Source organism: Stenotrophomonas sp. VV52, from assembly GCF_002893095.1.
Taxonomy (GTDB): Bacteria; Pseudomonadota; Gammaproteobacteria; order Xanthomonadales; family Xanthomonadaceae; genus Stenotrophomonas; species Stenotrophomonas aracearum.
Genome location: NZ_PKQQ01000014.1, coordinates 1 through 56,857 on the forward strand (window position 1 = coordinate 1; position 56,857 = coordinate 56,857).

The 56,857-nt window shown below is 68.1% G+C and carries 45 protein-coding genes; 22 read left to right on the plus strand and 23 right to left on the minus strand.

What is annotated here, in order from left to right:
- The first annotated feature begins 257 nt into the window (after window positions 1-257).
- Window positions 258-1,445, plus strand: a complete 1,188-nt coding sequence (locus C2U58_RS17770) for a benzoate/H(+) symporter BenE family transporter (RefSeq protein WP_102947074.1) — start codon at window positions 258-260, stop codon at window positions 1,443-1,445.
- 63 nt (window positions 1,446-1,508) lie between these two features.
- Here the strand turns inward: C2U58_RS17770 and C2U58_RS17775 are convergent, their stop codons facing one another.
- From C2U58_RS17775 to C2U58_RS17790, 4 genes are all read right to left on the minus strand, one after another.
- Window positions 1,509-3,686, minus strand: coding sequence for a lytic murein transglycosylase (locus tag C2U58_RS17775; protein ID WP_102947075.1), 2,178 nt, complete (start codon window positions 3,684-3,686; stop codon window positions 1,509-1,511).
- A 54-nt stretch (window positions 3,687-3,740) separates the two neighbouring features.
- Window positions 3,741-4,715 (minus strand): L-histidine N(alpha)-methyltransferase, encoded by a 975-nt coding sequence (egtD, locus tag C2U58_RS17780; protein ID WP_102947076.1) that lies wholly within the window; start codon window positions 4,713-4,715, stop codon window positions 3,741-3,743.
- Window positions 4,712-6,004: an ergothioneine biosynthesis protein EgtB gene (gene egtB, locus C2U58_RS17785; RefSeq protein ID WP_102947077.1), complete on the minus strand. Its 1,293-nt coding sequence runs from the start codon at window positions 6,002-6,004 to the stop codon at window positions 4,712-4,714. Before egtB ends, egtD begins: the two co-directional genes overlap by 4 nt.
- Window positions 6,005-6,087: 83 nt before the next feature.
- Window positions 6,088-6,477, minus strand: a complete 390-nt coding sequence (locus tag C2U58_RS17790; RefSeq protein ID WP_102947078.1) for a YchJ family metal-binding protein — start codon at window positions 6,475-6,477, stop codon at window positions 6,088-6,090.
- Between the two features lie 59 nt (window positions 6,478-6,536).
- On the opposite strand from C2U58_RS17790, the gene C2U58_RS17795 reads away from it, so the two are divergent.
- Complete coding sequence (locus C2U58_RS17795; RefSeq protein WP_102947079.1) at window positions 6,537-7,313, plus strand: TSUP family transporter; 777 nt, start codon at window positions 6,537-6,539, stop codon at window positions 7,311-7,313.
- Between the two features lie 3 nt (window positions 7,314-7,316).
- Here the strand turns inward: C2U58_RS17795 and C2U58_RS17800 are convergent, their stop codons facing one another.
- Genes C2U58_RS17800 through folE form a run of 4 tightly spaced genes read right to left on the minus strand, consistent with a single transcriptional unit; the run spans window position 7,317 to window position 13,481 of the window.
- Window positions 7,317-10,688: an SbcC/MukB-like Walker B domain-containing protein gene (locus tag C2U58_RS17800; RefSeq protein WP_102947080.1), complete on the minus strand. Its 3,372-nt coding sequence runs from the start codon at window positions 10,686-10,688 to the stop codon at window positions 7,317-7,319.
- Between the two features lie 19 nt (window positions 10,689-10,707).
- Window positions 10,708-11,409 carry a DUF4194 domain-containing protein gene (locus tag C2U58_RS17805; protein WP_070208313.1) on the minus strand — a complete coding sequence of 234 codons (702 nt, stop codon included), beginning with the start codon at window positions 11,407-11,409 and terminating at the stop codon, window positions 10,708-10,710.
- Entirely contained in the window at window positions 11,396-12,865 is a 1,470-nt protein-coding gene (locus C2U58_RS17810; protein ID WP_102947081.1) for a DUF3375 domain-containing protein, read from the minus strand. The genes C2U58_RS17805 and C2U58_RS17810 overlap by 14 nt, the downstream gene beginning before the upstream one ends.
- Window positions 12,866-12,878: 13 nt before the next feature.
- Entirely contained in the window at window positions 12,879-13,481 is a 603-nt protein-coding gene (gene folE, locus C2U58_RS17815; protein ID WP_102947124.1) for a GTP cyclohydrolase I FolE, read from the minus strand.
- 129 nt (window positions 13,482-13,610) lie between these two features.
- On the opposite strand from folE, the gene C2U58_RS17820 reads away from it, so the two are divergent.
- The 6 genes from C2U58_RS17820 to C2U58_RS17845 all read left to right on the plus strand — a co-directional run bounded on the left by C2U58_RS17820 (window position 13,611) and on the right by C2U58_RS17845 (window position 19,185).
- Window positions 13,611-14,066 (plus strand): MarR family transcriptional regulator, encoded by a 456-nt coding sequence (locus C2U58_RS17820; protein ID WP_102947082.1) that lies wholly within the window; start codon window positions 13,611-13,613, stop codon window positions 14,064-14,066.
- Window positions 14,067-14,148: 82 nt separating this feature from the next.
- Complete coding sequence (locus tag C2U58_RS17825; RefSeq protein WP_019183984.1) at window positions 14,149-14,358, plus strand: DUF1656 domain-containing protein; 210 nt, start codon at window positions 14,149-14,151, stop codon at window positions 14,356-14,358.
- Window positions 14,355-15,263, plus strand: a complete 909-nt coding sequence (locus C2U58_RS17830; RefSeq protein ID WP_172448188.1) for an HlyD family secretion protein — start codon at window positions 14,355-14,357, stop codon at window positions 15,261-15,263. The genes C2U58_RS17825 and C2U58_RS17830 overlap by 4 nt, the downstream gene beginning before the upstream one ends.
- Window positions 15,260-16,696, plus strand: a complete 1,437-nt coding sequence (locus C2U58_RS17835; protein WP_102947084.1) for an efflux transporter outer membrane subunit — start codon at window positions 15,260-15,262, stop codon at window positions 16,694-16,696. The genes C2U58_RS17830 and C2U58_RS17835 overlap by 4 nt, the downstream gene beginning before the upstream one ends.
- A 4-nt stretch (window positions 16,697-16,700) precedes the next feature.
- Complete coding sequence (locus tag C2U58_RS17840) at window positions 16,701-18,725, plus strand: FUSC family protein (RefSeq protein ID WP_102947085.1); 2,025 nt, start codon at window positions 16,701-16,703, stop codon at window positions 18,723-18,725.
- A gap of 37 nt (window positions 18,726-18,762) precedes the next feature.
- Window positions 18,763-19,185 carry a hypothetical protein gene (locus C2U58_RS17845; protein WP_102947086.1) on the plus strand — a complete coding sequence of 141 codons (423 nt, stop codon included), beginning with the start codon at window positions 18,763-18,765 and terminating at the stop codon, window positions 19,183-19,185.
- Between the two features lie 7 nt (window positions 19,186-19,192).
- On the opposite strand, the gene recD is transcribed toward C2U58_RS17845, so the two are convergent.
- Genes recD through recC form a run of 3 tightly spaced genes read right to left on the minus strand, consistent with a single transcriptional unit; the run spans window position 19,193 to window position 28,061 of the window.
- The gene (gene recD / locus C2U58_RS17850; RefSeq protein ID WP_102947087.1) at window positions 19,193-21,076 is read right to left on the minus strand and encodes an exodeoxyribonuclease V subunit alpha; all 1,884 of its coding nucleotides are present in this window, start codon (window positions 21,074-21,076) and stop codon (window positions 19,193-19,195) included.
- Window positions 21,073-24,720 (minus strand): exodeoxyribonuclease V subunit beta, encoded by a 3,648-nt coding sequence (gene recB, locus C2U58_RS17855; RefSeq protein WP_102947088.1) that lies wholly within the window; start codon window positions 24,718-24,720, stop codon window positions 21,073-21,075. The genes recD and recB overlap by 4 nt, the downstream gene beginning before the upstream one ends.
- Window positions 24,717-28,061, minus strand: coding sequence for an exodeoxyribonuclease V subunit gamma (recC, locus tag C2U58_RS17860; protein ID WP_102947089.1), 3,345 nt, complete (start codon window positions 28,059-28,061; stop codon window positions 24,717-24,719). Before recC ends, recB begins: the two co-directional genes overlap by 4 nt.
- A gap of 233 nt (window positions 28,062-28,294) precedes the next feature.
- On the opposite strand from recC, the gene C2U58_RS17865 reads away from it, so the two are divergent.
- Genes C2U58_RS17865 through C2U58_RS17890 form a run of 6 tightly spaced genes read left to right on the plus strand, consistent with a single transcriptional unit; the run spans window position 28,295 to window position 32,390 of the window.
- Entirely contained in the window at window positions 28,295-29,083 is a 789-nt protein-coding gene (locus C2U58_RS17865; protein ID WP_102947125.1) for an ATP-binding cassette domain-containing protein, read from the plus strand.
- Window positions 29,083-29,832: an MlaE family lipid ABC transporter permease subunit gene (locus C2U58_RS17870; protein WP_102947090.1), complete on the plus strand. Its 750-nt coding sequence runs from the start codon at window positions 29,083-29,085 to the stop codon at window positions 29,830-29,832. The genes C2U58_RS17865 and C2U58_RS17870 overlap by 1 nt, the downstream gene beginning before the upstream one ends.
- Window positions 29,833-29,866: 34 nt before the next feature.
- Entirely contained in the window at window positions 29,867-30,391 is a 525-nt protein-coding gene (gene mlaD / locus C2U58_RS17875) for an outer membrane lipid asymmetry maintenance protein MlaD (RefSeq protein ID WP_070208321.1), read from the plus strand.
- Window positions 30,388-31,050, plus strand: a complete 663-nt coding sequence (locus tag C2U58_RS17880) for an ABC transporter substrate-binding protein (protein WP_102947091.1) — start codon at window positions 30,388-30,390, stop codon at window positions 31,048-31,050. Before mlaD ends, C2U58_RS17880 begins: the two co-directional genes overlap by 4 nt.
- A complete protein-coding gene (locus C2U58_RS17885) occupies window positions 31,040-31,354 on the plus strand; it encodes an STAS domain-containing protein (protein WP_102947092.1) in 315 nt (104 codons plus the stop codon). Before C2U58_RS17880 ends, C2U58_RS17885 begins: the two co-directional genes overlap by 11 nt.
- A 1-nt stretch (window position 31,355) precedes the next feature.
- Entirely contained in the window at window positions 31,356-32,390 is a 1,035-nt protein-coding gene (locus tag C2U58_RS17890; protein WP_102947093.1) for a VacJ family lipoprotein, read from the plus strand.
- Between the two features lie 46 nt (window positions 32,391-32,436).
- On the opposite strand, the gene C2U58_RS17895 is transcribed toward C2U58_RS17890, so the two are convergent.
- The 4 genes from C2U58_RS17895 to C2U58_RS17910 all read right to left on the minus strand — a co-directional run bounded on the left by C2U58_RS17895 (window position 32,437) and on the right by C2U58_RS17910 (window position 35,942).
- Complete coding sequence (locus C2U58_RS17895) at window positions 32,437-32,997, minus strand: glutathione peroxidase (protein ID WP_102947094.1); 561 nt, start codon at window positions 32,995-32,997, stop codon at window positions 32,437-32,439.
- Between the two features lie 58 nt (window positions 32,998-33,055).
- Window positions 33,056-33,430 (minus strand): hypothetical protein, encoded by a 375-nt coding sequence (locus C2U58_RS17900; RefSeq protein ID WP_102947095.1) that lies wholly within the window; start codon window positions 33,428-33,430, stop codon window positions 33,056-33,058.
- A 54-nt stretch (window positions 33,431-33,484) separates the two neighbouring features.
- The gene (locus C2U58_RS17905) at window positions 33,485-34,867 is read right to left on the minus strand and encodes a DNA recombination protein RmuC (RefSeq protein WP_102947126.1); all 1,383 of its coding nucleotides are present in this window, start codon (window positions 34,865-34,867) and stop codon (window positions 33,485-33,487) included.
- A 67-nt stretch (window positions 34,868-34,934) separates the two neighbouring features.
- The gene (locus C2U58_RS17910; RefSeq protein ID WP_102947096.1) at window positions 34,935-35,942 is read right to left on the minus strand and encodes a zinc-binding alcohol dehydrogenase family protein; all 1,008 of its coding nucleotides are present in this window, start codon (window positions 35,940-35,942) and stop codon (window positions 34,935-34,937) included.
- Window positions 35,943-36,029: 87 nt separating this feature from the next.
- Between C2U58_RS17910 and C2U58_RS17915 the strand changes: the two genes are divergently transcribed.
- The 3 genes from C2U58_RS17915 to C2U58_RS17925 all read left to right on the plus strand — a co-directional run bounded on the left by C2U58_RS17915 (window position 36,030) and on the right by C2U58_RS17925 (window position 39,284).
- A complete protein-coding gene (locus C2U58_RS17915; RefSeq protein ID WP_102947097.1) occupies window positions 36,030-36,953 on the plus strand; it encodes a LysR family transcriptional regulator in 924 nt (307 codons plus the stop codon).
- Window positions 36,954-37,013: 60 nt separating this feature from the next.
- Window positions 37,014-37,649: a leucine efflux protein LeuE gene (gene leuE, locus C2U58_RS17920; protein ID WP_102947098.1), complete on the plus strand. Its 636-nt coding sequence runs from the start codon at window positions 37,014-37,016 to the stop codon at window positions 37,647-37,649.
- A gap of 204 nt (window positions 37,650-37,853) precedes the next feature.
- A complete protein-coding gene (locus C2U58_RS17925; protein ID WP_102947099.1) occupies window positions 37,854-39,284 on the plus strand; it encodes an amino acid permease in 1,431 nt (476 codons plus the stop codon).
- A 105-nt stretch (window positions 39,285-39,389) separates the two neighbouring features.
- Here C2U58_RS17925 and C2U58_RS17930 read toward each other — a convergent pair whose 3' ends face one another.
- Window positions 39,390-40,622: a dipeptidase gene (locus C2U58_RS17930; protein ID WP_102947100.1), complete on the minus strand. Its 1,233-nt coding sequence runs from the start codon at window positions 40,620-40,622 to the stop codon at window positions 39,390-39,392.
- Between the two features lie 100 nt (window positions 40,623-40,722).
- Window positions 40,723-41,892 (minus strand): class I SAM-dependent rRNA methyltransferase, encoded by a 1,170-nt coding sequence (locus C2U58_RS17935; protein WP_102947101.1) that lies wholly within the window; start codon window positions 41,890-41,892, stop codon window positions 40,723-40,725.
- Between the two features lie 269 nt (window positions 41,893-42,161).
- On the opposite strand from C2U58_RS17935, the gene C2U58_RS17945 reads away from it, so the two are divergent.
- Both C2U58_RS17945 and C2U58_RS17950 read left to right on the plus strand, forming a co-directional pair.
- Complete coding sequence (locus C2U58_RS17945) at window positions 42,162-43,118, plus strand: TerC family protein (protein ID WP_102947127.1); 957 nt, start codon at window positions 42,162-42,164, stop codon at window positions 43,116-43,118.
- A gap of 99 nt (window positions 43,119-43,217) precedes the next feature.
- On the plus strand, window positions 43,218-43,988 hold the full coding sequence (locus C2U58_RS17950; protein WP_102947102.1) for a rhomboid family intramembrane serine protease: 771 nt from the start codon (window positions 43,218-43,220) through the stop codon (window positions 43,986-43,988).
- Window positions 43,989-44,024: 36 nt separating this feature from the next.
- On the opposite strand, the gene C2U58_RS17955 is transcribed toward C2U58_RS17950, so the two are convergent.
- Entirely contained in the window at window positions 44,025-45,074 is a 1,050-nt protein-coding gene (locus C2U58_RS17955) for a glycerophosphodiester phosphodiesterase (RefSeq protein WP_102947128.1), read from the minus strand.
- A gap of 525 nt (window positions 45,075-45,599) precedes the next feature.
- Here C2U58_RS17955 and C2U58_RS17960 point away from each other — a divergent pair.
- Window positions 45,600-47,597 carry a helix-turn-helix domain-containing protein gene (locus tag C2U58_RS17960; protein ID WP_102947103.1) on the plus strand — a complete coding sequence of 666 codons (1,998 nt, stop codon included), beginning with the start codon at window positions 45,600-45,602 and terminating at the stop codon, window positions 47,595-47,597.
- 2 nt (window positions 47,598-47,599) lie between these two features.
- On the plus strand, window positions 47,600-48,307 hold the full coding sequence (locus C2U58_RS17965; RefSeq protein ID WP_102947104.1) for an AzlC family ABC transporter permease: 708 nt from the start codon (window positions 47,600-47,602) through the stop codon (window positions 48,305-48,307).
- 373 nt (window positions 48,308-48,680) lie between these two features.
- Here the strand turns inward: C2U58_RS17965 and mnmE are convergent, their stop codons facing one another.
- The 5 genes from mnmE to rpmH all read right to left on the minus strand — a co-directional run bounded on the left by mnmE (window position 48,681) and on the right by rpmH (window position 55,111).
- A complete protein-coding gene (gene mnmE / locus C2U58_RS17975) occupies window positions 48,681-50,024 on the minus strand; it encodes a tRNA uridine-5-carboxymethylaminomethyl(34) synthesis GTPase MnmE (protein WP_102947106.1) in 1,344 nt (447 codons plus the stop codon).
- 3 nt (window positions 50,025-50,027) lie between these two features.
- Window positions 50,028-52,706: a polysaccharide deacetylase family protein gene (locus C2U58_RS17980; RefSeq protein ID WP_102947107.1), complete on the minus strand. Its 2,679-nt coding sequence runs from the start codon at window positions 52,704-52,706 to the stop codon at window positions 50,028-50,030.
- Window positions 52,707-52,794: 88 nt separating this feature from the next.
- Window positions 52,795-54,486, minus strand: coding sequence for a membrane protein insertase YidC (yidC, locus tag C2U58_RS17985; protein ID WP_102947108.1), 1,692 nt, complete (start codon window positions 54,484-54,486; stop codon window positions 52,795-52,797).
- Window positions 54,486-54,965, minus strand: a complete 480-nt coding sequence (rnpA, locus tag C2U58_RS17990; protein WP_102947109.1) for a ribonuclease P protein component — start codon at window positions 54,963-54,965, stop codon at window positions 54,486-54,488. Before rnpA ends, yidC begins: the two co-directional genes overlap by 1 nt.
- 5 nt (window positions 54,966-54,970) lie before the next feature.
- The gene (gene rpmH / locus C2U58_RS17995) at window positions 54,971-55,111 is read right to left on the minus strand and encodes a 50S ribosomal protein L34 (protein WP_006404565.1); all 141 of its coding nucleotides are present in this window, start codon (window positions 55,109-55,111) and stop codon (window positions 54,971-54,973) included.
- A gap of 251 nt (window positions 55,112-55,362) precedes the next feature.
- Here rpmH and dnaA point away from each other — a divergent pair, with 251 nt between their 5' ends.
- Window positions 55,363-56,697: a chromosomal replication initiator protein DnaA gene (gene dnaA, locus C2U58_RS18000; RefSeq protein ID WP_102947110.1), complete on the plus strand. Its 1,335-nt coding sequence runs from the start codon at window positions 55,363-55,365 to the stop codon at window positions 56,695-56,697.
- The last annotated feature ends 160 nt before the right edge of the window (window positions 56,698-56,857 follow it).

Consider the following 56,857-nt stretch of genomic DNA (forward strand, 5'->3'; position numbering starts at 1 on the left):
TTTTCGTTTCCGTCAACACCTTCTTTCGAAGGATGTTGCCGCCGCTTTGGCTTGGTGTTCACCGGGGTGAAGACCGCGTCGCAGCGAGGGAGCGAATACTAAAGACTTCTGGAAATTCGTCAACCCTTTTCTGCAACTTTTCATCATTGCGTCATGCATGCGTGCGTCGGCGACATCGCAAAGCGCAGCACGCGCGTTGCGCGTGCTGCGCAGGACTGCCAACAATGCAGTTCCTGTGTGCTCATGGAAGCTGCGTGATGTCGGGTGTTGCAAAGCGTTCGTTGTGGCGTGATCTCTCGTTGCCTTCTGTAGTGGCTGGCTTCATTACGGTGCTGGTGGGCTTTGCCAGTTCTGCGGTGATCGTGTTCCAGGCCGCACAGGCAGTAGGTGCCACGCAGGCGCAGATTGCGTCGTGGATGTGGGCATTGGGCCTGGGCATGGGCGTGACCTGCATTGGTCTTTCGCTGCGCTATCGCGTGCCCGTGGTCACTGCGTGGTCCACGCCAGGCGCTGCGATGCTGGTAGTGGGTGCAGGCGCGGTGGGTTACAGCGATGCGATCGGTGCGTTCGTGCTTGCTGCGGTGCTTGGGATGCTCGCTGGCTTCTCCGGCGTGTTCGCCAAGGTGATGCGCCGCGTGCCGATGGCCTTGGCCGCAGGCATGCTGGCCGGTGTGCTGCTGCGCTTCGGGCTGGATGTGTTCGTTTCCATGGGTACCCAGCTGGGCATGGCGTTGGCGATGTTTGCCACGTGGCTTGCGGGGCGCCGACTGTTCCCGCGCTATGCGGTGATCGCCACACTGCTGGTGGGTGTAGCTGTCGCCGCCGCGCAGGGTCTTCTCCATGTAGAGGCGCTGCGGGTCGAGCTGGCGGTGCCGGTGTTCACCTGGCCCACGCTGTCGTGGCAAGCGGTGTTCGGCATTGCCCTGCCCCTGTTCGTGGTCACCATGGCCTCGCAGAACATTCCCGGGGTGGCGGTGATCCGCGCCTCCGGCTATGACACGCCGATCTCGCCGGTCATCGGCTGGATCGGGGTGGCCAATACAGTGCTGGCGCCCTTTGGCGCCTACGGGCTCAACCTGGCCGCGATCACGGCGGCGATCTGCATGGGGCGCGAGGCGCATGAGGATCCGGCGCGGCGCTACACCGCGGCGGTGGCGGCCGGCGCCTTCTATCTGGTGGTGGGCCTGTTTGGCGCGACGGTGGCGGCGGTGTTCGCCGCCTTCCCGAAGGAACTGGTGGCCTGCGTGGCCGGCATTGCCCTGTTCGGCACCATTGCCAACAGCCTGGCGACCGCCCTGCGCGAGGAAGCCGACCGCGAGGCGGCACTGGTGACCTTCCTGGTGACCGCCTCCGGGTTGTCGCTGGCCGGGATCGGGTCGGCGTTCTGGGGGCTGGTGGCCGGGGCGATCTGCCTGGTGGTGTTGCGGCCCCGTTCGGTGCGGTAGAACGCTGGCCTTCGGTCGGGTGTGCGTGGAGCCGGCCGGCGGCCGGCACTACCGGGCCGCGTTTCAGAGGGATTGAACGCTGAGCGTCTGCTTGAGGACGTGGCGGGCGCCGGGGGCGAGGGTCACCACGTCGGGGCCGGCGTTGGCGGCTTCCAGGCAGACGTAGTTCTTCCAGCCGGGGCCGACGTCGGCCATGCCGGCTGCGCCCTTTTCGCCGGGGTTCCAGGCCACCAGTGAGCGGCTGCCCTGGGTGGTGATCTCGATGCGGCGCTTGAGGCCCGGGTCCTTCAGGACGTAGCGGCCACCGGCCTGGGTGTAGATGCGGTCGCTGCGGCCGGGGTCGCGTGGGTCGTTGAGCGACCAGTCGCCCTTCTGGATACGCGGAGTGGCGTAGTCCTCGAACTTGTCCAGGTAGCTCAGGCCGTCCAGGCCGGACACGCTGACCTGCAGGGCGTCGCTGACCTTGAAGTAGTTGTGCAGGGCCTGGGTGAAGGTGACCGGGGTGGAACCGGTGTTCTCGGTGATCAGCTGTTGTTCCAGGGTGCGGCCGATGCGCACCTGCATGGTCAGGTGCAGGTCCAGGTTGTCCAGCGTCGGTGGAGCCAGGGTCAGCACCACGGTGCCATCCGCCTCGCGGCGTGCGTCCTTCAGCGTCCACGGCACGTTGCGCACGAATCCGTGCGACGGCACATCCTTGCCCTGCCCCTGGCGGCCGAAGTACGGCCAGCACACCGGGCTGCCGCCGCGGATCGGGGTCGGCAGCGCCTGCGCGGTGGGCGACAGCCACAGCAGGTCCTGCCCCCCCTTGGGAACGAACGACAGCAGCTGGCCGCCGAACACCGAGATCGCGGCGCTGGCCAGCGGGGTTTCCACCTTCCAGGCCGGGAAGCCCTGGAGGTCGATCAGGCTCAACCCCTCCAGCTTCGGCAGGGCGGCGCTGGGCGCGGCCGGCGACTGCACGTAGGCGGCGTGGTTGGGCGGCAGGGTGAACACGGTGCTGTCGGGCATGGCGGTAGTGGGTTTGGGCAAGGGGGGCGCGGTGCGCAGGGTGGTGAGGATGCGTTGGCCGGCACGGCCGTCGGGAGCGGGCCAGCCGAGCTGCTGTTGTTCGAGCTGGATGGCGCGCCGGGTGGCGGTGCCGACCATGCCGTCGGCGGCGCCGATGTCATGCCCACGGGCCAGCAGTAGGGTCTGCAGCTCGCGCCGTTCGGTACGGCCCAGGCCGGGGTCGTCGGTCGGCCAGGCGGTGACGGTGCCCGACCCGCCGCGCAGGCGGTCGGCCAGGGTGGCGATGGCCAGTGCGTAGCTTTCGGCGGCGTTATAGGCGTAGATCGCATCGTAGTTGCGGAACACCAGCCAGGCCGGGCCCTTGGCGCCGGTGGGCAGCAGCAGCGCGGCGTTGGCGTCTGCCGGCAGGCCTTCGGGGACCAGTGCACCACCGCCGATCGGGGTGATGCCCAGGCTGCGCCAATCGGCCAGCGGCTTGCGCTGGGTGCGCCCGGCCAGCTTGGCGTTGAAGCCTGGCGGCAGCGTGACCTCGATGCCCCACGGCTGGCCGGTGCGCCAGCCGGCCTTCATCAGGTAGTTGGCGGTGGAGGCCAGCGCGTCGGGGATGCTAGCGACCAGGTCACGGCGGCCATCGCCGTCGCCGTCCACCGCGATGCGGGCATAGGTGGAGGGCATGAACTGGGTATGCCCGAACGCTCCGGCCCACGAGCCGGTCAGGCCGTCCGCGCCCAGGTCACCGGCATCGAGCAGCTTGAGCAGGGCCAGCAGCTCGCCCCGGAAGAACGGTTGGCGGCGGCCGTTGCAGGACAGCGTGGCCAGCGACTGCAGCAGCGGACGCTTGCCGAATACGCGTCCGTAGTCGCTCTCCACGCCCCAGACCGCGACGATGGTGGCCGGATCGACGCCGTACTCGGCCGACACGCGGGCGAGCAGGTCGCGGTGCTGGACCAGCTGCGCGCGCCCGTCATCGACACGCTGGGTATCGACCAGCGCGGCGAGATAGTCCCACAGCGGGGTAGTGAATTCGGGTTGCGCGTCGAGCAGCGGCAATACGCTCAGGTCCGGGGTGAGACCCGCGGTGAACCGTGTGAAGCCGGCGGCACTGACGCCCTGCTTGATGGCCTGCGGCTGCAGCGCTGACAGGCAGCGGTCGAAGTCGTCCTGTGGCGCGGCCGCGAGCGGGCCGCTGGCCAGGCACAACGCGCCGAGCAATCCGACGGAGGTGAACCTCATTGGCGTGAATCCGTGCAGCCAAGTAGAACCGCATCATAGCGGCAAGCCACGCGGTCAGGCCCGTTGCAGCAGGCGCAATCCGAAGGCCGGCGAGGCGGCGTCCCACTGGGTGCGCACGCGCAGGCCTGCTTCGGCGACCAGGGCGGCGAACGAGGTGTCGGTGTACTTGTGGCTGTATTCCACGGTCATCGCCTCGCCTTTGGCGAAATCGAAGCTGCGCCCGGCCACGTGCACGCGCTGGGCGCGGGTGCTGACCAGTTCGGTTTCGATGCGCAGGCGCGGCACGCTGTAGCGGGCGCGGTGCTGGAAGCTGGCCAGGTCGAAGTCGCTGCCGATCTCACGGTTGAGCCGTTGCAGCAGGTTGAGGGTGAAGGCGGCAGTGACACCGGCGGCGTCGTTGTAGGCGGCCTCGATCAGCGCCGGGTCCTTGTGCAGGTCGATGCCGATCAGGGCCAGGCCGTTCGGACCCATGGTCTGGCGCATGGCGTCGAGCAGGGCGACCGCGTCGTCGTGGGCGAAATTGCCGAGCGTGGAGCCGGGGAAGAACAGCAACCGCCGCGCGGGTTCGTTCTGCGGCTCGGGCAGTTCCACCGGACGGGTGAAATCGGCGCAGACCGGCAGCATCTCGATGTCCGGCAGCGCTTCGGCCAGCCGCGCGACGCTGTCGAGCAGGGCCGCACGGGAGATTTCGATCGGCGTGTAGGCCACCGGCTCGACCAGCGCATGCAGCAGGTGTTCGGTCTTGCGCCCGCTGCCGCTGCCCAGTTCGACCACGTGCACGCGCGGGCCGACCGCGCGCGCGATCTCGCCGGACACGTCCTGCAGCAGCTGCAGCTCGGTGCGCGTGGGGTAGTACTCGGGCTGGCGGGTGATCTGCTCGAACAGCGCCGAGCCGCGCGCATCGTAGAAATATTTGGAGGGCAGCTGGCGGGGCTGCAGCGACAGGCCGTGCAGGATGTCGGCGGTAATCCGCGCGCGATCCGGTTGCAGGTCGGTCAACGCGTCGAGGGCATCACTGACAGTGCTCATGCGGCGTCCTTGGCCAGGCGCAGGCCGGCAAACTGCCAGCGCGCCGACGGTGCGAAGAAATTGCGGTAACTGGGGCGGATATGGTCGGCGGGCGTGGCGCAGCTGCCACCGCGCAGTACCCACTGGCCGCACATGAACTTGCCGTTGTACTCGCCGAGGTTGCCTTCGAAGGTGCGGAAGCCGGGGTAGGCGCCATAGGCGCTGCTGGTCCATTCCCAGACGTCGCCGAACAGCTGCTGGTGGCGACCGGCAGGGCGTTCGTGGGCAGGCGCGGACGGGTGCAGGCGGCCGTCGTCGGCGAAGTTGCCGGCAGTACCCTGCCCTGCGGCGGCCGCTTCCCATTCGAACTCGGTGGGCAGGCGCGCGCCGGCCCAGCGTGCGTAGGCGTCGGCTTCGAAGTAGCTGAGGTGGCAGACCGGCGCCTCCGGGTCGATCGCGCGCCAGCCGGCCAGGGTGAACTCGCGGGCGAGTGCGTCGTCCCAGTACAGCGGGTGCTGCCAGTGCTCCTGCTGGCACAGGCTCCAGCCTTCGCTCATCCAGAAGCCGGGCTCGCGGTAACCACCGGCTTCAACGAAGCGGCGGAACTCGGCGTTGCTGACCGGGCGCTGCGCCAGTGCGTGTGCCGGCACCAGCACGCGGTGCACCGGCGATTCGTTGTCGTAGGCGAATGCGGCGTTGGCCGGCCACGCCGGCGCGCCGATCTCGATGATCTGCTCGGGGCTGTGGATCCATTCCAGCGGCGCAGCGACACCCGGCCGACTGACCAGATCGTCGCGGTAGGCCGGCTGCAACGGGTTGCACCACAGCGCGTGCTTGATGTCGGTGAGCAGCAGTTCCTGGTGCTGCTGCTCGTGGTGCAGCCCCAGCTCCAGTTGCCGCAGTGCCTGCGGATCGAGTGCGTCGGCCTGCAGCAGTTCGATCACGCGCTGGTCGACCCGGCTGCGGAACTGCAGCACGTCCTCCAGCGAGGGCCGCGACAGCAGGCCACGCTGCGGCCGCGCATGCGCCGGGCCGATGCTCTGGTAGTAGCTGTTGAACAGGTAGTGCCAGTCGGCGTTGAACGGGGCGTACTCTGGCTGGGTGCCGAGCACGAAGCGTTCGAAGAACCAGGTGGTATGCGCCAGGTGCCACTTGGTGGGGCTGGCGTCGGGCATGCTCTGCACCATCGCGTCTTCGGCGCTGAGCGGTGCGGCCAAGGCGACGCTGCGGGCGCGCACCGTGGCGTAGCGGGCGGCCAGCGTGTCGGTGGCACGGGCGGCGGAGGGAGACGGGGCAGCAACAGCGTTCATCCGTCCGAGGATCGGTGAGCCCGGGTGAGCGCGGTGTCACGGCACGGGGTCTGCCGTGTGACCGGTTCACATTGAATGGGGGCTCAGGGCAAGGCGTCGAGGTAGCACCAGCGCCCCTCCAGCCGCACGAAGCGGCTGTGTTCCTGCATTTTGACCGCACTGCCGCCGCCGATACGGTACCGGGCGGTGAAGCGGACCTGGGCATGGTCCGGGTCGCCCTGCGTGTGCTCGTGGACGGTCAGCCCGAGCCAGCGCGTGCGCTGCCCGGCCGGTTCATCCAGCGAAAGACTCTCCGGACGCGTGTCGGGATGCCAGCTGGCCAGCAGGTACTGCGGCAACTGCTTCACGTACGCGCTGTAGCGCGACCGCATCAACGCCTCGGCGTCGGGCGCCGCCTCGCCGGCATGGAATCGGCCGCAGCAGGCGGCGTAGGGGTGCGGAAGGCCGCAGGGGCACGGATCGGAAAGGCTCATGCGGGCATTGTCGCCCGAGCGGGCGTATGCTGGCGCGCTTTCCGCCGTGATGTGCTGCCGTGTTCGAGCTGGTACCCCCTGAGTTGCTGTGGTTGGTGGCGATTGCCTTCATTGCCGGCCTGGTCGATGCCGCCGTGGGCGGGGGCGGACTGGTGCAGTTGCCGGGGCTGTTCACGGTGCTGCCGCAGCAGACGCCGGCCATGCTGTTTGGTACCAACAAGTTCAGTTCTATGTTCGGCACCGCCGCGGCGGCGTTCCGTTACGCGCGCAACGTGCGCTTCCCCTGGCGGCCGGTGCTGTTCGCGGCGGGCACGGCGTTCGTGTTTTCGTTCGCCGGTGCCACGGCGGTCAGCCTGCTGCCCAAGGACGCGGTGCGCCCGCTGGTGCTGGTGCTGCTGGTGGCGATGCTCGGCTACACGCTGTGGAAGAAGGACTTCGGTGCGCTGCACCGGCCGCGCGAGATCGGCCGCAAGGAACTCGCCATCGCGCTGGCGATTGGCGCGGTGATCGGCTTCTACGACGGGTTCTTCGGGCCAGGCACCGGCAGCTTCCTGATCTTCCTGTTCGTCCGCTTCTTCGGGCTGGACTTCCTGCGCGCCTCGGCGGCGTCGAAGGTGGTCAACCTGGCCACCAACGTGGCCGCGATCTCGTTCTTCGTGCCCACCGGCAACATCCTGTGGCTGTTCGCAATCCCGATGGCCGCGGCCAACATCACCGGTTCGGTGGTTGGCACGCGGCTGGCGCTGCGCGGCGGCACGCCGTTCATCCGCAAACTGTTCGTCGGCCTTGTGGTCGTGCTGATCGCACGGATGGGCTGGGATACGTTCGCGGGGTGAGGCTCAGGCCTCGACTTCTTCGGTCGCGGCGCGGGTCCGCTCCGGCAGCTTGAGCCGCTTGCCCTCTTCGTCGTACTCGATCAGCAGCACGCCGGAGTCGTGGCGGCCGCTGATTTCGACGAAGCAGGCGCCGCCGATGAACGGTTCGAGCGTCATCACCGACTTCAACGGCGTGGCGACGACCATCTGGAAACCGAAGTTTTCGAAGATGTTCATGGCCAACGCGGTGAACTCGTTGTCGGCCTTGTCGAAGGCTTCGTCGAGGACCACGGCCGCGTAGCTGGGCAGCTGGCTGTCGGCCCCGCCCAGCTGGTAGCGCAGCGCGGCGGCCAGGCAGGTGGTGGCCAGCTTCTGGCGCTGGCCACCGGACTTGCCGGCACCGCTGCGGTAGATTTCCACCTGCTGGCGGGTGGCGGCGTCCAGTTCGACGCCGATGAACTCGACATGCAGGCGCACGTCCAGCACGTTTTCGCGCCAGCGCTTGTCCTCGCCTTCCTGTGAGCCAAGACGCTTGACCAGCTCGCGCAGCACCGCGAACTGCGACTCTGCCACGTCGCGCTCTTCGGTCTGGTGGTGCGAAAGGACTTCGCGCAGCTGCTGGTGGAACTCCAGCACCTCGGGCAGGCGCCGGTCGCTGAGTTCGATGGTCAGCAGGGTGCCGCGGTTGAACGGCACCTGCTCCAGCGAGGCGTTGACCTCGTCCAGGCGCTGGCCGATCGATTTGCGCGCTTCGGCGCTGTGCCGCTGCAGGGCCAGCAGGTTGTTCTTGCTCTGGTTCTGCAGCAGGTCGAAGAAGCGTTCTTCGTGCTGCGGCAGGCCGTCGCGCTCAAGCCGCTGCAGGCGCGCGAGGAAATCGTCGGCCGACGCCACCGAAGCGGTGAAGTCACCGGACTCTTCCGGCCAGGCCTGGGCGAAGCGGCGGAAGCAGGCGACCAGCTGGGTCTCGACGCCGTGCACTTCGTGCTGCGAGGAGGCCAGGCTTTCGTTGATGCCCTTGCTGATCTCGCGCATGTACGCTTCCAGCGTCTCCAGGCCGAGCGTGCCATAGGCATCCAGGCGCTTCTGCAGCCCGGCTTCCTGGGTCGGGCCCAGCGCCGGCAGCACCAGGGCGCGGCTGTGCTGGCGCCGGGACTCGAGCTTGTCGCGTTCGCGGGTGAGTTCGCGCAGTTCCAGCCGGGTGTCTTCGTAGGTGCGGCGCGCCTGTTCGATGTCGGCGCGGTTGCGGTCGATCTGTGCGGCCAGGCGGGCCAGGTCGGCATTGCCTTCCTTGAGGTCGCGCAGGGACGACTCGATGTCCTGCAGGCGCTTGGTCGCGGTGGCGACGTCGACCTCTTCCCAGCCGACGTTGACCAGCTGGTTGCAGGCCAGGCGGCGGTCGTTGTCGAGGTCGCGCTGGCCACGCAGGCGCGCGACGTCCTGGTCGCAGTCGGCGATGCGCTGGGCCAGTTCCTGCGCTTCCCGACGGAACAGCGCGAGCTTCTCGGCGTTGTTGAAGCCCAGCAGCCAGCGGCGACGGTCGCCGATGGCGTTGCGGTCGTCCTTCTCGAAGCGGTCGCCGGGATGCTTGACCTGCCCTTCGCGCGAGATGCCGCGTTCGACATCGCGCAGCTGCTTGGCATCCACGCACTCGTAGTCGTAGCGCTTGCCGAGTTCGCGACGCAGCCACGGCTCGAACACGCTGTCGCGCAGCTCCAGCTTGTGCAGCAGCGAACGCGCGGACGGCTGGCGCGCCATGGCGTCGTCATTGCGACGCACGCGGTAGTAGGTGAGACGCATGCCCAGGTGGCTGCGGTTCACCCATGCGTTGACCTCGTTGTAATGCTTGTCCTCGACCAGCAGCGACTGCGCGAAGCCGAACAGCACGCGCTCGATGGCGCCCTGCCACGCGGCATCGTCCTGGCGCACCTGGATCAGCTCGCCGACGAACGGCAGCGCTGCTTCGGGTACGCCGGTCTCTTCGGAAATACGGCTGCGCAGCTTCTGCAGCGGCGCGGGGATGCTGGACGGGTTGCGCTCCATCGCGTCCATTTCGCCACGGACCTCGGCAAAGCGACGGGTATCGTCCTGCTTGCCGGCCTGGCGCTCGGCGATGGCGTCGTCCAGCGCGGCCGCGGCCTGCTGGCGGTTGTCGAGCTCGGCCTGGGCGCGCCCGATCAGGTGGGCGAAGCCATGGGCGTCGTCGGGCAGCGCTTCCTGCAGTCGTTCGGCGGCCTTGCCGACCTGGGCGCGCTTGGCCTGGCGGCGTTCGTGTTCGGACTGCGCGCGGCCCTGCTCGCGCTCCAGCTCCTCGATGCGCTCACCACCCTGCTGGCGGCGCTGCAGTTCCAGTTCGGCCAGGTGCTCTTCATGGTTGGCCAGGGCCTGGCGGCGCTGGGTCTCTTCGCCAAGCAGGCCACGGTGGCGGACGTCGATTTCCTGCAGGCGGGTTTCCAGCAGCTTCTGCAGGCGCGATTCGCGGAAGCTGTCCAGGCCAAGCTTCAGGGTCTCCTCGTCGGCCCGGCGCAGGTTCATCGCCTTCAGTTCGGCGTGCAGCGCGCGTGCCGGCAGCAGGGTTTCCACCTGCTGGCGGGCGGTGACCACCGACTTGTGCGCGCCGTCCAGTTCGGCGAAGTCGCTGACCAGGCGCTCGGACGCGTCGAAGGTGCGGGGCGTGTCGAGCATGAAGTCGCGCAGGAAGACGTTGAGGTCGCCCAGGTTCTTGGCCGACTGCGTCTTGTGCAGCAGGCGCAGCGCCATTTCATTGTCGATGCCGAGCAGGTGCCGGAAGCGTTCCGCATAGCCGGTAAAGCTGTCGAAATGGTGCACGTCGCCCAGGCGCTGCTTGAGCTTGCGCAGGTCCAGGTCGAAGCCGCCCAGGTCCTTGGCGATGTCGAACGGTCGCTCGGCGATCAGGTAGTGCTTGCGCACGTCGGCAGCGGCGGCACCGTTGCCGGCGATCCAGAACAGGCGCACCAGGCTGACCACGCGGCCGTCGCCGGCGCGGTACTCCAGCACCAGCGCGGTCCAGGTGGCGCCCTTGCGCAGGTACTGGGTGGCGATTTCGCCGGTGCCCCGGTCCTGCTGGTCGGCCCAGGCGCCACGTACGTAGGAGACGAGATTGCGGTCGCGACCACTGCGCTCGGCTTCGCGCGCGGCGGCGTTGAAGTCGACGATGGACGGCGGCACCAGCATGGCCGACATGGCATCGAGCAGGGTCGACTTGCCCGAGCCGGAACGGCCCACGAACAGGAAGCCGCGCTCGGCGATCGGCACTTCGGTCAGGCCGTTGAACGTGCCCCAGTTGTGCACCTGCAGGCGGCGCATGCGGAACTGCTGCAGCCGCGGATCGGGCAGGCCTTCGGTGAACAGGGCGGGCGTGTGCTTGGAAATGGCCATGCGTAGGGGGTCGTTCCGTTCAGGCGTTGGCGGCCGGGGTCTCGCGCAGCTGTCGGTACACCGACGACAGCGCGGACACGTCTTCGGCGGAGAACAGCAGCTTCAAGGCCGGCGACACTTCATGCCGGTCTTCCTGGCCGGCCAGCCGGGTCAGGATGTGGTTCTCTTTCATTTTCTGCACCGCCGACGCCACGCGGCGGTTGAAGCCGGCGCGGTCGGTGGACAGGTTCTTCTCGTAGATGGCCAGCGCTTCGGCCATCTCGGTGTCGGCCACCACCGCGCGGTTGCCGCGCGCATCGGCCTCGGCCAGCTGCTGTCGGAGGTACAGCAGCAGCACCGAGTCGATGAAGGTCAGCGGCGAACTGCGCAGCAGCACCGGCGCTTCGATGTCTTCGGTGTCGGCCTGGCGGGTGAACGCCACGCCGCTGTCGCGGTCCAGCACCAGTTCCAGGAACAGGTCCGACAGCGCCGAGCGGATCGCCGGCTCGTTGCGGATCAGCGCCGGCCACAGCTTGGCGTGGCGCAGCTGGTCGATGCTGGGGCCGATCAGCAGCTGGCACAGCGCGCGCCGTCCGTCGAGCGGCAGCCGGCCGGTGTCGCCCATGTAGAACACATCGCTGTTGCGCTTGGGCAGCGGGGTGACCACCACCGGTTCGGCGTCGTACTCGTCGCCTGCGCCGTCTACCGGCGCGGCGCCGTTGGATTCTTCATGCCAGTTCATGGCGTTTCTCCTGGGTGAACCACACCAGCGGGATGCGGGCGCGTCGCCATTGCCCGTCGTTGCCGCGCCAGTGGGCAAGTTCCTGTTCGCCGTCGACGATGACGCCGTGGCGGGTGCCCAGCGACAGGTAGCCGATGACGCTGCCCAGGCCCTGCGGCGCGTCGCGCTGCGAAAGGGCCTGGGCGATGCTCAGTTTCGGCTGGATGGCCAGCAGCTCGTGCAGGTCGCGGCGCAGGGTGCGGAAGTCGATTTCCGACGACGCGACCAGGTCGCCGACGCTTTCCAGGCTGATGCTGGCCGCGTCGTTGCGCAGCACGCTGCCGTCGACATGCGCGCTGCGCGGGTCGTGCAGCTTCCACTGCGACCAGGAGCGCAGGCGGCTGGTGGTGAGCTGCAGGTCGCGGCCGATCGGGCGCTGGGCGCTGAAGTCGTCGCGCAGGGCCAGCGCTTCGGACTGGGCCTGCTTGAGCAGCTGGTTGAGCCGGCGCTGCTCCAGGTAACCGCGGCTCTGCACGAAGCCGCGCAGGCTGCGCGCGAAGTGCTGCAGCACGTCGTGGACCTGGCCGCCCCGGTCGAGCATGGTGCCGGTGAAGCCGCGCAGGAAGGCGCGTTCGTTGCGGTCCAGCTTGCGGGCGAAGCCGCGCGCCAGAACGGTTTCCAGCGCGGCGTCGAGCTGCGCGCTCTGTTCGGCGTCGTTGAGCAGCCGCCAGAACGCCTGGAAGCTGCGCCCGGCGTCGCTGTCGCCGATCACGTCGACGCCTTCAAACAGGCGCGAGAGCACGTCGCCGCGCTCGCTTTCGTCGTCGATGATGCGTTCGCGGAACTCGCGGTTGAGGCGCTCGAAGTCGTCGCGGACGCGGCGGAAATCTTCGGTGAGGTCATCGGCCAGGCCGATGATCTGCCGCGCCCGTTCCAGCGCGCGCTTGCCATCCAGCGTAGTCACGCGGCCCGCGCCGACCCGGGCGATCTCGGCGTCGATGCGGTCGCGCTCGTCGCGCAGCGCCGACAGCCGTGCGTCCGGGTCGGACTCGGTCTGCGCGGCCAGCTGCGAGAGCTGTTCGATCACCAGCGCCAGCCGGCTTTCGGTGGCGGCCACGCGGCTCTGCTCCAGGCTGTCGGCGAAGCGGATCGCCTGCAGGGCCTGGGTGGAGAGCTCGTACTGTTCCTGGTCGGCGCCATCGGGCAGGCGCCGCTCCAGCCAGCCCTGCGCCAGCCAATGGGCGATGTAGGCCTGGGCGGTACGCGGCAGCTCGCGCGACAGTTCGTCGCCGTTGAGCTGGTCCAGCGCCCGCTGCAGGCGTTCGTGCAGCACCGCCGAGGCCAGGGTGCGCTCGCCGTCCATCAGCAGGCTCTGCAGCAGGCCGATGATCTCCGGGGCGTTGGCCGCCGCCAGCAGCTTCCACTGGGGCTGCTCGCGCAGGGTGCGGTAGCGTGTAATCCGTTCGCGGTGCTTCATGTAGTGGGGACGATCAGCGCTTGCCGCCCACTTCGATGAAACGCAGGAATTCGGCGCGGGTACGCGCGTCCTCGCGGAAGCTGCCGAGCATCTTGGAGGTGACCATGCTGACCCCGCGCTTGTGGATGCCGCGGGTGGTCATGCACTCGTGCGCACCTTCCACCACCACGCCCACGCCGATCGGCTGCAGCACGTCCTGGATGCACTGCGCGATCTGCGCGGTCATCTTTTCCTGGACCTGGAAGCGGCGCGCGTAGGCTTCGACCACGCGGGCCAGCTTGCTGATGCCCACCACCTTGCCGGCCGGCAGGTAGCCGACGTGCACGCGGCCGATGATCGGCGCCATGTGGTGTTCGCAGTGGCTTTCGTACTCGATGTCGCGCAGCACGATCAGTTCGTCGTAGCCGGCCACTTCCTCGAAGGTGCGCTCCATGTAGGCGCGCGGGTCGTCGCGGTAGCCGCTGAACCAGTCGCCATACGCTTCGGCCACGCGCCGCGGGGTATCCAGCAGGCCTTCACGGGTGGGATCTTCACCGGCCCAGCGCAGCAGGGTGCGCACGGCCGATTCAGCTTCGGCCTGGGTTACGGGGGTCGCGTCGTTGTCTTTCTGGCTCATGGCATACAGCACCCGAAGGGGGCGAGCATCGTACCCGACGGAGCCCTTGGCCGTCCCCCGCCCCGTTGGGCTGGGGTTGGGCCAGGGGTATTGATAGGATCGTAATTAGTAGTATCCTATCTATCTGCCATGAAACGCTCACTCGACGAACGCACCCAGCTGCAGATGCAGCTCAGCTCCGGCCTGCTCCACTCAGGGCGGCAATGGCAGCGCCTGGCCGACCAGGCGCTGGGCAGCTATGGCATCTCCGCCGCCTGCACCATGCCGCTGCTGATGATCGGCCGCGCCGGCGGTGGTATCCGCCAGGTCACCCTGGCCCAGCAGCTGGGCATGGAAGGCCCGTCGCTGGTGCGCCTGCTGGACAAGCTGTCGGCCAGCGACCTGGTCCGCCGCGAGAGCGACGCCAGCGACCGCCGCGCCAACCTGCTGTGGCTGACCGACAAGGGCGAGGCCCTGGTCAGCGAACTGGAGCAGCAGCTGATCGGCCTGCGCCAGGACGTCTTCGGCGAACTGAGTACCGAAGAGCTGCGCACCGTGCTGAAGCTGTGGAAGCTGCTGGCCGATGCGTCCGACCGCGTGACGTAAGCCTGCCCTGCCGTGTTTCCCGGTGTCGCCCGGCGACGCCGTGGCGTTTCCCTTTCCGCTCCCCTGCGAAGTTCCTGCCCCGATGTACGGTGAATTCAGTCTCTACGGTGTGTTCGTCCCGACCCTGCTCGGGCTGATGCTGCTGGCGTACCTGCTCAAGAGCGGGCTGCGCGTGGTCCTGCAGCGCACCGGCGCCTACCGCCACATCTGGCACCCCGCCCTGTTCAACCTGGCCGTGTACGTGATCGTGCTCGGCGGGTTGTTTTCCCTGATGCGTTGGATGCAATCGTGAACAAGATCCTCAAGCACACCGTCCCGGTCGTCCTGACCGGGGTTGCCGTCATTGCCGCACTGCTGGTGCTGCGCCACCTGTGGTCGTACTACATGGACGAGCCGTGGACCCGCGACGCGCATGTCAGCGCCGACGTGGTCCAGGTAGCACCGGACGTGTCCGGACTGGTCGAAGCGGTCAACGTGGCCGACAACCAGCCGGTGAAGCGCGGCGAGGTGCTGTTCGTGGTCGACCGCGCGCGCTACCAGATCGCACTGGAGCAGGCCCGGGCAACGCTGGGCGAGCGCAACGCCACGCTGCAGCAGCTGCGCCGCGAGATCGCGCGCGACCGCAGTCTGCAGGACCTGGTGGCCGCCGAGGATGCCGAAGTGCGCCGCGCCAAGCTGCAGGCCGCACAGGCCGCTGCCGCCACCGCGCAGGCGGCGGTGGACCTTGCGAAGCTCAACCTGGCCCGCACCGAAGTGCGCAGCCCCAGCGACGGCCACGTCAACGACCGCACCGTGCGTGCCGGCGACTACGTCACCGCCGGTCACCCCGTGATGGCGGTGCTGGATACCGGTTCGTTCCGGGTCGATGGCTACTTCGAGGAAACCCGCCTGCGCGGCGTGCATGCCGGGCAGAAGGTCGACATCCGCCTGATGGGCGAGGCGCAGCCGCTGCAGGGCCACGTGCAGAGCATTGCCGCCGGTATCGAGGACCGTTACCGCAGCGAGGGCTCCAGCCTGCTGCCGAACGTGACCCCGGCCTTCGACTGGGTGCGGCTGGCGCAGCGCATCCCGGTGCGCATCCATATCGACAGCGTGCCCGAGGGCGTGAACCTGATTGCCGGGCGCACCGCCACCGTCACCATCGAGCCGGACACCGCCCCGGCCACGCCGGCGCACCCGGCACGGGCGGCGCTGTGAGCCGCCCGGCCCTGCACCGCATCGGCCTGGCGCTGGCCCTGACCAGCCTGGCTGCGTGCCGCACGGTCGGGCCCGATTACGCGGTGCCGGCCGGCGCCGCCTTCCAGCGCCCGGACGCCAACGCCGCCTTCATCGACACCGGCAATGCCCAGGTGGCCCCCGGCGCCGAGCTGCCGGCGCGCTGGTGGGAGCTGTACCAGGACGCCACCCTTAACGGGCTGGTCGAGCAGGCGCTGCGCGACAACGTGGAACTCAAGGTCGCCGACGCCAACCTGCGTCGTGCCGCCGCCGTGTACGAGCAGGCGCTGGATGCCGGTGGCTTCGAGTACGAAGCCGAGGCCGGGGTCAGCCGCGCGCAGCTGTCGGCCGAATCGTTCCTGCTCGAACACGAACTCCCGCCGATCAACCTGGCCGACGGCAGGTTCGCCGTGTCCTACCAGTTCGACCTGTTCGGCAAGCTCAAGCGCGCCTCCGAGGCGGCGCGTGCCGACGAGCAGGCCACCGCAGCGGCGATGGACCTGGCCCGGGTGTCGCTGGTGGCCCAGGTGGCCGGCAGCTACGTGGAGATCTGCCACGCCAACCACGAGCTGCACGTGGCCGAGCATTCGCTGCAGCTGCAGCAGCGCAGCCGCGAAGTAACCCAGCGGCTGATCGATGCCGGGCGCGGCACGCCGCCGGAGCTGGCCCGTGCCAACGCGCAGGTGGCGATGCTGGAAGCGGCGCTGCCGCCATTGCGCGCGCAGCGCCAGGCGTCCGAGTACCAGCTGGCGGCCCTGCTCGGGCAGACCCCGGGGCAGATTCCCGCTGGCGTGAGCGACTGCAGCGCGGCGCCGACCCTGGCCCGGCCGCTGCCGGTGGGCGATGGCCGTGCACTGCTGCAGCGCCGCCCCGACATCCGCCAGGCCGAACGCCGATTGGCTGCCGCCACCGCGCGGATCGGCGTGGCCACTGCCGCGCTGTATCCGGACATCCGACTGGGCGCCTCGCTGGGCGCGGCCGGCCTGCTGGCCGACTTCGGCGAACCGCTGACCCAGCAGTGGTCGATCGGTCCACTGATCTCGTGGACGCTGCCATCCTCGGGCACCCACGCGCGCATCCACGCCACCGAAGCCGGTGCGGACGCGGCGCTGGCCGAGTTCGACCACAGCGTGCTGCAGGCGCTGCGCGAAACCCAGACCGCGCTCAGCCGCTATGCGCACGACCTGCAGCGCGTACAGTCGCTGCAGCAGGCGCAGGGCCAGGCCGCGCTGGCTGCCGAGCAGAACCGGCGGCTCTACCAGGGTGGGCGCACGCCCTACCTGGCCAGCCTGGACGCCGACCGCACCCTGGTCAGCGCCGACGCCACGTTGGCGCAGGCGCAGGCGCAGGTCTCGCGCGACCAGATCCAGCTGTTCCTGGTCCTCGGCGGCGGTTGGAATGTCGACAAGAACTAACCCCATGCTGCTGCTGGACCGCCAGGCGTGGCTGTTTTCGGTCAAGACCTTCCTGGCCGCGCTGGCGGCGCTGTACATCGGGCTGGCCGGCAACCTGTCGCGCCCTTACTGGGCGATGGCCACCGTCTACATCGTGACCCAGCCGATGCTGGGCCCGACCCGGGCCAAGGGCGTGTACCGCATCGTCGGCACGTTGATCGCCGGCGCAGCCACGCTGTGGATGTTGCCGCACCTGGTGGAGACCCCGCTGCTGTTGAGCGCGGCGATGTCGCTGTGGCTGTCGGCCTGCCTGTTCATCGCCCTGCTCAACCGCGGTCCGCGCGGCTATGCGTTCCTGCTGGCCGGCTACACCACCGCGTTCATCGGCTTCCCGGCGGTGACTTCGCCGGACACCATCTTCGACACGGTGGTGGCGCGCAGCGAAGAGATCATCCTGGGCACGGTGGTGGCGGTGCTGTTCGCCTCGCTGTTCTTTCCGAGCTCGGCGCGACCCATGCTGCGCGCACGGATCGGCAGCTGGATGGGCGATGCGGCGCAGTGGTGCCGGCAGATCCTGCTGCGCGGCCAGGCGCACGGGCCGCGTAACCGGCTGGCCGCCGACCTGGTCCAGTTCGAGGCGTTGATCGAGTTCCTGCGCCGCGATGACCCGCGCCATGCGGGGTCTGCGGTATCGATGGAACGCCTGCGCGAACGCATGCTGCTGATGCTGCCGGTGCTGTCCTCGATTGCCGACCGGCTGGGTGCGCTGCGTGCCGGTGGCCGCGCGCTGCCGCCGGGGCTGGAGCCGCTGGTGCAGGACATCGCGCAGTGGCTGGAACACCCGGGCCGCGCCAGCAGCGCCGAGCATGACGCGCTGCGCGCGCGCATCCTGGCACTGAAGCCGGCGGTGGACGGTGAACTGGACCACCTGTTGCTGGTGACCCTGCTGCTGCGGCTGGAGGAGCTGGTGGACCTGTGGCAGGACTGCGCGACCCTGCAGGACGCCATCGAACACGGCAGCGCCCCGCGCGATACCGCCCACTACCGGGTGCGCGCCGAGCGCATCGGCGATGCGCGCCACGTGGACTACGGCATGGCGCTGTTCTCGGCGGCCAGTGCCGGCGTGGCGCTGATGACCTACTGCGCGCTGTGGATCGGGCTGGGCTGGGAAGGCGGTGGCAACGGCGCGATGATGGCGGCGGTGGCCGCTGCGTTCTTCGCCGCGCAGGACGACCCGGCGCCGAGCATGCTGCAGTTCCTGCTGTGGGCGATCGTGGCCAGCGGCGTGGCAGCGGTGTACCTGTTCGGGGTGTTCCCGGCGGTGCACGACTTCGGCAGCCTGGCGCTGGTGCTGGCGGTGATCTTCCTGCCACTGGGGCTGCTGCTGCACCGGCCGAAGACCGCGCTGATCGGGCTGCCGCTGACGGTGAACCTGGTGGCGCTGCTGAATGTGCAGAATACCTACAACGCCAACATCCAGAGCTTCATCAATTCGTCGGTGGCGATGTTCATCGGGATCGGATTTGCGGTGGTGATGACCCGGGTGTTCCGCTCGGTGGGGGCCGAATGGACCGCGCGCCGCCTGGTCCGCCAGGGCTGGGTGACCCTGGCCGAGGCCGCCGAAGGCCATGGCCAGCAGGATCGCCAGCGGTTCGCCGCGCGCATGCTGGACCTGCTGGGCGTGCTGGCCCCGCGCCTGGCCGCTACACCCGAAGGAAGCGACATCGCCTCGGTGGACATGCTGACCGAGGCGCGCATCGGCCTGAACATCCTGCAGCTGCGCCGCGCCCGGCACGGCCTGCCGGCGGCCAGCATGCAGGCCATCGAAACCATCCTGGACGACGTGGCCGCGCACTATCGGGCCCAGGTGGCGCAACGCCGGCCGCTGCCCGCCCCGCCGGCGTTGCAGGCCCGGCTGGAGGCGTCGCTGCAGCGGGTGCAGACCGTGGAGGCCGGCAAGGCCCGCGATGAGGCCCTGATGGGTGTGCTGGGGCTGCGCTATGCGCTGTTCCCCGAGCAGCTGGCGGTCACACAGGGCGGAGTATCCTGACGCCCTGCATTCCTGCATGGCACAAGGTGAAACTTCGATGAGTTATGACGTGATGGTGTTCGACCCGGCCGTGGCGCCGCGCGAAGTCGAAGCGTTCCTGCAGTGGTACGACGCACAGACCGAGTGGAACGAGAAGCACGAGTACGACGACGCGGCCGTCTCGGTGGCGGCGCTGCAGGCGTTCTTCGCCGAGCTGGCCGAAGACTTCCCGCCGATGGACGGTCCGCTCTCGGACGACGAGGATGATCGCCCGCAGGTAACCGACTACAGCATCGGCACCCATGTGATCTACGCCTCGTTCGACGACGAAGTGGCTGAAGATGCGCACGGCCAGGTGCAGATCCTGGCCAACAAGCACCAGGTGGGCTTCTTCGACGTCAGCGGCGACGGTGCGATCGTGTACCCGGACGGCACCGTGCTGGTTCCCGGGGAAGTGGAAGAAGGCGACGAGGACGCCTGACCCAACGTCAGAACAGCTGGCCTTGTGCCGGTGCGGTCGCCTCACGGGCTGCTGCCCCCGCCCCCAGCCGCAGCGCCAGCCCGGACAAGCGGCTGGCGTGCCGCGCCAGCGCTTCCTGTACCACCTCCGCACTGCCCAGTACATGCAACGCCCGGCGCGCCCGGGTCATGCCGGTGTACACCAGCTCGCGCGACAGCACCCGGTTGTCGCGACGCGGCAGCTGCAGCCACACCTCGTCGAATTCCGAGCCCTGCGCCTTGTGCACGGTCATCGCGAACGCGCTTTCGTGCGCGGGCAGCGCGGCCGGGTGGAACGCGCGCGGGTGTTCCGGGCTGTCGCCGGGGAACCAGGCCAGCACCGCGCCTTCGCTGTTGCGCAGGCACAGGCCGATGTCGCCGTTGAACAGGCGGTGGCGGTAGCTGTTCTCGGTGATCAGCAGCAGCCGGCCGTGGAAGTAGCGCGCCCCACCGCCCGGTCGCGCGCTGCCGGCCAGCGCCGCTTCGATGCGTTCGTTGAGGCCGCGCGCGCCCTGCGGTCCTTCGCGCAGCGCGGTGAGCAGGCGCAGCTGGCCGGCCTGGGCCAGCGCCTGCGCCGGGTCCGCCGCCTCGCCCAGCCCACGCCAGTGCGCCAGCAGGGTCTGCCGGTGCTGCTGCAGCGGGTCCACCTGGTCTTCGTGGAAGTGCACGCCGGCCAGCTGGCCGTGGCGCAGCAGCTCCAATGCACGGGTGCTGTCGCCCACGCGCACCGCAGCCGCCAGTGGCGCCAGGTCCAGCGCGTCGCTCTGCCGGTAGCCGCGCTGAAGCTGCACGCGACGGCCGGCGAACGGCAGCGGCGCGGCCAGCGGCTGCAGCGCGGCCGCCGCCAGCAATGGGCGCAGCGCAGTGGCATCGTCGGCCTGGGTGCCGAGGCCGTCGCCGCTGGCCTGCAGCACCGCGCTGAGCACGTCGCCGGCCTCCACCGACGGCAGCTGGTCGGGGTCCCCGAGCAGGATCAGCCGCGTACCGCCGGCGACCGCTTCGACCAGCTTGGTCATCAACGGCAGGTCGATCATTGAAGCTTCGTCCACCACCACCACATCGAACGGCAGCGGGTTATCGGCGTGGTGGCGGAAGCGCGGCGAATCGGGAATCACCCCGAGCAGGCGATGCAGGGTGGCGCCGGTGGTCGGCAGGGCCTCGGCCAGTTCGGCGGCCACCCCGACCAGGCGCAGCCGCTGCAGGGCCAGGCGCAGGCTTTCGGCCATGCGTTCGGCCGCGCGCCCGGTAGGGGCGGCCAGCGCCACCCGCGGCAGCGCGGCGTTGGCCTGTTGCGCCTGGGCGGCCAGCAGCACCAGCAGGCGCGCGATGGTGGTGGTCTTGCCGGTACCGGGCCCGCCGGTGACCAGCACCAGCGGGTGGCGCAGCGCGACCGCAGCGGCACGTGCCTGGTGGTCGATGCCGTCCAGTGCCTGCGGGAACAGCTGTGCGAACAGCGGCGCCAGCGCCGCCGGGTCGTGCACGGGCAGCGGTTGCCGGGCAATGCGCTGCAGGCCCAGCGCCAACCGACGTTCGTACTCGCGGTACCGGCGCAGGTACAGCAGGCCGTGTTCCAGCACCAGCGGTGCATCGGCGGCCGCATGGTCGTCGCGTTCCGGCGTATCCACCCACGGCGATGCGCGCAGCTGCGCCATCCAGTCGCCGGGCAGCGGCCAGTCCAGGTCGGCATCCACCAGCCGCCGGGGCTGCTGCGGGTCCAGCCCGGCGTGGCCCTGCGCCACCGCCAGCGATGCCAGCGCGGCTGCGGCCAGCACCGCGTCGGGCGTGTCCGGCTGCAGTCGGCGCAGGCTCTGCGCCAAAGCGTGGTCCAGGGTGCGCAGGGTGCCCTGCTGCAACAGCGCGGCGAGCAGGCTCATGCGTCACCCCGCGCGCGTGCCACCAGCCCGGCGTGGGCGTCGGCGCCACCTGCGAACAGCGCGTCCATTGCCTCCACCAGCGCCGGGTCGAAGCGCTGCGCATGCACGCCCGGCGCGTCGGCGCGGCCGGCTTCGAGTCCACGGCAGAACAGGTAGCGGATGCCGCCCATGTCGCGCGCCAGGTCGTAGCCGGCGCCGAGGCGGAAGCGCAGCCAGCGGTGCAGGGCCACGGTGTAGATCAGCGCCTGCAGGTCGTACTCGCTGTGCTGCATGGCCTCGGCCAGGCGCGCAGCGTCGTAGCCGGGGAGCCGGTTGGATTTGTAGTCGAGCACGTACCAGCGTCCGTCGCGCACGTAGGTGAGGTCGATCTTGCCGGTCATCAGCCCTTCCAGCTGGCGGCGGGTGCCGAAGCTGCGCCGGTCGCGGACCAGTCCGTGCCGGTGCAGCAGCTGCAGCAGCGCCGGCACGGCAGTGGCCTGCATGGCGAAGTGGAACTCGATCTCGGCGCGCCGGTCCTGCGCGGGCAGGCTGCACAGCGCGCCGCCTTCGGGCAGTTGCACGGTCAGGGTCTGCCCGACCAGCGGCACCAGCACCGCCACGCCATCGTCCAGGTCGGCGTCGGCATAGCCTTCGGCGCGCAGCGAGTCGCGCAGCACCTCGGCCTGTTCCGGCGGCGCCGCATCGCCAGCGCGCCAGACGGACCAGCGCGCGAAGTCGGTGTTCTCCAGCGCATCGTGCAGCACGTTGCCGAAGCGGCTGCCCATGAAGCGCGGATCGATCTCCGGCTGCGGTTCGCTCGGCGCCAGCGGCTCGACCTCCAGCGGCAACTCGCCGCCGGCCGGTTCGTCGGCGGCCGGGGCCGGCGCTTCGGTGGCCATGGCGTCGGTGTCGTGGCCCGCATCCGCATTGGCCAGCTGGGTAAAGCTGTACACCCACCAGTCGTGCGGCACCCGCCGGGTGACCGCGCGCACCGGTGGCAATTCGCCTTCGCGTTCCACCGGCAGCTGCGCGGGGCGCGGCTCCACGGGGCCTTCGATCACCTGGATGTCCGGGTTCGATCGCAACGCATCCAGGTCGGACAGCATCGGCGCCAGCCGGGTCTTCGCCAATCCGGCGAGGTCGCCGGCGGCGATCCACAAGGCATGCTCGGCGCGGGTCAGGCCCACGTACAGCAGGCGCGCATCTTCGGCCTCCTGCTCCTGCGCGGCGCGCGCGCTGGCCGCGTTCCACGCTTCGTCGCGCTCCAGCTTCCAGTGCAGCTCGCGGCGCCCGTCGGCGTAGACCGTGCAGTTGGCATCGGTGTTGGCGCCGCCGCTGCCGATGCCGACGAAGGGCAGGAACACCAAGGGGTACTCCAACCCCTTGCTCTTGTGCAGGGTGATGATCTGCACCCGGCGCGCGTCCGATTCCAGCCGCAGCAGCTGCTGTTCGTCGTCCTGGTCGGCGTGCGCCATCTGCACCTGCAGCCAGTCCAGCAGGCCGTGCATGCCCAGCGCCTGGCCGGCCGCCTGCTGCAGCAGCTCGCCCAGCTGCAGGTAGTTGGTGAGGCGGCGTTCGCCATCGAGCAGGCCGAGCAGGCGTTCGGCATGTTCGGCGCACAGGTCGGCGATGACCGCGAACGGTCCGCCGCGCAGCCAGCGTTCGCGCCACAGCAGCAGCCGGGTCTGGAACGCGCGCTGCGGGTCGCCGTCGCGTTCCATCGCGTCGATCGCCGCCGCGTTTTCACCGAGCAGCACGGTCGACAGCGCGGCACGCAGGCGGCCTTCGTCGGCCGGCTGCAGCAGCGCCAGCAGCAGCACGCGCAGTTCGCGTGCCTCGGCAGTGGCGTACAGGCTCTGCTTGCCAGCGGCCACCGCTGGAATGCCGACCGCGCTCAGCGCCTGCTGGATCCGGGTAGCTTCATGGTGGCGGCGCACCAGCACGGCGATGTCGCCGGGCTGCACCGGCATGCCGCGCAGCAGCGCGCGGCCCTGCCGGCCTTCCAGCAGCACCTGGTGGATTGCCGCTACGCAGGCGTCGGTGGCCTGCTGGCGCGACGGGTCGGCCTTGAGGTCGGCGCCGTCGTCGCTGCGCAGCAGGCGCAGGGTCAGGCCCGGTGCGGGCTGGTCGTCGCGCAGGAAGTCGGCGTCGCTGCGGGTGCTGCCAGGCAGCACCGGCTCGAAGGCGATGTCCGCTTCCAGGAAGGCGCGTTCGCCCGCCGCGTTGTACAGCGCCTGCAGCGCGCGCAGCACGCCCGGGCGCGAGCGGAAGTTGCGGTTCAACGCGGGTGCGGCGACCGCTTCACGCTTTGCCTTGAGGTAGGTGTGGATGTCGCCGCCGCGGAAGCCGTAGATGGCCTGCTTGGGATCGCCGATCAGGAACAGCGCCGGGTCGAGGCCCGCCTCGCGGGTTTCCGGCGAATCGCCGAACACGCGCTGGAAGATGCCCCACTGGCGGTCGTCGGTGTCCTGGAATTCGTCCACCAGGGCGATCCGGTACTGCGCGCGCAGCTGCTGTACCAGCGCGGCGCGGTGCGGGCCTTCCAGCGCGGCGGCCACGCCGTCGATCAGGTCGTCGTAGGTCTGCACCCGGCCGACCCGCTTCAGCTCGTCGAGGCGTTCGCGGGCCTGGCCGCGCAGGTCGTGCAGCAGCAGCAGCGCCTGCTGGCGCAGCCACTGGTCGTGGCTGTCGGCAGCGTGCCACCAGGTCTGCAGCGCGTCGAACAGCGCCGAGGCTGGGCACAGGCCCTGCTGATCCTCTTTGCAGAAGCCGAGCAACGCCACCGGCAGCAGCTTGCCCAGGTGCAGCTTGTCGCTGCGCGGCCAGCTGCGCGACGCTCGGCCGGCGAACAGTTCGGCGAAGGCCTTGTCGAAGCTGGGCCGACGTGCGCGGCGGCCGTCGAAGATCTTGCGCTCGAACGCGTTGGCAATGCTGGCCTGGGCGTCTTCGGCATGCGCGTCGATGGCGAGCGCGAGTGCCTCGGCGGCGGACTGCAACGCGTCACTGGGGTCGTCCAGCCGATGCACGGGCACGGGCGGCAGCAGCGGCAGTGGTTTGATCAGCGCCGACAGGTCGCGTGCCAATGCGTCCGGATCCGACCACAGCCGGGTCAGCGCATCGACCCGTGCGGGGTCGTTGGCGTGCACCCGCCAGAGGTCGGCGCCGAGCTGGTCGTGCAGTTCGCGCTCGCTGGGCAGCAGGGTCGGCGGGTCGAACGTGTGGCCGCTCTCCAGCGCGTGTTCGCGCAGCACCCGGGTGCAGAAGCCGTGGATGGTGAAGATCGCGGCGAGGTCGATTTCGTCGGCGGCGGTCTGCAGGCGCTGCGCCAGCGCCGCCGGGGTTTCGCGGCCGCGGTCCAGTTCGCGCTGCAGCAGGTAGCGGGTGAGCTGCGCGTCGGGCGCTTCGTCTTCAGAAGGCGCGCGCGCCAGCAGCTTCGCGGCCAGGGCCAGGCGCTCGCGGATGCGCTTGCGGAGCTCCTGGGTGGCGGCGTCGGTAAAGGTCACCGCCAGGATCTGGCCGATGCGGTAGCCCTGCTCCACCACCAGCCGGGTGAACAGCGTGGCCAGGGTGAAGGTCTTGCCGGTGCCCGCGCTGGCTTCGATCAGGCGCACGCCGTCCAGCGGCAGGGACAGGTAGGGATCGTGCTGCAGGTCCAGGTCGCTCATGCCGGCGCTCCTTCGTCGGTGAAGCCCTGGAACACCCTGCCCTCGCGCACAGCGCAGAACACCCGGAAGCTGGTCTGCAGCAATTGCTGGTAGCTGTCCGGATCGGCGAACGGGTCGCGCCCGCGCAGGGCCAGCTGCAGGGCGTCGCCACTGGCCTCGCCCCAGCGCCGGTCACCGCCATGCCACTGCGCCCAGCCCTCGGCTTCGCGCTTGGCGGCCGGGGTGCGGTACAGCGTCCACGCGGTGTACGGGCCATACAGCAGCGGACCGCACAGTCCTTCGCCACGCAGCTGCAGCAGGGTCTGCAATGCGGCCTTCGCGGTGGGGGCCGACAGCGCGGGCAACACGTGCGGCCCCACCCCGTCCTCGCCACCGTCGTGGAATTCGATCAGCGGCAGTGCGTCGCCGGCAGCGTTGGCCAGCAGCCAGTCCAGCCCGTGCCGGATCGCCGCCGGGCCGTTCAGGCCACCCGCGCGCAGGCGCACGATGCCCTGCAGGTGGATGTCGTCGACGCGGCCGTGCAGGCGTACGCCATCGATCTCCACCTCGTAGCGTCGGCTGTCGGCGGTGCTGTCGCCGCGCCACTGCGCCAATGCCAGCGCATAGGGGCGGGTCTGCGCCTGCAGCGCCTGGAACTGGCGTTCGCCGAGCGCACCCGATGGCAGCAGCGCGCGTGCGCGCAACCGCGCGTACAACGGCGTGTCATCGCCTTCCAGGGTGGCCTCGATCACCGCATGCTGCAGCAGGCGCTGCTCCAGGCCACGCCCGGCCAGCACCAGCGGTTCCAGGTCCTCGGCCGTGCCCAGCTCTTCGGGCAGGCGCAGGCCCAGCCGCTGCGACAGGAACTGCCCGGCCGGGTCGGTAAGGAACCGGCGCAGCGCGTCCAGCGACAGGTCCGGCGCGGCGTCCTCCGGCAACGGCGCCAGCGGCTGCTGGAACCATGCCGGCGGTGCGCGCCGCACGCTGCCGAGCGAGCCCGCAGCGGGGTGCCACTGCTGGCGGTAACTGAAGCGGCGCGGCTCATCGCCGCCGCCGAACGCGGCCGGCGAGAACGGCTGCAGCGAATGGCGCACGGTGAACTGTTTCACTGCCGCTGGCGGGTCGTCGTGGTACTCAGCGGCGGCATCGATCAGCTCGCTGACCAACACCGACGGTTCGCGCACGCTGCCATCGCGCGGGTCGGCACCGAGGTAGCTCAGGTAGAACACGTCCTGCGCCGAGGCGAACAGCTGCAGGAACAGGAAGCGGTCGTCCTCGCGCAGCGAGCGGTCGCCATGCCGGCGCTTGTCGGTGCCCAGTTCGGCGGTGAGCTGGTTGAGCCCGGCAGCCGGGTCGCGGCGCGGGAAGTCGCCGTCGTTGAGGCCGAGCACGCAGATCACCCGGAACGGCAGCAGCCGCATCGGCACCATCCGCCCGAAGCTGATGCCGCCGGTCAGCAGCGGCGCGCGGGTGTCGGCCTCGCCGAGCACGCCGCCGAAATGCGCACGCACCACCTCCGGCGGGACCGGGGCATCGAAATCGGCACGTTCGGCCTCGCGGGCGAACTCGTTGATCAGCTTGCGCAGCCGCTCCAGCGCGCGCTGGCTGCTGGCCGCCTCCGGGGTCTCCGGCAGCAGCGCGTCGAGCAGGGCCAGCAGGCGCTGGCGCCACTGCGCCGGGGGCAGCGCATCGCTCAGCGCGCGCTGGTAGCGCGCCAGCACCCGCATCAGCGCGAGCAGGCGGTCCAGCGCGTCCAGCGCGCTGCCTTCCAGCTCCGGCCACGGCGCCACGCCGGCGATGTCGCCATCGCTGCCGCTGGCATGGCCGAGCAGCAGGCGGTCCAGTGCGAACTGCCAGGTGTAGGCGTCGTCGTCCGGCGCCTGGTGCTGCGCGCGGTGGCTGGCGTCCAGGCCCCAGCGCGCGCCGGCGGCCTGCAGCCAGTCGTGCAGGCGGTCGAACGCGGCCGCGTCCAGGCCGGCGGCTTCGGCCAGTGGCGCGCTGGCCAGCAGGTCCAGCACTTCGTTGAGGCCGAAGCGCGACACCGGCAGGCCGAGCAGGTGCACGAACACGTCGGCCAGCGGTTCGCCGGTGAGCGGGCTGGTGTCGGCCAGCGCGTAGGGAATGTGGTCCTCGCCGCCGCTGCGACCGCCGAACACTGCCTCCAGGTACGGCACGTACGGATCGATGTCCGGTGCCAGCACCGCGATGTCGCGCGCCTGCAGCGGCGGGTCGAAACGCGGGTCCTGCAGCAGCGCGCGCAGCTGGTCGTGCAGGACCTGCAGTTCGCGCAGGCGGGTGTGGCAGGCATGCACCTGCAGGCTGGGGTCGTTGCGCAGCAGCTGCGGGCGCAGCGCGCCTTCCGGCGCGGTGCGGCGGTGGAACAGGTCGCGCTGCAGGCGGTGCAGCAGGCTGTCGGCAAGGCCGCCGTGGGCCATGTCCGCGCGGGTGTCGTCTTCGGGATCGTGGTAGGCGGCGATTTCGCCGGAGGGATGCACCACTTCGTAGCTGCCCAGCACCGCCATGAAGTCGCGCCCGGCCGCACCCCAGGCCTGCAGCAGGCGGTTCTCGTCGGCGCCGCTGCCGAACGGGTCGGCCGCGCCGCTGCGCAGGCGCCCGCCCAGGGTCTGCAGGTCGCCCCAGTACGAACGGGTGGGCGTGGGCATGTAGAAGTGCAGCGTGCCGACCCGCGCCTGGGTGGCCACCACCCGCAGCACGTCCGGCGACACGTTCAGGGTGGCAAAGGCGAACAGGCGCGGCGGCAGCCCCGCCGGCAACGGCCGCCCGGCGCCTTCGAACTGCTCCAGATAGGCGTGGATGCGACGGGCGCGGTACTGGTGGCCGCTGCCGATGCGCCGCCACAGGATCGCCTGCGGGTCGTGCGGGTCGGCGCCGGCTTCCCAGCGCAGCAGCCAGTCGCGGCGCCAGGCCTGGTACTTCTCGAACACGGCGGCCAGCTCGCCGGCCAGCGCCCAGGGCTTGAGCGGATCCGGTTGGGACAGGTAGGCCTGCAGCGCGCGCAGCGGCGGCTGCGCCATCAGCGCCGGGTCGGTCAGCGCCGCGTAGACCTTCCAGTGCAGCGCGGCGGCGGTGAGATCGTCATGCTCGCCGGGCACATTGGCGTTCAACGCCCGCGCCACGAACTCGCCCGGGGTCAGGAACGCCAGGTTGGCGGCGATGCCATACTCCGCCGCCAGGGTGGACTGCAGCCAGCGGCGCATCGCCACCTGCGGAATCAGCACCACGTCCGGTTCGAGGATCGACTGCCCGGCCACCGGCTCGCGCAGCGTCCTGGCCAGCAGCGCGGCCAGCACATCGAGCGAATTGGAGTGGTACAGGCGGAAGTCTGAAGCGGGGTCGGTCATCGCGGCAGTGTGCCGCAGCGCGGCGCCGATCTCGACCCTCTTTGATATGGACGACGGTGGATGTCGCCTGCGGCCTTCTTTGGCGGTCGTTCGATATGCACTGTTTCAGCCGCCCATCCCCCGTACGGGCGGGGCACGCCAAGCCAACATGCGACAATACTGCACGGTCCAGTTCGGTTTTGTTCAGCCGTCCACCACGATCTTAGAACGTTGGAATTTTGTTAATGGCGACCATGACGGCTTCCGAAGAACCTCTGGTGCAGTTGGACAACGTGCGGATCGACCGCGGCGGTCGCGCCATCCTGCGCGACGTTTCGCTGTCGGTACCGCGTGGCAGCATCACCGCCGTGCTCGGTCCCTCCGGCAGCGGCAAGTCGACGCTGCTTGCGGCGCTGACCGGCGAACTGCGCCCGGCGGCCGGAACCGTGACCCTGTTCGGGCAGCCCATTCCCACCGGCAGCGGCGCCCTGCGCGCGATGCGCCGCAGCGTGGGCGTGCTGCTGCAGGGCAACGGCCTGCTCACCGACCTGACCGTGGCCGAGAACGTGGCGCTGCCGTTGCGCACCCACACCCGGCTGCCGGCTGCGGTGCTGGACCGGCTGGTGGACATGAAGCTGCACGCGGTCGGCCTGCTGGCCGCGGCCGACGCCTGGCCGCGCGAGCTGTCCGGCGGCATGGCGCGCCGCGTGGCGCTGGCCCGCGCGCTGGCGCTGGACCCGCCGCTGATGATCTACGACGAGCCGCTGACCGGGCTGGACCCGATCGCCAGCGGCGTGATCATGAGCCTGATCCAGCGCCTCAACCACAGCCTGGGCCTGACCAGCATCATCGTCAGCCACCATGTGCATGAAACCCTGCCGATCTGCGACCAGGTGATTGCGATCGCCAATGGCGGGGTGGTGTTCCAGGGCACCCCGGCCGCGCTCGAGTCCAGCCAGGACCCGCTGCTGCGCCAGTTCCTGCACGGGCAGCCGGACGGCCCGATCCCGTTCGATGCCGCGCCCCGCGCGAAGGTGGCCTGATGCCGTTCGTTGAAAGCACCCGCTCACTGGGCCGGGCCGGCCTGTTCTCGCTGACCGTCCTGCGCGGTTCGCTGCCAACCCGTGATTTCCTGGCCGAGCTGACCCGCGAGATCTACAAGATCGGCGCGCGTTCGCTGCCGATCATCGCCGTGGGCGGTGCATTCGTGGGCCTGGTGCTGACCCTGCAGGGCTACCGCACGCTGACCACCTTCGGCGCCGCCGATGCGCTGTCCACGCTGTTGGGCCTGTCGCTGTACCGCGAGCTGGCGCCGGTGCTGACCGCGCTGCTGTTCATCGGCCGCGCCGGCAGCTCGATTGCCGCCGAGCTGGGGTTGATGCGCGCCACCGACCAGATCAAGGCGCTGGAGCTGATGGCGATCGACCCGGTCGCCAAGGTGGTGGCGCCGCGCTTCTGGGCGGCGGTGCTGACCGTGCCGCTGCTGACCGGCATCTTCTGTTCGCTGGCGATCAGTGCCAGCTACTTCGAAGCGGTGCACGTGCTTGGCCTGGACAACGGCGTGTTCTGGTCGGCGCTGAGCAACAGCGTGGACTTTTGGGACGACTTCGGCGTGGCAATGCTGAAGTCGGCCATCTTCGGCGGTACCGCCGCGCTGGTCGCTTCGTACGTGGGCTTCCACGCCGAGCCGACCATCGAAGGCACTTCGGTAGCGACCACGCGCGCGGTGGTGAACGCCTCGCTGCTGGTGCTGATGTTCAACTTCGTGCTGTCGGCGATGCTGTTCCGCTGACGCCCTGACGCTCTTCAAATACGGTGATATGAACATGGCCATCCGCGGTCCCAGACTCGAATTTTCCGTCGGCGCTTTCCTGCTGCTGGCGCTGGCCTCGCTGCTGGTGCTGGCGATGGCGTCGACCAACCAGCGCTGGGGTTTCGGCAGCGAAGGGTATGAACTGAAAGCCCGCTTCACCCAGATCGGCCAGCTGCGCAAACAGGCGCCGGTCAAGATCGGCGGCGTGGTGGTGGGCCAGGTCGGCGATATCGACCTGGACCCGACCCGCTTCGATTCGATCGTGACGCTGAAGCTGGATCCGAAGTTCAAGGACCTGCCCGCCGACACCTCTGCCGGCATATTCACCAGCGGTTTGCTCGGCGAAAGCTATATCGGACTGCAGCCGGGCGGTGATCCGGACGTGCTGAAGTCCGGCGACGAGATCGTCTTCACCCAGCCGGCCGTGGACCTGATCCAGATGGTTGGCAAGTACATGTTCAGCGGCCCGGGCAATGCCGGCGCCGCTTCCCAGGATGCTCCCGGCGCAGCCGCGCCGGCAACGGAACCGCAGAAATGAAAAAGACCCTGATTCCGGCGCTGCTCGCTTCGGCCCTGCTCGCCTCCCTGCCCTCGCTGTCGTTCGCCCAGCCCACCCAGCCCGCCGCCGCCGCCCCCCAGAGCGCGGCGACGAAGACGGTGATGGATGCCAGTTCCCGCATCCTGGCCACCCTGCAGCAGCGCCGCGCCGAGTTCAGCAAGGACCCGGCCGCCCTGCGCAGCTACATCGACAGCGAGCTCAACCGCACCTTCGACCGCGATTACGCGGCGCGCCTGGTGCTGGGCGCCAACGCGCGTGGCGCCTCTGACGCGGACGTGAAGTTGTTCGCCGATGCGATGGCCGACAACCTGATGCAACGCTACGGTTCGGCCCTGCTGACCATCCAGGGCAAGCCGACCTTCCGCGCCAAGGGCGAGCAGCCGCTGCCCGGCAACCGTGGCGTCAAGGTCTCCACCGAGCTGCTGCGCACCGGCGCCGAATCGACCCCGGTCGAATACATGATGCGCAACGTCAACGGCCAGTGGAAAATCTTCGACGTGAACATCGAAGGCATTTCCTACGTACAGACCTTCCGTACCCAGTTCGACGCGCCGCTGCGCCAGAAGGGGATCCAGGAAGTGGCCAAGGAACTGCGTGCCGGTTCCATGCAGGCCGGGCCGGCCGGCAATGGCAAGTAACAGCGCCAGCGCGCGGATCGACGGTTCGCGCTGCGTGTTCGACGGCGTTCTCGACCGCGACGCCGTGGTGGCGCTGTGGTCGAAGCTGAAGGACCTGCCAGACAACGTGCTGCAGCTCGACCTGAACGCAGTCACGCAGCTGGACAGCGCCGGTCTGGCGTTGCTGGCCGAGCTCACCGCGCGCGCCCGCGACGACGGGCGTACGCTGGTGGTCAATGGCAACCCTGCCGGCCTCAATGAACTCAGCGCCGCCTACCGGCTGGCGCCGTCCCTGGATTTCAATGCCTCTACTGCCGCGAGCTGACATGAACGTCGTACGCACCGCTTCCCTTTTCCTGCTGGTCCTGGCGCTCAGCGCCTGCGCGGCCAAGCCGGCCCGTGACAGTGCGCCGGCCACCGTCGCCGTGGCACCCGTCGCTGCGACTGATGTTCCCGCGCCGGTGGCTGACGGCGGCGCGGCGGTGCCCGCGCCGGCACCGGTCGCGGCCGCTGCACCTGCAGTTTCCGGCTCCGACGCTGCTGCGTCCGACGCTGCCCCCACCGATGGCACCGCACCGGCCGCCACTGGCGCCGCACCCACCGGTGCCGAGGATGACTTCGCCGCGCTGTACGGCGGCCCGGCGCCCAACGCCGACGGCGCCGAGGCGTCGACCTCGGCCTACGACCCCTGGGAGGGTTTCAACCGCCGCGTGCACGCCTTCAACAACGTGGTCGACCGCGCGATCGCGCGTCCGCTGGCCACCGCGTACACCAATGTGGTGCCGCGCTTCGCACGCACCGGCGTGAGCAACTTCTTCAGCAACCTGCGCGCACCGGTGACCATCACCAACCAGCTGCTGCAGGGGCGCCCGGGCGACGCCTGGGACAGCTTGGGACGTTTCATCATCAACACCACGGTAGGCATCGGCGGCCTGTGGGACCCGGCCAGCGCCGGCCAGGTACCGCGTCGCAGCGAAGACTTCGGCCAGACCCTGGGCGCCTGGGGCTGGCGCAGCTCGCGTTACGTGGAGCTGCCGTTCTTCGGTCCGCGTACCGTGCGCGATGTGTTCGGCCTGGCCGGCGACATTCCGCTCTCGCCGATCCGCACCATCGAGCAGGACAACATCCGCATCCCGCTGCAGGGCCTGCAGCTGGTGGACATGCGCTCGCAGCTGCTGGCGCTGGACGACATCCGCGACAACGCCGTGGACGAGTACGCGCTCACGCGCGACGCCTGGCTGCAGCGCCGCAACTACCAGATCGTGAACGACCTGCGGGGTCGACGCGAACGCGGCAAGGATGCCGACGACTCCGCCCCGATCCCGGTGGATGCGATGCCGATGCCCAACTGGGGTAACTGATCAAAAGAAAAACCCCGCCGAAGCGGGGTTTTTTTTTGATCCTGGATCAGGCGGCCAGGGCCGCGTCGATCGCGTCGAGCAGGCGCGGGTCGTTGGCCGGTACGTCGGGGGCGAAGCGGGCGACCACCTGGCCATTGCGGCCGACCAGGAACTTCTCGAAGTTCCACAGCACGCCCGGGGCCGGATTGACCACCAGGTCCGGGTACTTGGCAACCGCGCCCTGCAGCTTTTCGCGCATCGGACCTTCGCCGGTGGCGGCCGGCTGGGCCTGGGTGAGCTGCTGGTACAGCGGATGGATGTCGTCGCCGGCCACGCTGACCTTGGCGAACATCGGGAAACTGACGTTGTATTCCAGCTGGCAGAACTGCTGGATCTCCGCCTCGCTGCCCGGCTCCTGGGCCAGGAAGTTGTTGGCCGGGAAACCGAGCACTTCCAGGCCGGCGGCCTGCTTGTCGGCGTACAGGGCCTGCAGGCCTTCGTACTGCGGGGTCAGGCCGCACTTGGAAGCCACGTTGACCACCAGCAGCACTTTGCCGCGGTAGTCGGCCAGCGATCTGGGCTGGCCTTCGATGGTGGTGACGGGAATGTCGTAGACGGTCTGGCTCACGGGTGTTCCTGTGCAGTGTGGAAAGGACACATGGGATATGTGCCCCGGAAAGGCGAAATCAATCGACGCAGATCGTGCCCTGGGCCACGCCACCGTCGATGCGCTGGCGGCAGCCGAAGTTCTGGCTGACGTCGGTCTGGCAGATGCCGGTGGCTTTGGTGCCTGCTGCAATCTCCGTCTCGCCATTGGCCAGGCACTGCCCAGTGCAGTCGGACTTGGCGCTGCAGGTCTTGCCGGCGTCCGCATAGGGAACAACGCACTGCACGCGCTGCAGGCGGCCGAGCGGCTTCAGTTCGCCGCCCGAAGCGGCACACGACGCTGCTTCCGCAGTTGCATCACCTGCCGGTGCAGGCGCGGCGGCGGTGTCGTTACCCGGCGCAGTACTGCAGCCGGCCAGCATCAACAACAGCGGGAGCATCAAGGTCAGGCGCATCGACGGTTTCCTGGCAGGTAAGAGCATGGCCGCACACTGTAGCAACTGCCGATGTCAGTCCTGCGTGGTCGTTGCGTCGTCTGCCGACTCGTCCTCGTCGGCCGCGTCCAGCCCGATTCCGCCCAGCAGCTGTTCGGTCTGCTCACTGCCGAGCGACTCCACGCCGCGCAGGCGGCGCTCGATGGTGCGCGTCTTGCGGCTGGCCTCGCCCAGGCTGCGCCCGACCGTGCTGATCTGCTTCTCGGCCTTTTCCAGGATGCCGGCGAACTTGCCGAACTCGCTCTTGACCGCGCCCAGCAGGCTCCACACTTCGCTGGAGCGCTGTTCGATGGCCAGCGTGCGGAAGCCCATCTGCAGGCTGTTGAGCAGCGCGGTGACCGTGGTCGGCCCGGCCACCACCACGCGGTGTTCGCGCTGCAGCAGGTCGACCAGTCCCGGGCGCCGGATCACTTCGGCATACAGCCCTTCGGTCGGCAGGAACATCACCGCGAAGTCGGTGGTGTGCGGCGGCACGATGTACTTGTCGCAGATCGACCTGGCCTGGATGCGGATCGCGCGTTCCAGCTGCGCGCCCTGCACGCGCACGCCGTCAGCATCGCCCTGCTCCTGCGCATCGAGCAGGCGCTCGTAGTCTTCGCGCGGGAACTTGGAATCGATCGGCAGCCACACGGGCGTGTCTTCATGGCCACGCCCGGGCAGGCGCACCGCGATGTCGACCATCTCGCCGCTGTCCGGGCGCACCTTCACCCCGCGCGCGTACTGCTCCTGGGTGAGGGTCTGTTCGAGGATGTTGTCCAGCTGCACTTCGCCCCAGCTGCCGCGGTTCTTGACGTTGGTCAGCACGCGCTTGAGGTCGCCCACGCCGGTGGCCAGCTGCTGCATTTCGCCCAGCCCACGCTGGACCTGCTCCAGGCGGTCGGAAACCAGCTGGAACGACGCGCCCAGCCGCGCTTCGAGCGTGGTCTGCAGCTTTTCGTCGACGGTGACCCGCATCTGGTCGAGCTTTTCGGCGTTGTCGCTCTGCAGGTTCTTGAGCTGCTGCTCCAGCGTGGCGCGCATCTCGCCGATGCGCAGCTCGTTGCGTTGGGTCATGTCCTGCAGGCGCTGGCCCAGCGATTCGGCCGACCGCTGCTGGGTCACTGCCGCTTCCTCGCGCGCCTTGCGCGCGTCTTCGCCCAGCGCGTCGCGCAGCAGGTCCAGGCGCTGGTCGGTGCGGGTCGACAGGTCGGTCAGCGCGCGCGCGAACGATTCCAGGCGGGCGTCCTGCTGCCGGCCCAGCCCTTCCAGCTGCTCGCGCAGCTCGCTGCGGCCGACCCGCGCTTCCTCGCGCAGGGACTGCTCCAGGTCGCCATGGTTGGAACGCCGCAGCAGGGAGACCAGCTGCAGCACGAGGACGGCACAGAGCAGGCCGCCAAGGATGAGGAATTCAGGTTGCATGGCGGAAGTGTAGGCCGAGCCGGTCTCATCCGCTGCGCCGGCCCACACCCCGTTGCCCTGCCTGCGCTCAGAAGCCTTCCAGCACCAGCTTGCCGACCGCGCGGTGGGTTTCGATCAGCGCATGCGCGCGGCGCAGGTTGGCCGCATCGATGCGCCCGTAGTTCTCGCCCAGGGTGGTGCGCAGCACGCCGTCATCGACGAGGTCGGCGACCCGGTTGAGCAGGTCGTGCTGGCGCTGCATGTCCGGGGTGGCGAAGCTGGAGCGGGTGAACATCGACTCCCAGTGCAGCGACAGGCTCTTGCGCTTGAGCGCCATCACGTCGAGCTGGCCGGGGTCGTCGATCAGGGCCAGCTGGCCCTGCGGTGCCAGCGCGCTGACGATCTGTGCGTAGTGCTGGTCTGTGTGGGTCAGGCTGGCCACATGGCTGACCTGCTCGATCCCGATCCGGGCCAGGCTTTCACCCAGCGGTTGGCTGTGGTCGATCACATGGTGCGCGCCCAGCGCGTACACCCAGTCCTGGCTGTCCGGGCGCGAGGCGGTGCCGATCACGGTCAACCGGGTCAGCTGGCGCGCCAGCTGCACCAGGATCGAGCCAACCCCGCCCGCCGCGCCGATCACCAGCAGGGTCTGGCCTTCGCCGCCGCCTTCGGCAATGCGCAGGCGGTCGAACAGCAGTTCCCAGGCGGTGATCGCGGTCAGCGGCAGTGCGGCGGCGGCGGCATCGTCCAGGCTGGCCGGCTTGCGGCCGACGATGCGCTCGTCGACCAGCTGGTACTCGGCATTGCTGCCGGGGCGGTTGATGTCGCCGGCGTAGTACACCGCATCGCCCGGCTGGAACAGGGTCACTTCGCTGCCGACCGCGTCGACGATGCCGACCGCGTCCCAGCCCAGCACGCGCGGCTCGGACACGGCCGCGCCCTTGCGCACCTTGGTGTCGACCGGGTTGACCGAGATCGCCCGCACCTGCACGCGCAGGTCGCGCGGACCGGGGCTGGGCACGGGCAGGTCGATGTCGACCAGGGCGGCCGGGTCGGTGATGGGCAGGCCGTGCTGGGTATAGGCGATGGCTTTCATGGGGGAGTCCTTGGGTGAGGCGCTCAGGGTGGCGCGCCCGGGCACCGTCGGAAAGGCGCAGAATGCAGCAGCACTTTCACTGCTGGAATGAAAATGGTCCGTTTCGAGGATCTGCACCTGTTCGCCCGCACCGCCGCGCTGGGCAGCTTTTCCAACGCCGCGCGCGAGGCGGACCTGCTGCCCGGCCAGGTGGCCGCCGCCATCGCCCGGCTGGAGCGCGAACTGGACCTGCGGCTGTTCGTGCGCTCCACCCGCAGCCTGCGCCTGACCGCCGAAGGCGCGCTGTACCTGCCCTACGCGCAGGACATGCTGGCCACCCTGCACGAGGGCCAGGCCCGGGTCCGCGGCGACGAGGCCGAGCTGCAGGGCGTGCTGCAGGTGGCGGCGCCGTCGGACCTGGGCCGCAACGTGCTGCTGCCCTGGCTGACCGAGTTCCGCGCCGCGCACCCGAAGCTGCAGCTGCGCCTGTTGCTCTCGGACCAGGTGGCCGACGTGTTCCGCGACCCGGTGGATATCGCGTTCCGGTTGGGTCGCTTCGACACCGCCAGCTACGTGGCGCTGCCGTTGCTGCCGGGCAACCGGCGGGTGCTGGTGGCCTCGCCCGGCTACCTGGCACGGCATGGCGCGCCCACCGACCTGGACGCACTGAAATACCACCAGTGCCTGGTCTATCAGCTCGCCGGACGACCGTACGACCGCTGGAGCTTCGAGCAGGACGGGCGGCGCGTGGTGGTACCCGTGCGCGGCCCGCTGGTGTGCGACGACGCCGACGTGGTGCGGCGCTGGGCGGTGGCCGGCGAAGGGATCGTGTTCAAGTCGTGGCTGGATGTGTGCGACGACGTGCGGACCGGGCGCCTGCAGGTGCTGCTGGGGGGCACAGGCGACAGCCTGCCGCTGAACCTGGTGTGCCCGCACCGCAAGCAGTTCTCGCCGGCGATCCGCCAGCTGCATGCGTTGTGCGTGCAGCGCCTGGCGCCGATGCTGGCGGATCTGCCCGGGCACGCCACGTAGCGCTGTCCCGGCAGCGCCGGGTAGCCGACAATGGCGCCCCCCCGTTGTCGAGTCGCCGCCATGCCGTGGATGGGCATCCAGGACCTGTGGACCTTCGTCGTTGCCGTGCTGGTGTTCCTGGCACTGCCCGGTCCGGGCACCTTCACCCTGCTCACCGCCACCGGCCGCGGCGGCGTGCGCGGCGGCTACACCGCGCTGTTCGGGCTGCTGCTGGGCGACCAGATCCTGATGTGGCTGGCGGTGGCCGGCGTGGCCGCCCTGCTCCGCGCCAATCCGCTGGTCTTCCACGCCGTGCAGTACCTCGGCGCGGCCTACCTGGTGTGGGTGGGCATCGGCCTGCTGCGCCCGGCCCGCGCCGGCGCTGAAGACGGCGACGGCGGTGGCATCCGCCTGCAGCCGGGCCGTTACTTCCGCCAGGCGATCCTGATCAGCCTGCTCAATCCGAAGGCGATCATCTTCTACATGGCGTTCCTGCCGTTGTTCATCGACCCGGCCCGGCACCAGGGCGTGCTGACCTTCGCGACCATGGCGGTGCTGATCTTCGTGCTGAGCCTGGCGTACTGCTCGCTGTTGATCGGGGTGGGCAACCTGCTCCGGCGCAGGATCATCCAGCACCCACGTGTCGGGGTGGTGCTGAAGCGCGTGGCAGGGGTGTTCCTGATCGGGTTCGGAGTGCGGCTGGGCCTGAACGGCTGACCAGCGCGGCATGGCTGCAGGCGACACCCACGAGACGCGGCAGGCCCGATGGATCGCAAGCGGCCCGTTAGGTTGTGCCGGATTCGTCAAGCACGGTCATTTGAAATGATCGTCAAGCGATTCACGACGCCCGGCAGTAGTAATGCTGCGCCGCGTTCGGTCACACTCGGGAAATTGTCGATACCAGTCACCCTGTGAGGTTCCATGTCATCGCTGCTACGGCGCAAGTCGCTCGATTCCGTCACCGTCCATGAAGCCGGCAGGAGCCTGGTCCGCACCCTGAGCTGGCCGCACCTGATCGCTATGGGCATCGGCGCCATCGTCGGCACCGGCATCTACACCCTGATCGGCGTGGGCGCCAACCTGGCCGGCCCGGCGGTGCTGATCTCCTTCGCCATCGCCGGTGCGGTCTGCGCCTGCGCCGCGCTGTCCTATGCCGAGCTCTCCACGATGATGCCGGCGGCCGGCAGCGCCTATACCTACAGCTACACCGCACTCGGCGAGATCTTCGCGTGGGTGGTGGGGTGGAGCCTGATCCTGGAGTACTCGCTGGTGGTGAGTACCGTGGCGGTCGGGTGGTCCGGCTACTTCGTCGGCTTCCTGGAATGGGTGCATACCCAGATGGGCATCGACATCCGCCTGCCGGCGGCGCTGTCGGCCGGTCCGCACGTGGAGGGCGGCCTGTTCAACCTTCCGGCGGTGATCATCACCTGGATCGTGGCCGGCGGCCTGATGCTGGGCACCAAGGAAAGCGCCACCCTCAACGCCATCCTGGTGGTGCTGAAGCTGATCGCGCTGGCGGTGTTCGTGGCGGTGGCGTTGCCCGCGTTCGATCCGGCCAACCTGCAGCCGTTCATGCCGTATGGCTTCGCCAAGTCGATGGGCCCGGACGGCATCGAGCGCGGCGTGATGGCCGCTGCGGCGATCATCTTCTTCGCCTTCTATGGCTTCGATGCGATCTCCACCGCGGCCGAGGAAACCAAGAACCCGGGTCGCGACCTGTCGATCGGCATCATCGGTTCCATGGTTGGCTGCACCATCGTCTACATGCTGGTGGCGCTGGGCGCGATCGGCGCGATGAGCTACGCCGTGTTCGGCAGCAGCGCCGAGCCGCTGGCGCTGATCATGCGCCAGCTGGGCCACCCGACCGCCGCGCTGGTGATTGGCATCGTCGCCATCGTCGCGCTGCCCACCGTGCTGCTCGCTTTCCTGTTCGGCCAGAGCCGCGTGTTCTTCGTCATGGGCCGCGACGGCCTGCTGCCGCGTGGCCTGTCGGCCGTGAACAAGCGCACCGGCACCCCGGTGGCGACCACGCTGTTCAGTGCCCTGCTGGTCTCGGCCCTGGCAGGCGTGGCGCGCCTGGATGAAATCGCCGCGCTGGCCAACGCCGGTACCCTGGCGGCGTTCACCGCGGTGGGCATCTGCCTGGTGGTGATGCGCCGCCGCGCGCCGGACGCCAAGCGCAGCTTCCGTACCCCGCTGGCCTGGATCGTCGGGCCGGCCGCTGCGCTGGGCTGCATCTACCTGTTCATCAGCCTGCCGCACAGCACCCAGAAGTACTTCCTGATCTGGAACGCGATCGGCCTGGCGGTGTACTTCCTGTACAGCCGCCGGAATGCGTTGATCGGTCGGTAACGAGGCCCCGCTAACTGGCCGGGGTGATCACAATCCCGTAGTGCCGGCCGCTGGCCGGCTCTTCGGGATGATCGGGTCATGCATGGAGCCGGCCAGCGGCCGGCACTACGGCGCGGCGTGCCGCTGCGCCTGTTGCATCACCCGCAGCAGGTTGCCGCCCCAGATGTCGGCGATCTGCTTCTCGCTGTAGCCCTTGCGCAACAACCACGCGGTGATCTTCGGGAGCGCGCTCACGTCCTGCAGGTCGGCCAGGCCGCCGCCGCCATCCCAGTCCAGCCCGATGCCGACGTGCTCGGGTCCGACCACGCCCAGGATGTGCTCGAAGTGGGCGAAGAAGTCGTCCAGGGTGGCCTTGCGTAGCGGCAGCTGCTGGTCCAGATCGGCTAGGCCCTGCTTCAACGCCACGCCCTGGGCCATGCTCAGGTCGTCGTACCCGGCTCCGATCTTCTTCATCAGCGCCTCTTCGGCCTGCTTGCGCGCATCGCTCTTGCCGGTGTCGATCAGGTAGCCGCCATAGGCGTTGACCTGGATCACGCCACCCGCCTTGGCCAGCTGCTTCAGGCGTGCATCGTCCAGGTTGCGCGGGTGGTTGTAGATCGCCTTGGCCGAGCTGTGCGACAGCACGAACGGCACCGGCATGCGCTGGATCAGATCGTCGAAGACCGCGTCTGACGCATGCGACTGGTCGATGACGATGCCCAGCCGTACCGCCTCGTCCACCAGCGCCTTGCCGGCCGGGCTCAGCCCCTTCCATTCGGCCCCCTTTTCGTCGGTGGCCGAATCGGCGAACTCGTTGTTGGCGAAGTGCACGGTGCTGAGCAGGCGCAGTCCGGCCGCGTGATAGAAGCTCAGCAGCGAAGGATCGTCCACCAGCGGGCTGGCGTTTTCCATGCTGATGTAGACCACGCGCTTGCCTTCGCGCTTGATCCGCGCGGCGTCGGCCGGTGTCAGTGCCAGCGCGAAGGTGTCCGGGTGCGCGGCCAGCATTTCGCGGATTTCCATCAGCCGCAGCAGGCCGGCGTCGCGGTCGTGCCGGTGCGCGGCCGGGCTGCGGTCGCCCTGGTCGGTGTAGATGGCGAAGAAGCCACCATCCAGCGCACCTTCCTGCATGCGCGGCAGGTCCACCTGCGAAAGCGCGTTGTGGTCATGCCGCTGCGCGATGTCGAAGCCTTCGCGATGGAAGTTGGCCGGCGTGTCCAGGTGGCTGTCGAGGGTGAGCAGCTTCTTCTGCAGCGTTGCAGCGCGCTCCAGCTCCTGCGCGCTGAACTCGATGGCCTGGGCGGACAGCGGCGCGGTGAGCGCCAACGACACCAGCAACGACAGAACACGCACGGTCATGACGCCTCACCAAGGATGGGAAACGTCAGACGTTAGCGCAGTTGGGTCCGCGATGACACGCATGGCGTGTCACTACGCTGCATGGGTTACCGGGGTGGATTCAATCCACTACCCGGCAGAAGACGGCCTTCAGATAGCGCGACTCCTGTACGTGCGCCATGAACGGATGGTCCGGGCCGGCGCCGGCCACCTTCAGGATCTGGATGGTGCGGCCGGAGTAGAACGCCGCGCGGCGCAGCATGTCCAGGAACTGCTCTTCGGACACCAGGCCGGTGCACGAGAACGTGGCGAACAGGCCTCCCGGCTTGACCACGCCCAGCGCCAGCTTGTTCATGTCCAGGTACTTCTTCAGCGCGGTGATCACCTGGTCGCGGTCGCGGGTCATCTTGGCCGGGTCCAGGATCACCACATCAAACTGCTCGCCGCGGTTGGCCGCGTCGCGCAGCCACGGGAAGATGTCGGACTGCACGAAGCGCGGGCGCACGTTGTTCAGGCGTGCATTGCCCTTGGCGATGGCGATCACGTCTTCGTCGATGTCGATGCCCAGCACGTCGGAGGCACCGCGCGCGGCGGCATACACCGCAAAGCCACCGGTGTTGCAGCACAGGTCCAGCACCGACTTGCCTTCCACTTCCTGGCTCAGCCACTGGCGGTTCTCGCGCTGGTCCGCGAAGAAGCCGGTCTTGTGCGCGCCGGCCGGATCGGCGCGGAACTTCACGCCGTACTCGGTGATCACCGAAGCTTCGGTGGTGGTGTTGCCGTGGAAGTCGAAGCTTTCCTGCTTCTGCACGTGTTCGTCGGCGAAGCTGTGGAAGCGGCAGCCCGGGAACTGCTCGCGCAGGGCCTCGTAGACCCACTCGCGGTGGCGGAACATGCCGGCGGCGAAGAACTCCACCACCACCAAGTCGCCATAGCGGTCCACCACCAGGCCGGACAGGCCGTCGCCTTCGCTGTGGACCACGCGCCAGGCGTCGGAAACCGTGTCCAGCTTCAGGACATCACGGCGCAATGACACCGCCTGCGCGATCTTCCGCGAGAACCAGCCGGCATCGACGGGGACCCGCTGGTCGGTTTCCAGGATTCGCACCGCAATGCGCGAGTGGCCGTTGTAGAAGCCGCGGCCGATCCATTCCCCGTCCACGCCGACCACGTCGACGATGGCGCCGGGCTTGGGCCGGACAGCGGGCTTTTCGACCAGTTTCTGGAAGATCCAAGGGTGGCTGGAGCGCCAGGCGTTCTTGAGGCGGACTACGGGGGCAGGGGTATTCATATGTCCATTGTATCCGGGCCGGCGGCTGTCCGATTTGACGCAGGGGCGGCATGCCCCCAGAATCGACCGCAGAAGGGGAGTAGCTCCCAGACGTTGTCGCCGTCAATTCGAGCCCGCAGGCTCCGGTGCAACGGCAGTTCCCACCGCTGGGGACTGCGAGCGAGACCTTCGCCGCATGGCGAAGCTCTGTCCCTGGATCCCCCTTGGTGTTCCGTTGCAGGTCCTCGCCGTCCGGCTTGAGGCATTTCATTCATTCAACGGACAAGACGATGCAGACGATCGGTAATGTGTGGTTATGGGGTGGCTTCGGCGCGGTGGTGATCATCGCGCTGCTGATCGACCTGGTATTGATGCGCCATGGCGGCCCGCACAAGGTGACCTTCAAGGAAGCCCTGTGGTGGTCGGTGGGCTGGGTCGTGCTGGCTTTGGCCTTCAACGGTGGCCTCTGGTACTACCTGAACGAGACCGCCGGGCAGGTCGTGGCCAACAAGGTCGGCCTGGAGTTCCTGACCGGTTACCTGGTCGAGAAGGCGTTGGCGGTGGACAACATCTTCGTGTTCCTGATGATCATGGGCTACTTCGCGGTGCCTGAGGAACAGCGTCAAAAGGTGTTGATCATCGGTATTCTTGGCGCCATCGTGCTGCGAACGATCATGATCTTCGCTGGCAGCGTGCTGCTCACCAAGTTCCACTGGCTGCTCTACGTGTTCGGCGCATTCCTGCTCTTCACCGGCTGGAAGATGTGGTTCTCGGCCGGCCAGGAGCCGGACCTGGAGACCAATCCCGCCCTGCGCTGGATGCGCAAGCACCTGCGCCTGCTGCCGGACTATGCCGGCAACGCCCTGAGCGTCATGCGCGACGGCAAGCGTTGGTACACCCCGCTGTTCGTGGTGCTGATCCTGATCGCGGTGACCGACGTGATCTTCGCCGTGGACAGCATCCCGGCGATCTTTGCGATCACCACCGACCCGTTCATCGTGCTCACCTCCAACGTGTTCGCGGTGCTGGGTCTGCGTGCCATGTTCTTCCTGCTGGCCGGCATGGCCGACCGCTTCCACCTGCTGCCGTACGGACTGGCCCTGGTACTGGCGTTCATCGGTATCAAGATGATGCTGATCGACATCTTCAAGATCCCGACCCCGATCTCGCTGGGCGTGGTCGCGGTGATCATCGCCGCCACCGTGGTGCTGAGCCTGAAGAACCCGCCGAAGACCGGCGACGCGTGACCCCTGCGTGCCGCCGGCGGGATTGTCCCGCCGGCGGTACCACTCTCTCCCGCTGCGTTGCCCTTGTGTTCAGCCTGGGGCGGCGCAATCCATGAAGGTATGAACGCCAACCTGCCCCTGCCCGCCGGCGAGCCGCCGGTTTCCCCCCGCACCGACCGCGGTCGCGTGATGCGGGCGTTCAACCTGAGCCTGGCCTTCGTGCTGGTGCTGGTGGCGGTGTATACCGCGCAGGGCCACTTCGACTGGCGGCCATGGGCTGTGGCGCCGCTGGAATCGGCTGGGCTGCTGGGCATCCTGGGTGCACCGCTGCTGCATGGCTCGGTCCAGCATCTGGCCGCCAATAGCTTTGCTCTATTGATCCTTGGCACTTTGGCAGGCAGCGTCTATCCAAAGGCCACCCTGCGCGCCTTCCCGCTGCTGTGGATCGGCTCGGGCCTGGGCGCCTGGCTGCTCGGCGACATCGGCAGCCGCCACCTGGGCGCCAGTGGGATCACCCACGGTTTGATGTTCCTGGTGTTCGTACTCGGCCTGCTGCGCCGTGACCGCCCCGCCATCGCGGCCGGGCTGATCGCGTTCCTGTTCTACGGCAGCATGCTGATCACCATCCTTCCGCACGAACCGGGCGTGTCCTGGCAGTCGCACATGGGCGGCGCCTTCGCCGGCATCATCAGCGCACTGCTGTTCCGTCTGTCCGACCCGATGGCGCCGCGCAAGCTGTACAGCTGGGAGGAGGAAGACGAAGAAGAGCTGGACGTGCAGCGCGACAGAGATCTGGAGCCGCCCTCCCCGCACCGCGTGCCGGTGCTGTGGCAGCCGCGCGAAGGGCGTGATTTCGTCGTGTTGCCGTTCCGGCGGCCTGACGAGCGGTGATGGACCGCCTGGGACACGCATGGCGTGTCCCTCGCATCACCGTGCCGCGTTCGCATCCCCATCCACCGCGCGCCGCCCCAACGCGGGGTCATCGGTGAAAAACGCATCGATCCCGGTCGCCAGGTACGCGCGCATCTCCGCCACCGACCCCTCCGGATTCCGCGCATTCGCCTCGCCCTTGCGGAACTCGGCGGCCATGAACGAATTCTCCGGCCGGAAGGTATACGGCACCACCATCAACCCCGCCGCATGCGCGTCGCGCACCAGCGTGGTCGGCGTACCCAGACGCCCGTTGGCGTCCAACGGAATCACCATGCGCAGGCTCGGCCCGATCCCATCGGCATACCCGGCAATCTGGTCCAGCCCGGCCGGAGTGAGCATGTCGGCATAGCGTTGGCTGCCCTTGGCCGCCAGCACATCGCCCGGCTGCTGCTTGGGATCGCCCAGCAGCTGCAGCAGGCGGATGTTGCTGTCCTTGCCCAGCGTGCTCCGCAGGTAGCGCAGGTTGCTGACCTCGAAGGACTGGATGGTCACCGGCGCCACGCGCGTGTACGGGTTGGCCTGCAGGGTCTTCACCAGCAGGTCTTCCATCGGCAGGCCGATCCCCTTGAAGTAGGTGCCGTGCTTGATCTCCGGCACCAGGCCGATGCCGCGCCCGGCACGGCCGGCCTGCTGGACCAGGAAGGTGATGATCTCGTCCAGCGTGGCAATGCGGAACTGGCCGTCGAACGCGGTGCTGCGCACCTGCGGCAGGCGCTCGCGCACGTACAGCGTCTTCAGTTCGGCCAGGGTGAAGTCTTCGGTGAACCAGCCTTCCATCCGCTCGCCGTCGATGGTCTTGACGGTCTTGCGGTTCGCGAACTCGGGGTGGGCCGCCACGTCGGTGGTGCCGCTGATTTCGTTCTCGTGGCGGGACACCGGCACCCCGTCCTTCGTCATCACCAGGTCCGGCTCGATGTAGTCGGCGCCGTCGGCAATGGCCTGGGCGTAGGCGGCCAGGGTGTGTTCGGGCAGCAGCGCGCTTGCCCCGCGGTGGCCATAGACCGCCGCCTTGCGCGACACCGGGGTGGAGGATTCAGCGCTCATGGCCACCGATGGTGCCACGGCCAGCGACAACAGCAACGCACAACCCCACAACGACTTCGACACTGCAACACCCCTGTTGGTACCGCCCCGCCAGTGCGGCAAGGGCCGGAAAAGACGTGCGGCATTGTGCCTAGCCGGTGTTACAGCCGCAAGAAAGGGCTACTCGCGTTTCCGGCCGCCGCCTGTCGGGTCAACCTAGTTACAACTGCGTCCCGGCAAGATATGTGATCGAGTTGCGAGAGAAACACCCTATTGGCTGTCCAACTGCGTCGTCAGGCGACGCCAGTTGCCGAATCAATGAAGCGCCTGTCTCCGCAAGAGATTGTCCAATAGCGCGTTGGACAATTGCAGCCCCCAGTTCGCCTTGGCGGAGCCACGATTGCGTGAACTTGCCGCGCTTAGCGCATTCATTGAAAAGCGGGCCAAGGACGTCTGGGCAACTCTTGAGTTTGAGCGCTGGTTCGCAGTCTCGTTCTGAGATGGGTACGTACATTCCACTCAGCCTCTCCTTCGGATGGAACATGCATGGAACTGATCAGGCCCCTTGCCATCAACATGAATCGCCTGCGCAAAGAACGGGGCCTCACACTCTCTGGACTAGCGCAGCGTAGCGGGGTGTCCAAATCGATGCTGCTTTCGATCGAGGCCGGTGTGAGCACACCAACTGTCGATTCCCTATGGGCGATTGCCAACGTCCTGGACGCGCCATTCGGCCAGCTTCTGCAGAACGGTACGGAGGGTGTTGGTGGCTTGGTGGGTGCAGACGCGCATGTCCGGTTGATGGATCGCATGGAAGACGACTCCGGCGGCGTCCTTGAGGTCTACGATATGACCATTGAGGAGGGAAAATCCAAGGTATCAGCTGGTCACGCACCTGGTGTCCGCGAAAAGCTGATAGTCACTCGGGGTCGGATGCTGGCGGGCAGAAAGATTTCGCCGAAGCTTCTGGACACTGGCGAATTCCATGCGTTCGAGGCTGACGTTCCACACATCTATTCCGCGATCGAAGGCCGCGTGCAAGCGATGGTGTTTGTAGAGTACCCGGCGCTTTCTACGCGTGAAACGGTGCACTCCCACCACCTCGAGTGGCCGCGGGATGACGCCGCGTGGGATGGCGCACGATGTGTCGTTGATCGCGTGTGCATTGAGGTTGCCAATGGGTCCGCCACTCAGATGATCAGGTTCAGGCTCAGCAGCGCCGCGCCCGAAGAGCATCTTCGAGAGCTGCGCGCCGAGCTCATGGATGCCCCCCCGATGGCATTCAAGAGCCCAGTTATGATCATCTCGGAAATTGATGAAGACGGTCCATTCATCGCAGTTCTGCCGCAACGTTTCACTCGAGCATTCGAAAGGTCATCCGACCACTCTTTGAGACTGACCTCTCTCGCCATTGCCGCTTCCGAGATTTCGAAAATGGTCGAATCTCCGCTATGTCCTGAAAGGCCGGATCTGGTGAAGTCTGAGCCGCGTGGGATCAGTTGGACTCTCGAGTCTGTCTTCTCCGAGCTTGCCCTTCATGAGGGTGAGTTGCGCCTTCCCTTCCAGCTTCAGGAGATGACCACCCGCAGTCAGGGGTCCGTCCCAAGTTCCACGGACGATGAGTCGTTTTCGAGCCGAATTCAAGTCGACCACTATGATGCATTCGAACTTCTTCATCCCGCTTATGCGCGGCAAGTGGTGGCGATGGCACAGGACATCGCGGACTTTCTGCCAGCGGCATCGCTTTGCGTGCTGCCGACTATAGATGTAGGTACGGGTCCTGGCGTACCGCTATTGATGCTGCAGGAAATGCTTCCTAACTTGCGGCCGTTGGCAGTTGAGCCCGATCCAGTGGCTTACGCTTGCTTGGAGGTTAATGCACGTTGTCACCCGGAGATTAAGCTACATAGGGGTGGGTTCCTTGAACTCGATCATTCGGATGGCACTTGCCAGCTGATCACATCAGTAGGCTCTTCGCATCACTTCAACACTGCTTTCATGCTTCAGAAGGCGATGCGCCTGCTTGGAAATGATGGTCTCTTCTGCATAGCAGACGAGTTCTTGCCACCATTTCACGATGTACAAAGCAGAAATCAGGCCTTGGTTCTCCACCATTCAAACTACATCCTCCAATCAGCGTCCTTGCTCGAACGTGGGGGACACGACGGGCAGGATGTAGAGGATCGCGAACTCTTTACGGCATTCCGTTCCCATTTGGTGCCTGCAGTTATGCACGCCCAGCGAGGTCACGTCCTCCAAGCGGAACGCCTTTGTCGCAAGCTTTTTCTGCTGGTCAGTCAGGCTGATCCGAGCAAGAGAGTGCTCGATGCAGTCAGCGCTTACACGCGATTCTTCTGGTTGGAGCTTCAAGCCATGGTTGCAGGCTTCGATTACGAAGTAGAGCGAAAGACCCACGTACGGCGCTTCCAGGAACTGGCAGCTGCGACCGGATTCGAGATCGTCAGGCATCGACGAGTCTTTGCTACGCATGGAGACGACGATCGCGACGGTGGTACCCACCTGATCACCTTGCGCAAGCCGTAAGCATGTCCGGCAGGTATTCTGGCGCTTTCTCGCGCGGTGTGTTCAATAGCTTCTCTGTGGGGGTTGGCTACCTCCCCATTGGTTTTTCCTTTGGGGCTGCCGCAGTTCAGTCTGGCCTACCTGAGACAGCTGCGCTACTGATCTCGATGTTGGTCTATGCAGGTGCGAGCCAGTTCCTGCTGATCTCACTTGTAACCGCCGGAGCGGGTTTGTTGACAGCTGTTCCAACGGTCTTGCTGATGAATGCCCGACACCTGCTTTACGGACCAACGCTGGTGTCGGCCATTCCTGAGAAGCACGCCAAACTGGGATCGCCTTGGCTCGCCTTCGGGTTGACCGACGAAGTGTTCGCCACTGCGATGAGCAGGTTGCCGTCGGTCGCGCCTGAGCACCGTGACTACTGGGTGCTCGGTCTTCAGGTTGGTGCCTACATCGCGTGGGCCGGTGGCACCGCGCTTGGCGTTGTGTTCGTGCGCGAGGTGGATCACTGGCCGGAGGCAGTACGCGATGGCCTGGGCTTCGTGCTGCCGTCATTGTTCCTGGCGCTGCTGCTTGAGACAGGCCTGCGGAGGTGGTGGGCGTCGATACTTGCCTCCGTCGTGGTGGCTGCCATTCTCTGTTCGTTTGTAGCGACTCATCATGCGTTGGCCCTGGGCATCCTGGTCGGTGCGCTGTCGCACGGGCTGGTTTCGCGGATGGCGCGCGAATGAACGAGATGATTTGGCTGATTGCCCTGTGCGGGATAGGTACGTTCCTGCTTCGCTGGTTGCCCCTTTGGCGTGCGCGACGTCAGGGAAGGACTGGAAGAGGCGCTGACGGTATGGAGCGGTGGTTGGTTGGCGTTGGACCCGCTGCCATCGCCGCGCTTCTAGTCGTTGCGCTTTGGGATGTACTGGAGACCGATGTCCGCGCCGGCCGGATATCGTCGGTGGTCGCGGCACTGGCGTGCGTATGGGGAGCTCGCTGGCTACGGGGAGGCGGTATTGCGATTCCTACACTCTCGGGCGCGATTGTGTTTGGTTTGCTGAGCTATTGGCTGGTTTAGCCGGCTTCTTCAGGGATCACGACACGCATGGCGTGTCGCTACTTGCCTATGCAGAAGCTGGAGAAGATGCGGCCCAGCAGGTCGTCTGCGCTCATCTGCCCGGTGATCTCGCCCAGTGCTTCGTGTGCCAGCCGCAATTCCTCGGCGGCCAGCTCCAGGTGCTCGTGCACCAGCTCGCTTTCGGCGCGCTCTGCGTGGCCGATGGCCAGGGTGATGGCTTCCACGTGACGCGCGCGGGCGGAGAACTCGCCTTCGACGCTGTCGCCGGCGCTGCCGCTGGCCAGTTCGCGCAGGCGGGTGTGCAGGCGCGCCAGGCCCTGGCCGGTGGCGGCCGAGACGTGCACGACGTTTGCGTCGATGTCAGCTGGCAGGGTTTCCAGCAGGTCGCTCTTGTTGTGGATCCACAGCTGCAGCGGGACGTCGGCGATGGCGTCGGCCACCGCGGCGTGGCCGGCCTGCGGGTCGCGGGCGTCGACCACGATGATGGCCAGGTCGGTGCGCTGCATTTCGGCGCGGGCGCGGCGCATGCCTTCGCGCTCGATGGCGTCGCCGCCTTCGCGCAGGCCGGCGGTGTCGACCAGGGTCAGCTCGAGGCCGTCGATGCGGATGGTTTCGCGCAGGGTGTCGCGGGTGGTGCCGGCGATGTCGGTGACGATGGCGCGTTCGCTGCCCGCCAGAGCGTTGAGCAGTGAGCTCTTTCCCGCGTTCGGCGGACCGACCAGCACCGCGTGCAGGCCATCGCGCAGGCGGCGGCCGCGTTCGGCGTCGTCGCGCAGGGTGACCAGCGCGCGCATCACCTCGCCGAGCCCTTGGCGCACCTGGTCGCCGCCCAGGGTATCCAGCGGTTCGTCGGCGAAGTCGATGGCGGCTTCCACATGGATGCGCAGGCGCACCAGCTGCTCGCCAGCATCTTCGACCCGGCGTGAGAACACGCCGTCCAGCGAACGGCGTGCGGCACGCGCGGCGCGGGTGTCGCTGGCGGCGATCAGGTCGGCGATGGCTTCGGCCTGGGCCAGGTCGAGCTTGCCGTTGAGGAAGGCCCGTTCGCTGAACTCACCGGGGCGCGCCTGGCGCGCACCGAGCGCGATGCAGCGCGCCACCAGCTGCTGCAACACGACCGGGCTGCCGTGGCCCTGCAGTTCCACTACGTCTTCCCCGGTGAAGCTGCGCGGATTCGGGAAATACAGGGCAATGCCGTCATCCAGGACCTCGCCGGCCGCATCGCGGAAGCGGGCGTAGTGCGCCTGGCGCGGCTGCAGGTTCGGGCAGCCCAGGTCAACGGCAATGCGCAGTGCCTGCGGGCCGGACACGCGCAGCATGCCCACGCCGCCGGCGCCGGGCGCGGTGGCGATGGCAACGATGGTCTCGGTGGTCGCGTTCATGGCTCAGAGCTTCTCCAGCTGGGCGCGGGCCTGCGCAGCGCCGCTGCCTTGCGGCTGCAACGCCAGGTAGGTGGTGTAGGCCTGCTTCGCCTTGGCCTTGTCGCCCGCGTTGAAGTACGCGTCGCCCAGGTTGAGGTGGGCCACGGCGCGCGACGGGTCGATCTTCAGCGTGTTCTCCAGCCAGCGCGCGGCTTCAGCGTAGCGCTGCTGGCGGTAATAGACGAAGCCGAGGTTGTTGGCGGCCTGGGCGAAGTCCGGGCGCAGCTTGAGCGCCTCGGTGAACTGGGCCACCGCTTCGTCATAGCGCTTTTCCCGGTACAGCTGCAGGCCGCGGTCGTTGGCCTGCTGTGCGCGCTGGCGGTCGGAGGTGGGCACGGCGGCCGGTACCACCAGCGTGCTCCTGCCCCCCTGCAGGTCGGCCACGGTGACCGGGGCCTTGTCGGGTGCGGCGTCCTTGGCGGCATCCACCTTGTTGTTGAGCGCGATGGCGTCCGCGGTCAGCTGGCTGGTATCGGCGTTGAGGTATTCCTGGCTGTCGGGCACCTGGAACACGAACTCGCCGCCCTGCGAGCCGGGCAGGCTGCCGAACGCGGGGGTCTGGCGGGAAACCGCCGACACCGCCGGCGCCACATAGGCGGCCAGCTCGGTGCCGGTGATCAGGCCGTCGCCGTTGAGGTCGCCCTTGCCGGCCAGCGCCTGCAGCAGCACCCAGGTGAACACCGAGTGGCCATTCGGGCCGCTGTCGGCCACCTGCTGGTCGCTGCCGCCGGCGGTGAGCATCTGGCGGGCGCTGCGGCGCGCGTTTTCGCGCAGGAACGCCGACGAGGCCGGCCCACCGCGGGTCAGGCCCAGGCCGCTGTAGCAGGCATCCATCACGAACATCACGTGTTTGGCCTGCATGCTTTCGGCGATGTTCTGGATGTCGGTCATGGCGATCGCGTCGGTGGCGAAGGCATTGGGATCCGAATCGACCGGGATGATGTAGCCCAGGTCGCGCCCCGACGCCAGGCGCTGGGTGGCGCCATGGCCGGCGAAGAACACGAACACGCGGTCGTTGCGGCCGGTACGGTCATCGGCCAGGCGGTCGTGGAAGGCGGCCAGGATGTTGTTGCGGGTGGCCTGCTGATCCTTGAGCACGATCACCTGCGAGGACGGGAAGCCGAACTGCCCGGTCAGCGTGTCGGCGATGGCCTGCGCGTCATGGCTGGCGTACTCCAGCTTCGGCCATTTGGCGTACTGGTCGATGCCGATCACGATCGCCCACGACTTCTCGTAGCCGGTGGTGACCGTGGCCTCGCTGGCGGCGGCATTGCGCGCGCGGCTGACGGTGAATTCGCGGCCGTTCCAGCCGGCGAACTGGTAACCCTCGGCGATCAGCCGGTCCAGGATCTGCGGCAGCGCCTTCACCGCACGGTCGTGGATGTCGTGGAACAGGATGATCCCGCGCTGTTCCTTCTGCACCTGGCCCAGCACGCGCTGCACGATCGACTCGGGCACCGGGTCGGCCCAGTCCATCGAGTCGATGTTCCACATGATCGACTTCAGGCCGGCTTCGTTGAGCAGCTGCAGGCCTTCGGCATTGCGCGCGCCATAGGGGAAGCGGAACAGCGGTGCGCGGCGCGTGTCCACGTCCTTGAGCAGGGTGTCGGTGGCCAGCACCTGCTCGCGCAGCGCGTCGCCGGTGGTACGCGAGAGCTGGGCGTGGGTCAGGCTGTGGTTGCCCACGGCATAGCCCTGCTCCATCAGGTTGCGGCTGATGCTCGCCATGGGACCCAACTTGATGCTGCCGTCGGCGTGCACCTCGCCGAGGTTGCGGCCGACTTCGAAGAACACGCCGGGCACGTCGTAGCGCTTGAGGATGGCGACTACGTCGTCGGTATAGGCCTTGTGCGGACCGTCGTCGAAGGTGAGGACCACGGTCTTGGGCGGCAGGTCGCGGCCGAAGATTTCGCGGTCGCTGTCCTTCATCGACATCGGGTAGGGTTCGATCACGCCGTAGTCGCGCAGGATCGCGTCGCGGCTGTACTGCTTGTGCAGGTGGGCGATGTAGTCGTGCCACTTCTCGCGCTTCAGTTCAATCGCACGGGTGCGGTCGAAGCGGCTGAAGATGCGGGTGATTTCCTGGTTGTAGGTGCGCTCGATTTCATCGAGGGCGTCCAGGTCTTCACCGATGCGCTGGTGCAACTTCACCGCCGGCAGCGAGGAATCGGCGCCGACGCGCTCGTGCAGGTCGCGCAGGACTTCGCGGAACGCCAGGCGGTCGGCGTCGAACAGCTCCGGGGCCGATTCGATGTAGTCCAGTACCGTGCCGAGGGTGGTGAAGCGCTGCGGGTTGGCGCTGCGCAGCAGCTGGTCGAACTGGGTGGCAATGACCGTGCGCTGCTCCAACCCGTCGTGGAACAGCTGCTGTCCGATGCGGCTGGAGGTCTCGCGATCGCGCGCGGACTGTTTCTCTTCGTCGGCGAGCAGCACGATGATGCGGCGGTGGCCGTCGAGCTGCTTCTGCAGGGCGGCCAACAGGGGTGCGGCGGCCGGATCGGCGGCAGCGGCCGCCTGCGCGCTGGGTTGCTGGGGCGTAGATGCGCCCGGCGCTGGGCTGTCCGTGTCGTTTCCGCAGGCGGCGATGGCCAGGGTCAGCAGTGCGGTGATGGAGAAGCGGAACAGCGACGGCGCGCGGGGCATGGGCAATCCATTGGGGGGTGCAGCGGGTGGCGTGCCCGCGATTGTATCGCCGGCAAAGAAAAACCCGCCGGGTGGCGGGTTTTTCCGATTATTTCTTGGCGGGTGCCGGCACCGGGTCGCTGCCGTGGCGCTTGGTCATCCACCACTGCTGCAGCAGGCCCAGGCCACCGTTGACCACCCAGTACAGGACCAGGCCGGACGGCATGAAGGCCATCATGACGCCGAAGATCAGCGGCATCATCTGCATCATCTTGGCCTGCATCGGGTCCATGCCCGGGGCCGGGGTCAGCTTCTGCGTGGCCCACATCACCGCGACGTTGATCACCGGCAGGATGAAGTACGGGTCGCGCGCGGTCAGGTCCTGGATCCAGCCGAACCACGGCGCCTGGCGCAGTTCCACCGACTCCACCAGTACCCAGTACAGCGCGAAGAAGATCGGCATCTGGATCAGGATCGGCAGGCAGCCGCCCATCGGATTGATCTTTTCCTTCTTGTACAGCTCCATCATCGCGGTCTGGAACTTCTGGCGGTCATCGCCATAGCGCTCCTTGAGCTGCGCGATGCGCGGCTGGAAGCGACGCATCTTGGCGCCGCTCTTGTACTGCGTGGCCGAGAGCGGATACAGCACCAGCTTCAGCAGCACCACCAGGCCCACGATGGCCCAGCCCCAGTTGTTGACGACCTTGTGGACCTGGTTCAACACCCAGAACAGGCCCTGGCCGATCACGGCCATGATCGAGAAGCGGCTGTAGTCGACGACGCGGTCGAGGCCCGGCACGTCTTCCTTGGCGATCTGGTTGACCAGCTTCGGACCCACCCACAGGCGCGCCTCGGTGCTGGCCGTGCTGCCCGGGGCCACGGTGAACGCCGGGCCGGTGGCCTGGATCTGGTCGCGACCGTCATGCTGGGACAGCTGGTAGTTCGCGGCCTGGTCCTTCTGCGGCACCCACGCGGTGAAGAAGTGGTGCTGCAGCATCGCCACCCAGCCACCGGTGACCTGCTGGTTCAGCGGGCCGTCTTCCAGGAAGTCCTTGAACGCACGACGCTGGTACTTGCCGTCGTTGTCGAACCAGGTCGCGCCGTTGAAGCTGAACGAGTCCGGGTTGGTCATGCTGCGCGAGAGGATGGTCGGGGTACGGTCCAGGGTGCGGTACACGTAGCCGCTCCACGGGGTGGTACCGGCATTGACGACCTCATCCTTGACCTTCACCGCGTACTCGTTGCGGTTGACGGTGAAGGTACGGCGGATGGTCACGCCGTTCGGGCCGTTCCATACGAACGGGATCTGCAGCTCGTCCTGGCCCTTGGCCAGCACGAAGTCCTTCGCATCGCCGACCAGGGTGAAGCCACTGGCTTCCGGCACCGGCATGCTCTTGTCCTGGCTGGTCCAGCCGGTCACCGCGCGGTACGGGTGGGCCGGGTCTTCGGTCAGCAGGCGGACCGGCGGGCTGCCTTCGGCCTTGGTCTGCGGGAACTGCAGCAGCTCGGCGTCGAGCACGTTGCCGCCATCGAGCACCAGGCGCAGCACGTCGGTGGTCACGGTCACCCGCGGAGCGCCGGCGGCGGCCGGCGCGGTGGCCTGCACGGCCGGGGCGCTGCCCGGGGCCTGCGGCACGTTGGCGCTGGGCACGGTGCCGGCAGCGCCCGGGACAGTGCCCTGGGTCTGGGCGGCCACCGGGGCGGTCGGGGCCGGCGCGGACTTGTCGCGCCCCCACTCCATCCACAACAGGATGGCCACCATCAGCCAGGCAACAATCAGGAAAACGCGGGTCTGGTTCATCAGCGTGCAGGCTCGACGGGGCTGGCACCAGGTGCCGGCTCGGACTGGGAAGGGGGTAGCGGCGGCATTGTGCCGTCCGCGCCAGGCATGGGCAATGCGCCCAGCCGGCGCAACAGGCGCTCGAAGGCCTGGCGGATCTCGGTATTGCTTGCGGTACGGGCCGCGCTGCGGGCTACCACGACGTAATCGCCGGCAGTCATCCACGGTCGCAGGTGGCGTGTGGCTTCGCGCAGCACACGCTTGATTCGGTTGCGACCCACGGCTCGGGGATCGACTTTGCGCGAAACGGCAAGACCCAGCCTGGCCGGCGTGTCGCTCTTCAGCCAGTGCAGGGTCATCAGCGGTTCGGACACACGGCGGGCGCCGTCGAAGACCGTTGTATATTCGGCACGCGTACGAACCCGCGCCGAGCGAGGGAATCGCTTGCGCGGGTCGGAACTGCTCACAGTCAGGATTGCGTCTGCCGCGGGAAGCGGCATCGCAATCAAGCGCTCAGGACTTTACGGCCCTTGGCGCGGCGACGCGACAGGATCTTGCGGCCGTCAGCGGTCTTCATACGGGCACGGAAGCCATGGTCGCGCTTACGCTTGAGGTTGCTGGGTTGGAAAGTGCGCTTGGTGGCCATGCGGGGCCTCTATGAAGGGGACGGAAAGAGCCGGAAAGTCTATAGGGCTACAGATGGCCACGTCAAGCCTGTGTCACTACGGGATTTCATCGGCCTGTGCAATAGCTGTGGATCATTTTGTGAATAACTTCGGGACAAGCATTCCCGGACCCGGGCGTCGGTGGTAGTCTGCGCCATCCATTCTTTCCCCTTCCGGCCTGCGCTGCTGCGGTTTTCCACGCGCATGCGCCGGCCCCAGACGATTATTGCCGATGGATGCCTGGTCACGTTGTCTCGAACGCCTTGAGGCGGAGTTCCCGCCCGAAGATGTTCACACCTGGTTGAAGCCGCTGCAGGCCGATCTGCGCGCGGACAGCCTGGTGCTGTATGCCCCGAATGCCTTCATCGTGGACCAGGTCCGGTCGCTGTACCTGCCCCGGATCAAGGAACTGATGTTGCATTTCTCCGGTTCGGGCGACGTTTTTCTTGATATCGGGTCGCGTCCGCGCGCCGTGGAGGCGCAGATCGCGCCAATTTCGACCGTTTCCGCGCCTGCCGCGGCGGCCGAGCCGCTGGTGCCGTTCGCCGGCAACCTGGATTCCCACTACACCTTCGCCAACTTCGTGGAAGGCCGCAGCAACCAGCTGGGCCTGGCCGCGGCGTTCCAGGCGGCGCAGAAGCCCGGCGACCGTGCGCACAACCCGCTGCTGCTGTACGGGGGAACCGGCCTGGGCAAGACCCACCTGATGTTCGCCGCCGGCAACGCCATGCGCCAGGCCAATCCGGCCGCCAAGGTGCTGTACCTGCGCTCGGAGCAGTTCTTCAGCGCGATGATCCGGGCCTTGCAGGAAAAGACCATGGATCAGTTCAAACGCCAGTTCCAGCAGGTGGACGCGCTGCTGATCGACGACATCCAGTTCTTCGCCGGCAAGGACCGCACGCAGGAAGAGTTCTTCCACACCTTCAACGCCCTGTTCGACGGCAAGCAGCAGATCATCCTGACCTGCGACCGGTATCCGCGCGAAGTGGAAGGCCTGGAAGCGCGCCTGAAGTCGCGGCTGGCCTGGGGCCTGTCGGTGGCGATCGAGCCACCGGACTTCGAGACGCGCGCGGCGATCGTGCTGGCCAAGGCCCGCGAGCGTGGTGCGGAGATTCCCGACGATGTGGCGTTTCTGATTGCCAAGAAGATGCGCTCCAACGTTCGCGACCTCGAGGGCGCGCTGAATACCCTGACCGCCCGCGCCAACTTCACCGGCCGCGCGATCACCACCGACTTCGCCCAGGAAACCCTGCGCGACCTGCTGCGCGCCCAGCAGCAGGCGATCAGCATTCCCAACATCCAGAAGACCGTGGCCGACTACTACGGGCTGCAGATCAAGGATCTGCTGTCCAAGCGTCGTACCCGCTCACTGGCCCGTCCGCGACAGGTCGCCATGGCCCTGACCAAGGAACTCACCGAGCACAGCCTGCCTGAAATCGGCGATGCCTTTGCCGGTCGCGACCACACCACGGTGCTGCATGCGTGCCGGCAGATCCGGACGTTGATGGAGACCGACGGCAAGTTGCGGGAAGACTGGGACAAGCTGATCCGGAAGTTGAGCGAATGATGCACGCACGCCACCCAAGCGTCATCGCATAAAACGGTGCAAAATCCGGGTGTAAGCGAGGGACAGGTTGTGGATAAAAACGACGTTTGAGCCGGGCCTATTTTTATCCACAGCTTTCCCCACCCCTTGGGGGGCAGTAGTGCAGAGAGTTTCAAGGCTA

What these genes read in the sequence shown, in the direction of transcription:
- C2U58_RS17770 (WP_102947074.1), top strand. Translation starts at nt 258, where the DNA reads ATGTCGGGTGTTGCAAAGCGTTCGTTGTGGCGTGATCTCTCGTTGCCT.
- C2U58_RS17775 (WP_102947075.1), bottom strand. Translation starts at nt 3,686, where the DNA reads ATGAGGTTCACCTCCGTCGGATTGCTCGGCGCGTTGTGCCTGGCCAGC.
- egtD (WP_102947076.1), bottom strand. Translation starts at nt 4,715, where the DNA reads ATGAGCACTGTCAGTGATGCCCTCGACGCGTTGACCGACCTGCAACCG.
- egtB (WP_102947077.1), bottom strand. Translation starts at nt 6,004, where the DNA reads ATGAACGCTGTTGCTGCCCCGTCTCCCTCCGCCGCCCGTGCCACCGAC.
- C2U58_RS17790 (WP_102947078.1), bottom strand. Translation starts at nt 6,477, where the DNA reads ATGAGCCTTTCCGATCCGTGCCCCTGCGGCCTTCCGCACCCCTACGCC.
- C2U58_RS17800 (WP_102947080.1), bottom strand. Translation starts at nt 10,688, where the DNA reads ATGGCCATTTCCAAGCACACGCCCGCCCTGTTCACCGAAGGCCTGCCC.
- C2U58_RS17805 (WP_070208313.1), bottom strand. Translation starts at nt 11,409, where the DNA reads ATGAACTGGCATGAAGAATCCAACGGCGCCGCGCCGGTAGACGGCGCA.
- C2U58_RS17810 (WP_102947081.1), bottom strand. Translation starts at nt 12,865, where the DNA reads ATGAAGCACCGCGAACGGATTACACGCTACCGCACCCTGCGCGAGCAG.
- folE (WP_102947124.1), bottom strand. Translation starts at nt 13,481, where the DNA reads ATGAGCCAGAAAGACAACGACGCGACCCCCGTAACCCAGGCCGAAGCT.
- C2U58_RS17820 (WP_102947082.1), top strand. Translation starts at nt 13,611, where the DNA reads ATGAAACGCTCACTCGACGAACGCACCCAGCTGCAGATGCAGCTCAGC.
- C2U58_RS17825 (WP_019183984.1), top strand. Translation starts at nt 14,149, where the DNA reads ATGTACGGTGAATTCAGTCTCTACGGTGTGTTCGTCCCGACCCTGCTC.
- C2U58_RS17840 (WP_102947085.1), top strand. Translation starts at nt 16,701, where the DNA reads ATGCTGCTGCTGGACCGCCAGGCGTGGCTGTTTTCGGTCAAGACCTTC.
- C2U58_RS17845 (WP_102947086.1), top strand. Translation starts at nt 18,763, where the DNA reads ATGAGTTATGACGTGATGGTGTTCGACCCGGCCGTGGCGCCGCGCGAA.
- recD (WP_102947087.1), bottom strand. Translation starts at nt 21,076, where the DNA reads ATGAGCCTGCTCGCCGCGCTGTTGCAGCAGGGCACCCTGCGCACCCTG.
- recB (WP_102947088.1), bottom strand. Translation starts at nt 24,720, where the DNA reads ATGAGCGACCTGGACCTGCAGCACGATCCCTACCTGTCCCTGCCGCTG.
- recC (WP_102947089.1), bottom strand. Translation starts at nt 28,061, where the DNA reads ATGACCGACCCCGCTTCAGACTTCCGCCTGTACCACTCCAATTCGCTC.
- C2U58_RS17865 (WP_102947125.1), top strand. Translation starts at nt 28,295, where the DNA reads ATGACGGCTTCCGAAGAACCTCTGGTGCAGTTGGACAACGTGCGGATC.
- C2U58_RS17870 (WP_102947090.1), top strand. Translation starts at nt 29,083, where the DNA reads ATGCCGTTCGTTGAAAGCACCCGCTCACTGGGCCGGGCCGGCCTGTTC.
- mlaD (WP_070208321.1), top strand. Translation starts at nt 29,867, where the DNA reads ATGGCCATCCGCGGTCCCAGACTCGAATTTTCCGTCGGCGCTTTCCTG.
- C2U58_RS17880 (WP_102947091.1), top strand. Translation starts at nt 30,388, where the DNA reads ATGAAAAAGACCCTGATTCCGGCGCTGCTCGCTTCGGCCCTGCTCGCC.
- C2U58_RS17885 (WP_102947092.1), top strand. Translation starts at nt 31,040, where the DNA reads ATGGCAAGTAACAGCGCCAGCGCGCGGATCGACGGTTCGCGCTGCGTG.
- C2U58_RS17890 (WP_102947093.1), top strand. Translation starts at nt 31,356, where the DNA reads ATGAACGTCGTACGCACCGCTTCCCTTTTCCTGCTGGTCCTGGCGCTC.
- C2U58_RS17900 (WP_102947095.1), bottom strand. Translation starts at nt 33,430, where the DNA reads ATGCGCCTGACCTTGATGCTCCCGCTGTTGTTGATGCTGGCCGGCTGC.
- C2U58_RS17905 (WP_102947126.1), bottom strand. Translation starts at nt 34,867, where the DNA reads ATGCAACCTGAATTCCTCATCCTTGGCGGCCTGCTCTGTGCCGTCCTC.
- C2U58_RS17910 (WP_102947096.1), bottom strand. Translation starts at nt 35,942, where the DNA reads ATGAAAGCCATCGCCTATACCCAGCACGGCCTGCCCATCACCGACCCG.
- C2U58_RS17915 (WP_102947097.1), top strand. Translation starts at nt 36,030, where the DNA reads ATGAAAATGGTCCGTTTCGAGGATCTGCACCTGTTCGCCCGCACCGCC.
- leuE (WP_102947098.1), top strand. Translation starts at nt 37,014, where the DNA reads ATGCCGTGGATGGGCATCCAGGACCTGTGGACCTTCGTCGTTGCCGTG.
- C2U58_RS17925 (WP_102947099.1), top strand. Translation starts at nt 37,854, where the DNA reads ATGTCATCGCTGCTACGGCGCAAGTCGCTCGATTCCGTCACCGTCCAT.
- C2U58_RS17930 (WP_102947100.1), bottom strand. Translation starts at nt 40,622, where the DNA reads ATGACCGTGCGTGTTCTGTCGTTGCTGGTGTCGTTGGCGCTCACCGCG.
- C2U58_RS17935 (WP_102947101.1), bottom strand. Translation starts at nt 41,892, where the DNA reads ATGAATACCCCTGCCCCCGTAGTCCGCCTCAAGAACGCCTGGCGCTCC.
- C2U58_RS17945 (WP_102947127.1), top strand. Translation starts at nt 42,162, where the DNA reads ATGCAGACGATCGGTAATGTGTGGTTATGGGGTGGCTTCGGCGCGGTG.
- C2U58_RS17950 (WP_102947102.1), top strand. Translation starts at nt 43,218, where the DNA reads ATGAACGCCAACCTGCCCCTGCCCGCCGGCGAGCCGCCGGTTTCCCCC.
- C2U58_RS17955 (WP_102947128.1), bottom strand. Translation starts at nt 45,074, where the DNA reads ATGAGCGCTGAATCCTCCACCCCGGTGTCGCGCAAGGCGGCGGTCTAT.
- C2U58_RS17960 (WP_102947103.1), top strand. Translation starts at nt 45,600, where the DNA reads ATGGAACTGATCAGGCCCCTTGCCATCAACATGAATCGCCTGCGCAAA.
- C2U58_RS17965 (WP_102947104.1), top strand. Translation starts at nt 47,600, where the DNA reads ATGTCCGGCAGGTATTCTGGCGCTTTCTCGCGCGGTGTGTTCAATAGC.
- mnmE (WP_102947106.1), bottom strand. Translation starts at nt 50,024, where the DNA reads ATGAACGCGACCACCGAGACCATCGTTGCCATCGCCACCGCGCCCGGC.
- C2U58_RS17980 (WP_102947107.1), bottom strand. Translation starts at nt 52,706, where the DNA reads ATGCCCCGCGCGCCGTCGCTGTTCCGCTTCTCCATCACCGCACTGCTG.
- yidC (WP_102947108.1), bottom strand. Translation starts at nt 54,486, where the DNA reads ATGAACCAGACCCGCGTTTTCCTGATTGTTGCCTGGCTGATGGTGGCC.
- rnpA (WP_102947109.1), bottom strand. Translation starts at nt 54,965, where the DNA reads ATGCCGCTTCCCGCGGCAGACGCAATCCTGACTGTGAGCAGTTCCGAC.
- rpmH (WP_006404565.1), bottom strand. Translation starts at nt 55,111, where the DNA reads ATGGCCACCAAGCGCACTTTCCAACCCAGCAACCTCAAGCGTAAGCGC.
- dnaA (WP_102947110.1), top strand. Translation starts at nt 55,363, where the DNA reads ATGGATGCCTGGTCACGTTGTCTCGAACGCCTTGAGGCGGAGTTCCCG.